Origin of the sequence: Methylocystis sp., from assembly GCF_051061285.1 — a bacterium.
Taxonomy (GTDB): Bacteria; Pseudomonadota; Alphaproteobacteria; order Rhizobiales; family Beijerinckiaceae; genus Methylocystis.
The window spans coordinates 112,921-169,841 of the sequence record NZ_JBPFEA010000031.1; the positions used below are offsets into that span (position 1 = coordinate 112,921).

Annotated in this window: 50 protein-coding genes and 1 other RNA gene (2 of these 51 only partly in view); 30 read left to right on the forward strand and 21 right to left on the reverse strand. The window is 63.1% G+C overall.

Going from position 1 to position 56,921, the window contains the following annotated elements:
• Both ACR65T_RS11175 and pqqA read right to left on the reverse strand, forming a co-directional pair.
• Positions 1-854 carry the 5' portion of a cytochrome-c peroxidase gene (locus ACR65T_RS11175; protein WP_434496548.1) on the reverse strand. Its footprint begins 184 nt before the window's first position, so the window shows 854 of its 1,038 coding nt (coding positions 1-854); the start codon lies at positions 852-854; its stop codon lies off the left edge, out of view.
• A gap of 159 nt (positions 855-1,013) precedes the next feature.
• Positions 1,014-1,142 carry a pyrroloquinoline quinone precursor peptide PqqA gene (pqqA, locus tag ACR65T_RS11180; RefSeq protein WP_434496549.1) on the reverse strand — a complete coding sequence of 43 codons (129 nt, stop codon included), beginning with the start codon at positions 1,140-1,142 and terminating at the stop codon, positions 1,014-1,016.
• 297 nt (positions 1,143-1,439) lie between these two features.
• Between pqqA and ACR65T_RS11185 the strand changes: the two genes are divergently transcribed.
• From ACR65T_RS11185 to ACR65T_RS11215, 7 genes are all read left to right on the forward strand, one after another.
• On the forward strand, positions 1,440-2,540 hold the full coding sequence (locus ACR65T_RS11185) for a formylmethanofuran dehydrogenase (RefSeq protein WP_434496550.1): 1,101 nt from the start codon (positions 1,440-1,442) through the stop codon (positions 2,538-2,540).
• Positions 2,531-4,168 carry a formylmethanofuran dehydrogenase subunit A gene (locus tag ACR65T_RS11190; RefSeq protein ID WP_434496551.1) on the forward strand — a complete coding sequence of 546 codons (1,638 nt, stop codon included), beginning with the start codon at positions 2,531-2,533 and terminating at the stop codon, positions 4,166-4,168. The genes ACR65T_RS11185 and ACR65T_RS11190 overlap by 10 nt, the downstream gene beginning before the upstream one ends.
• Positions 4,156-5,064 (forward strand): formylmethanofuran--tetrahydromethanopterin N-formyltransferase, encoded by a 909-nt coding sequence (fhcD, locus tag ACR65T_RS11195; protein ID WP_434496552.1) that lies wholly within the window; start codon positions 4,156-4,158, stop codon positions 5,062-5,064. The genes ACR65T_RS11190 and fhcD overlap by 13 nt, the downstream gene beginning before the upstream one ends.
• Positions 5,061-5,870 (forward strand): formylmethanofuran dehydrogenase subunit C, encoded by an 810-nt coding sequence (locus ACR65T_RS11200; RefSeq protein WP_434496553.1) that lies wholly within the window; start codon positions 5,061-5,063, stop codon positions 5,868-5,870. The genes fhcD and ACR65T_RS11200 overlap by 4 nt, the downstream gene beginning before the upstream one ends.
• Before the next feature lie 62 nt (positions 5,871-5,932).
• Positions 5,933-6,148 (forward strand): hypothetical protein, encoded by a 216-nt coding sequence (locus ACR65T_RS11205; protein WP_196402119.1) that lies wholly within the window; start codon positions 5,933-5,935, stop codon positions 6,146-6,148.
• 34 nt (positions 6,149-6,182) lie between these two features.
• Positions 6,183-9,299 (forward strand): bifunctional proline dehydrogenase/L-glutamate gamma-semialdehyde dehydrogenase PutA, encoded by a 3,117-nt coding sequence (putA, locus tag ACR65T_RS11210; RefSeq protein WP_434496554.1) that lies wholly within the window; start codon positions 6,183-6,185, stop codon positions 9,297-9,299.
• 95 nt (positions 9,300-9,394) lie between these two features.
• Complete coding sequence (locus ACR65T_RS11215; protein WP_434496555.1) at positions 9,395-9,895, forward strand: Hsp20/alpha crystallin family protein; 501 nt, start codon at positions 9,395-9,397, stop codon at positions 9,893-9,895.
• 33 nt (positions 9,896-9,928) lie between these two features.
• Here the strand turns inward: ACR65T_RS11215 and ACR65T_RS11220 are convergent, their stop codons facing one another.
• A complete protein-coding gene (locus tag ACR65T_RS11220; protein WP_434496556.1) occupies positions 9,929-11,206 on the reverse strand; it encodes an FAD-dependent monooxygenase in 1,278 nt (425 codons plus the stop codon).
• Between the two features lie 120 nt (positions 11,207-11,326).
• Between ACR65T_RS11220 and ACR65T_RS11225 the strand changes: the two genes are divergently transcribed.
• The 4 genes from ACR65T_RS11225 (at position 11,327) to rlmH (ending at position 14,402) form a co-directional block, all read left to right on the forward strand.
• Complete coding sequence (locus ACR65T_RS11225) at positions 11,327-12,040, forward strand: CDP-alcohol phosphatidyltransferase family protein (RefSeq protein WP_434496557.1); 714 nt, start codon at positions 11,327-11,329, stop codon at positions 12,038-12,040.
• A complete protein-coding gene (locus tag ACR65T_RS11230) occupies positions 12,033-13,004 on the forward strand; it encodes a quinone oxidoreductase family protein (RefSeq protein WP_434496701.1) in 972 nt (323 codons plus the stop codon). The genes ACR65T_RS11225 and ACR65T_RS11230 overlap by 8 nt, the downstream gene beginning before the upstream one ends.
• A 507-nt stretch (positions 13,005-13,511) precedes the next feature.
• Positions 13,512-13,856 (forward strand): ribosome silencing factor, encoded by a 345-nt coding sequence (gene rsfS / locus ACR65T_RS11235; protein WP_434496558.1) that lies wholly within the window; start codon positions 13,512-13,514, stop codon positions 13,854-13,856.
• A gap of 66 nt (positions 13,857-13,922) precedes the next feature.
• A complete protein-coding gene (gene rlmH / locus ACR65T_RS11240; protein WP_434496559.1) occupies positions 13,923-14,402 on the forward strand; it encodes a 23S rRNA (pseudouridine(1915)-N(3))-methyltransferase RlmH in 480 nt (159 codons plus the stop codon).
• Positions 14,403-14,864: 462 nt separating this feature from the next.
• Here the strand turns inward: rlmH and ACR65T_RS11245 are convergent, their stop codons facing one another.
• Both ACR65T_RS11245 and ACR65T_RS11250 read right to left on the reverse strand, forming a co-directional pair.
• On the reverse strand, positions 14,865-15,188 hold the full coding sequence (locus ACR65T_RS11245) for a hypothetical protein (RefSeq protein ID WP_014890057.1): 324 nt from the start codon (positions 15,186-15,188) through the stop codon (positions 14,865-14,867).
• Positions 15,189-15,400: 212 nt separating this feature from the next.
• Positions 15,401-15,874, reverse strand: coding sequence for a hypothetical protein (locus ACR65T_RS11250; protein ID WP_434496560.1), 474 nt, complete (start codon positions 15,872-15,874; stop codon positions 15,401-15,403).
• A 168-nt stretch (positions 15,875-16,042) separates the two neighbouring features.
• Here ACR65T_RS11250 and ACR65T_RS11255 point away from each other — a divergent pair, with 168 nt between their 5' ends.
• The 4 genes from ACR65T_RS11255 (at position 16,043) to ACR65T_RS11270 (ending at position 21,138) form a co-directional block, all read left to right on the forward strand.
• Positions 16,043-17,338, forward strand: coding sequence for an adenylosuccinate synthase (locus ACR65T_RS11255; RefSeq protein ID WP_434496561.1), 1,296 nt, complete (start codon positions 16,043-16,045; stop codon positions 17,336-17,338).
• 479 nt (positions 17,339-17,817) lie between these two features.
• Positions 17,818-18,222, forward strand: coding sequence for a hypothetical protein (locus ACR65T_RS11260; RefSeq protein WP_434496562.1), 405 nt, complete (start codon positions 17,818-17,820; stop codon positions 18,220-18,222).
• Between the two features lie 199 nt (positions 18,223-18,421).
• Positions 18,422-19,810, forward strand: a complete 1,389-nt coding sequence (locus ACR65T_RS11265) for a glycosyltransferase family 4 protein (protein ID WP_434496563.1) — start codon at positions 18,422-18,424, stop codon at positions 19,808-19,810.
• Positions 19,807-21,138 (forward strand): glycosyltransferase family 4 protein, encoded by a 1,332-nt coding sequence (locus tag ACR65T_RS11270; protein ID WP_434496564.1) that lies wholly within the window; start codon positions 19,807-19,809, stop codon positions 21,136-21,138. Before ACR65T_RS11265 ends, ACR65T_RS11270 begins: the two co-directional genes overlap by 4 nt.
• A gap of 44 nt (positions 21,139-21,182) precedes the next feature.
• On the opposite strand, the gene ACR65T_RS11275 is transcribed toward ACR65T_RS11270, so the two are convergent.
• The 3 genes from ACR65T_RS11275 to ACR65T_RS11285 all read right to left on the reverse strand — a co-directional run bounded on the left by ACR65T_RS11275 (position 21,183) and on the right by ACR65T_RS11285 (position 24,477).
• Positions 21,183-22,532 carry a glycosyltransferase family 4 protein gene (locus ACR65T_RS11275; protein ID WP_434496565.1) on the reverse strand — a complete coding sequence of 450 codons (1,350 nt, stop codon included), beginning with the start codon at positions 22,530-22,532 and terminating at the stop codon, positions 21,183-21,185.
• A gap of 28 nt (positions 22,533-22,560) precedes the next feature.
• Complete coding sequence (locus ACR65T_RS11280; RefSeq protein WP_434496566.1) at positions 22,561-24,144, reverse strand: glucan biosynthesis protein; 1,584 nt, start codon at positions 24,142-24,144, stop codon at positions 22,561-22,563.
• Between the two features lie 99 nt (positions 24,145-24,243).
• Complete coding sequence (locus ACR65T_RS11285; protein WP_256032146.1) at positions 24,244-24,477, reverse strand: hypothetical protein; 234 nt, start codon at positions 24,475-24,477, stop codon at positions 24,244-24,246.
• Between the two features lie 270 nt (positions 24,478-24,747).
• Here ACR65T_RS11285 and ACR65T_RS11290 point away from each other — a divergent pair, with 270 nt between their 5' ends.
• From ACR65T_RS11290 to ACR65T_RS11305, 4 genes are all read left to right on the forward strand, one after another.
• Positions 24,748-26,208, forward strand: coding sequence for an amino acid permease (locus tag ACR65T_RS11290; protein ID WP_434496567.1), 1,461 nt, complete (start codon positions 24,748-24,750; stop codon positions 26,206-26,208).
• A 146-nt stretch (positions 26,209-26,354) separates the two neighbouring features.
• Entirely contained in the window at positions 26,355-27,797 is a 1,443-nt protein-coding gene (locus ACR65T_RS11295) for a cryptochrome/photolyase family protein (RefSeq protein ID WP_434496702.1), read from the forward strand.
• A 151-nt stretch (positions 27,798-27,948) separates the two neighbouring features.
• Entirely contained in the window at positions 27,949-28,971 is a 1,023-nt protein-coding gene (gene cobT / locus ACR65T_RS11300) for a nicotinate-nucleotide--dimethylbenzimidazole phosphoribosyltransferase (RefSeq protein ID WP_434496703.1), read from the forward strand.
• Positions 28,972-29,056: 85 nt separating this feature from the next.
• On the forward strand, positions 29,057-30,013 hold the full coding sequence (locus tag ACR65T_RS11305; RefSeq protein ID WP_434496568.1) for a LysM peptidoglycan-binding domain-containing protein: 957 nt from the start codon (positions 29,057-29,059) through the stop codon (positions 30,011-30,013).
• Positions 30,014-30,090: 77 nt separating this feature from the next.
• Here ACR65T_RS11305 and ACR65T_RS11310 read toward each other — a convergent pair whose 3' ends face one another.
• From ACR65T_RS11310 to mnmA, 4 genes are all read right to left on the reverse strand, one after another.
• A complete protein-coding gene (locus ACR65T_RS11310) occupies positions 30,091-30,693 on the reverse strand; it encodes a 5-formyltetrahydrofolate cyclo-ligase (RefSeq protein ID WP_434496569.1) in 603 nt (200 codons plus the stop codon).
• Positions 30,694-30,719: 26 nt separating this feature from the next.
• Positions 30,720-30,874: non-coding RNA, 6S RNA (gene ssrS / locus ACR65T_RS11315), on the reverse strand.
• Positions 30,875-30,928: 54 nt separating this feature from the next.
• Positions 30,929-31,651, reverse strand: a complete 723-nt coding sequence (locus tag ACR65T_RS11320; protein WP_434496570.1) for a class I SAM-dependent methyltransferase — start codon at positions 31,649-31,651, stop codon at positions 30,929-30,931.
• Positions 31,648-32,880 carry a tRNA 2-thiouridine(34) synthase MnmA gene (gene mnmA / locus ACR65T_RS11325; protein WP_434496571.1) on the reverse strand — a complete coding sequence of 411 codons (1,233 nt, stop codon included), beginning with the start codon at positions 32,878-32,880 and terminating at the stop codon, positions 31,648-31,650. Before mnmA ends, ACR65T_RS11320 begins: the two co-directional genes overlap by 4 nt.
• A 248-nt stretch (positions 32,881-33,128) precedes the next feature.
• Between mnmA and ACR65T_RS11330 the strand changes: the two genes are divergently transcribed.
• Positions 33,129-34,061: a ribose-phosphate pyrophosphokinase gene (locus tag ACR65T_RS11330; protein WP_041927112.1), complete on the forward strand. Its 933-nt coding sequence runs from the start codon at positions 33,129-33,131 to the stop codon at positions 34,059-34,061.
• Between the two features lie 47 nt (positions 34,062-34,108).
• On the opposite strand, the gene ACR65T_RS11335 is transcribed toward ACR65T_RS11330, so the two are convergent.
• Positions 34,109-34,564 (reverse strand): hypothetical protein, encoded by a 456-nt coding sequence (locus ACR65T_RS11335; protein ID WP_434496572.1) that lies wholly within the window; start codon positions 34,562-34,564, stop codon positions 34,109-34,111.
• Positions 34,565-34,693: 129 nt separating this feature from the next.
• On the opposite strand from ACR65T_RS11335, the gene ACR65T_RS11340 reads away from it, so the two are divergent.
• Positions 34,694-35,638 (forward strand): helix-turn-helix domain-containing protein, encoded by a 945-nt coding sequence (locus ACR65T_RS11340; RefSeq protein WP_434496573.1) that lies wholly within the window; start codon positions 34,694-34,696, stop codon positions 35,636-35,638.
• 145 nt (positions 35,639-35,783) lie between these two features.
• Here the strand turns inward: ACR65T_RS11340 and ACR65T_RS11345 are convergent, their stop codons facing one another.
• From ACR65T_RS11345 to ACR65T_RS11355, 3 genes are all read right to left on the reverse strand, one after another.
• A complete protein-coding gene (locus ACR65T_RS11345; protein ID WP_434496574.1) occupies positions 35,784-36,365 on the reverse strand; it encodes a hypothetical protein in 582 nt (193 codons plus the stop codon).
• Between the two features lie 177 nt (positions 36,366-36,542).
• Positions 36,543-36,842, reverse strand: a complete 300-nt coding sequence (locus tag ACR65T_RS11350; protein WP_434496575.1) for an Os1348 family NHLP clan protein — start codon at positions 36,840-36,842, stop codon at positions 36,543-36,545.
• Between the two features lie 51 nt (positions 36,843-36,893).
• Positions 36,894-38,429 carry a B12-binding domain-containing radical SAM protein gene (locus ACR65T_RS11355; RefSeq protein WP_434496576.1) on the reverse strand — a complete coding sequence of 512 codons (1,536 nt, stop codon included), beginning with the start codon at positions 38,427-38,429 and terminating at the stop codon, positions 36,894-36,896.
• Positions 38,430-38,614: 185 nt separating this feature from the next.
• Here ACR65T_RS11355 and ACR65T_RS11360 point away from each other — a divergent pair, with 185 nt between their 5' ends.
• The gene (locus ACR65T_RS11360) at positions 38,615-40,144 is read left to right on the forward strand and encodes an acyl-CoA synthetase (RefSeq protein WP_434496577.1); all 1,530 of its coding nucleotides are present in this window, start codon (positions 38,615-38,617) and stop codon (positions 40,142-40,144) included.
• 89 nt (positions 40,145-40,233) lie between these two features.
• On the opposite strand, the gene ACR65T_RS11365 is transcribed toward ACR65T_RS11360, so the two are convergent.
• The gene (locus ACR65T_RS11365) at positions 40,234-40,710 is read right to left on the reverse strand and encodes an integration host factor subunit alpha (RefSeq protein WP_434496578.1); all 477 of its coding nucleotides are present in this window, start codon (positions 40,708-40,710) and stop codon (positions 40,234-40,236) included.
• Positions 40,711-41,338: 628 nt separating this feature from the next.
• Here ACR65T_RS11365 and ACR65T_RS11370 point away from each other — a divergent pair.
• On the forward strand, positions 41,339-41,674 hold the full coding sequence (locus ACR65T_RS11370) for a hypothetical protein (protein WP_434496579.1): 336 nt from the start codon (positions 41,339-41,341) through the stop codon (positions 41,672-41,674).
• Positions 41,675-41,805: 131 nt separating this feature from the next.
• Here ACR65T_RS11370 and ACR65T_RS11375 read toward each other — a convergent pair whose 3' ends face one another.
• Complete coding sequence (locus tag ACR65T_RS11375; protein ID WP_434496580.1) at positions 41,806-42,192, reverse strand: AprI/Inh family metalloprotease inhibitor; 387 nt, start codon at positions 42,190-42,192, stop codon at positions 41,806-41,808.
• Between the two features lie 174 nt (positions 42,193-42,366).
• Here ACR65T_RS11375 and hemN point away from each other — a divergent pair, with 174 nt between their 5' ends.
• The 3 genes from hemN to ACR65T_RS11390 all read left to right on the forward strand — a co-directional run bounded on the left by hemN (position 42,367) and on the right by ACR65T_RS11390 (position 45,294).
• Positions 42,367-43,713, forward strand: a complete 1,347-nt coding sequence (gene hemN / locus ACR65T_RS11380; protein WP_434496581.1) for an oxygen-independent coproporphyrinogen III oxidase — start codon at positions 42,367-42,369, stop codon at positions 43,711-43,713.
• Positions 43,714-43,737: 24 nt separating this feature from the next.
• Complete coding sequence (locus ACR65T_RS11385) at positions 43,738-44,127, forward strand: hypothetical protein (RefSeq protein ID WP_434496582.1); 390 nt, start codon at positions 43,738-43,740, stop codon at positions 44,125-44,127.
• A 72-nt stretch (positions 44,128-44,199) separates the two neighbouring features.
• Complete coding sequence (locus ACR65T_RS11390; protein ID WP_434496704.1) at positions 44,200-45,294, forward strand: ATP-dependent DNA helicase; 1,095 nt, start codon at positions 44,200-44,202, stop codon at positions 45,292-45,294.
• Positions 45,295-45,346: 52 nt separating this feature from the next.
• Here the strand turns inward: ACR65T_RS11390 and ACR65T_RS11395 are convergent, their stop codons facing one another.
• The 3 genes from ACR65T_RS11395 to ACR65T_RS11405 all read right to left on the reverse strand — a co-directional run bounded on the left by ACR65T_RS11395 (position 45,347) and on the right by ACR65T_RS11405 (position 48,016).
• Entirely contained in the window at positions 45,347-46,537 is a 1,191-nt protein-coding gene (locus ACR65T_RS11395; RefSeq protein WP_434496583.1) for a hypothetical protein, read from the reverse strand.
• 366 nt (positions 46,538-46,903) lie between these two features.
• Positions 46,904-47,416 carry a hypothetical protein gene (locus ACR65T_RS11400; RefSeq protein WP_123175916.1) on the reverse strand — a complete coding sequence of 171 codons (513 nt, stop codon included), beginning with the start codon at positions 47,414-47,416 and terminating at the stop codon, positions 46,904-46,906.
• A 27-nt stretch (positions 47,417-47,443) separates the two neighbouring features.
• Positions 47,444-48,016, reverse strand: a complete 573-nt coding sequence (locus tag ACR65T_RS11405; RefSeq protein ID WP_434496584.1) for an HNH endonuclease — start codon at positions 48,014-48,016, stop codon at positions 47,444-47,446.
• Positions 48,017-48,392: 376 nt separating this feature from the next.
• On the opposite strand from ACR65T_RS11405, the gene ACR65T_RS11410 reads away from it, so the two are divergent.
• The 4 genes from ACR65T_RS11410 to ACR65T_RS11425 all read left to right on the forward strand — a co-directional run.
• Positions 48,393-49,598, forward strand: coding sequence for an exonuclease SbcCD subunit D (locus ACR65T_RS11410; RefSeq protein ID WP_434496585.1), 1,206 nt, complete (start codon positions 48,393-48,395; stop codon positions 49,596-49,598).
• A 2-nt stretch (positions 49,599-49,600) separates the two neighbouring features.
• Positions 49,601-53,368, forward strand: a complete 3,768-nt coding sequence (locus ACR65T_RS11415) for an AAA family ATPase (protein WP_434496586.1) — start codon at positions 49,601-49,603, stop codon at positions 53,366-53,368.
• Positions 53,369-53,651: 283 nt separating this feature from the next.
• Positions 53,652-55,412, forward strand: a complete 1,761-nt coding sequence (locus tag ACR65T_RS11420) for an OprO/OprP family phosphate-selective porin (protein ID WP_434496587.1) — start codon at positions 53,652-53,654, stop codon at positions 55,410-55,412.
• Between the two features lie 424 nt (positions 55,413-55,836).
• Positions 55,837-56,921 carry the 5' portion of an OprO/OprP family phosphate-selective porin gene (locus ACR65T_RS11425; RefSeq protein WP_434496588.1) on the forward strand. Its footprint extends 712 nt past the window's final position, so 1,085 of the gene's 1,797 nt are visible here — the first part of the coding sequence; the start codon lies at positions 55,837-55,839; its stop codon lies beyond the right edge, outside the window.

The window sequence follows — 56,921 nt, forward strand, 5'->3', positions numbered from 1 at the left end:
TAGGGCGCTGTCTGTGCGACATTGCGAAGGCTCGCGACCTTGAAGACATAAAGGTCCGCCTCGTTCTTGGTGACGTCGGCGCGGCCCTTGTCGGGCGTCGCGACGCCGGTTTCCTTCCAATAGTCGTTCGCCATTCCAAATTTCTGAAAGGAATTGCCGCCGACGCCGGGGCCATTGTGGCAGGAGACGCAACCAAGATCGATGAATTTGCGCAAGCCGGCCTGCTGCTGCTTCGTCAGCGCCGAGGCGTCGCCGGCAAGGAAAGCGTCGAATTTGGAAGGCGTCAGCAGGGTGCGCTCGAAGGCGCCGACCGCGACGCCCCAATTCTTTGAATTGATCGGGTCCTTCTCGCCGGGGAACGCTTTGGCGAAGGCGCCGGCGTAGGCGGGAACCGCCTTCAGCTTGCTCATCGCCGTCGCCTGATCGGGATTGCCGAAGCTTGCGGCGCCGAGCAGCGACTTTTCAGCCTGGTCTTCGAGCGATTCGCGTTCGCCGCGCCAATGTTGTTTGAAATTCAGCGCGGCGTTGAAGACCGACGGCGCGTTGCGCGGATTTTCCTTTCCGAACACGCCGATCGCCTTCGGCAGCCCGTCGCTCGCCTGCTTGTCCGGCAAGTGGCAATGCGCGCAACTGACGTTGCCGTCCATCGACACGCGGTTTTCGAAGAACAGCCGGCGACCAAGCTCGATGCGCGCCGCCGTCACCGAATCATTGATGGGGGGAGGGATGACGATCGGCCGGAAATTCTGTTTCGCGTCCTCAAGAAGCGTCTTCGCGTTGGGACCTTCCGCTCGGGCGGTCGCAGCGATGAATAGGAGAGAGACAAGGGCGATGAAAAAGAAAGGCGCGCGCAAAATCGACGCTCCTGTTTGCGGCCAGTCGTCTCGCCGACGCCGGCAAAAATGATTCGAGCCGGCGATACGAAAAGCGCGACCGCTTTGCGCAGCGCTCTTCTTGCCGGCTCGATTCGGGAATTCGTTGGCGGCTTCGGCGAATCGAAGGCCGCGCCGAAATTAGATCTCGGCGGACTCGTAGCTGGTGATTTCCATGCCGACGCAGACTTCGACAATCACGGGAGTCGTCCAGGCCATTTTTTCCTCCGTATTAGGACTCTTTAGGCTCTGCCTGCTTATGTGGCGCATCGCGCCCGCAGGTTTAAGCTCGGCGCAGCATTTAACATGATCGCCGCCGCTTCGCAAATGGGATGCGGCGCACAATACTCGGCCGCTGGCGACGACAGCTGAGCGCTTCTGTGGCGCCTCGAATGCAAATGACGCAGCCGAACGTCTCGACAGTCGCCGTGACGGCTGATAGGCATAAGCAAAACACGGGAGGAGCCGCCCGGCTCGGCGAGTAGACGCTAAAAAACAAATGGATAGCGTTCACTTCGCCGTTAAGCTTTTGAGCTTGGCCGGGGCAGGTCGCAAATCGGGGTAGGAATGGAGACAGCGACGCTCGACGGCAAGGCGATTGCGCTTGGCGACGCCTATCGACATGCCGCCAAAATTCTCAGTGGGGCGGCCTTTCCGCTCGTCGCCGGCCTTGGCGCCGACGTCATCGGCGCGCGCGCCGCGATCCTCTTGGCTGAGCGGCTGAAGGGCGCTTTCGACCATCTCGCGTCGCGTGAAACGCTCGCCGATATCGACGTCAAGCGTTCCTTCGGCATGTTCACGACGACGGCGAATGAGGCGCGCCTTCGCGGCGACTGCGTCGTGCTGATCGGCCCGGGGCTGACGCGCGCCTGGCCTGGAATGCTGGAGCGCCTTGCGCTTGCCGAACCGCCGCGCCGCGGGGCGCAAGCGCAGCAGCCACGCAAGGTGATTTGGGTCGGGCCGGAAGGCGACGAAGCGAACGCCGTCCCTGGCGCAAAGGTCATTCCGGCCTCTGTGCAGGAACTTTCCGGCGTGCTGGCGGCGTGGCGCGCCCGCTTCGGCGGACGACCGGTTTCGCTGGGCGCTGAAAAAGTCGCTCTCATTGACGGCCTCGTGGAGACGCTGCGAAACGCGCGCTTTGGCGTCTTCGTCTGGTCGGCGTCGACGCTCGATCCGCTGGCGATCGAAATGATGCAGGCTTTGGTGATCGAGCTCAACGCCACGACCCGATTCACCGGCGTCCATATCGGCGGCCGCAGCGGCGCTTCGGGCGTGACCCAGACGGCGGGCTGGATGACGGGCTTTCCGCCGCGCACGGGCTTTGGCCGTGGCTATCCGGAGCACGACCCCTGGCGTTTCGAAGCCACGCGGCTTGTCGACAGCGGCGAGGCCGATGCGGCGCTGTGGATTACCGCCTTCGACGGCGAAAAACCCGCCTGGTCCCGCGCCGACATCCCGCTCATTACGCTGGCGCCGGCGCAGGCGGCGCCAGCGCGGGGGCTGTTCATTAAAGTCGGTCAGCCCGGCGTCACGCATGATTCGGTGCTGATGAGTCAGGAAACCGGCGGCATGACGCTGCGCAAAGCCAGCGCGCCCACGGACGCGCCGAGCGTCGCGCAGGCGATCGGCGCCATCATGGCGGAAGTTTCGGAGGGCGCATGGCGCTGACAGTTTTGCGCGGCGGCCATATCGTCGATCCGGCGACCGGCCAGGACGCGATTGGCGACGTGTGGTTCGAAGATGGCCGCATCGTCGAGCGGCCCGAAGGGCGCAGCGCCGACAAGGAAATCGACGTCTCTGGTCATATCGTTATGGCCGGTGCAATCGACATCCATTCGCACATCGCCGGCGGCAATGTGAACACGGCGCGACTGCTGCTGCCGGAGCTGCATCGCGCGATTCGGGCGCGGCAGGCCGACACGCCGCTTTCGACCGCCAAATGGTCGAGCTATGAGACGGGCCGTCTCTACGCGCAGATGGGCTTCACCACTGTCGTCGAGCCGGCGATGGCGCCGCACCACGCCTTGCAGACCCATCTCGAATTCAACGACGTGCCGATCATCGACAAGGGCGCGCTCACCGTGCTCGGCAACGACGACTTCCTGCTCGGCATGTTGCGCGACGGCGAGACCGACGGCGCGATCAATGACTATGTCGCGCAGACCGTCGAGAACACCCGCTCGCTCGGACTGAAGTGCATCAATCCCGGCGGGGTCGAGGCCTTCAAGGAGAACATGCGCGCCTTTGGGCTTGACGACGTCGTGCCCTTTTACGGGCTGACGTCGCGTCAGATTTTCCAGGCGCTGCAGAAGTCGACTCAGGCAGTGGGCATCGCCCATCCGCTGCATCTGCACATGAACAATCTCGGCCTTGCCGGCAATATCGACACGGCGCTCGCGACGATCGACGCGGCGCAGGGGCTGCCGCTGCATCTCGCGCATGTGCAGTTCTACGCCTATGGCAAGGAAGGCAAGAACGGCTTCTCGTCGGCTGGCGCGCTCTTCGCCGAGAAGATCAACGCCAATAAGAATGTGAGCGTCGACGTCGGCCAGGTGATGTTCTCGGATACGGTGACGATCTCGTCCGACGTTCTGAAACAGTTCAACAGCCTGCCCGGCGCGATCCCCAAGAAAGGCGCGATCTTCGATGGCGACGCCAATGGCGGCGGCATCGTTCCCTATGTCTATAAGATTTCGAACTACTACAACGCCATTCAATGGGCGGCGGGCCTGGAGCTCTTCCTGCTGATTGAGAATCCCGAGCAGGTGTTCTTCACCACCGACCATCCGAACGGCGGTCCCTTCACGACCTATCCGGAGCTCTTCGCGCTGCTGATGAGCGCTGATCTTCGCGCGCAGCATCTTGCGCGGCTTCCGGCTGAGGTGCTGGAGCACACGACGCTGCCGTCGATCTCGCGCGAATACACGCTTTACGAAATCGCGCAGATGAGCCGCTCCGGCGCCGCGAAGCTCTTTGGCTTTGTCGATCGCGGCCGGCTCAGTCCAGGCGCCGTCGCCGACATCGCCGTTTATAAGCCCGGACGCGACGTCGCCGGCATGTTCCGGCGCGCGGCCCTGGTCTTCAAGGACGGCGCCCTCGTCGTGCGTGATGGCCAAGTCTCGCATTACACGCGCGGCAAGACGCTGCATATTCGCCCGCGCTACGATGGGCAGATCACGAAGCGCCTCGATTCCTATTACGACGACCTTTACGGTCTGCCGCGCAGCATCTTCGACGTGCCCGATGCGGCGCTGCCGCACAAGGACGCCTTTGCGGAGGTTCCATGCCGGATATAATTCGCAACGGCGTGACGATAGACGACAATTTTGCCGAAGCCTTCCCGATGAGCGGGACGGGCATTCTGATTACCGCGCCGAACGCCAAATGGGCGCGGCAGGCGGCGTTGACGATGACGGGTTTTGCAACGTCGGTCATCGGCTGCGGCTGCGAGGCCGGAATCGATCGCGAAGTTTCGCCCGAAGAAACACCGGACGGACGCCCGGGCGTTCGCGCGCTACTCTTCGCCATGTCGTCGAAAGACGCAGAGAAGCAGCTCGTCAATCGGCTCGGCCAATGCGTGCTGACGTGCCCCGGCTCCGCGGTCTATTCGACGGTCGCCGGCGAATTCGAGATCAAAGTCGGCGACGCGCTGCGCCAGTTCGGCGACAAATGGCAGATGTCCAAGGTCGTCGACGACCGGCGCTACTGGCGCGTGCCAGTCATGGACGGAGAATTTTTCTGCGAAGGCAAGGTCGGCCTGACGAAGAAATCCGTGGGCGGCGGCAATCTTTTGATCATGGGCGCGGATTGGGACAAGACCATGCGTGCGACCGAGGCCGCCGTCTCGGCGATCGACGGCGTCGCCGACGCCATTGCGCCGTTCCCCGGCGGCATCGTGCGTTCGGGCTCAAAGGTCGGTTCGAAATACAAGGGCATGAGCGCGTCGACCAATGACGCTTATTGTCCGACATTGCGCGGCGTCACCAAAAGCGAACTCGACGCGGATATCGGCTGCGTGCTCGAAATCGTCATCGACGGCTTGACCGACCACGCCGTGCGCGAGGCGATGCGCGCGGGGCTTCACGCCATTATCGAGATGGGGCCGGAGCAGGGCGCCAAGCGCGTCGGCGCCGGCAATTACGGCGGCAAGCTCGGACCGTTTCATTATCATCTGAAGGAATTGCTGCCGTGAAGCCTTTTACCTTCACGCTTCGCCAGGAGCCGCCGCAGCGCGTCGATCTCTCGGCGCTGACGCCCGACCGCCTTGCGGGAAAATCCGTCGCGCAGATCGAAGAGATCGAGCTCGGCGTGACCCGCATTTCGACGAAAGTCGGCGACCTCTTCAAGGTCTCGGAAGGCGATCTGAAGACTGTTCGCTTTGAGGGCGGCTCTTCCCGCTTCGATCTTCTCGGCGCGAAGCTTCTGCCTGGCTTTGCGATTCATGTCGAAGGCGACGTCGGGGCGCAGTGCGGCCGTCTGGCCAAGGGCGGCAGGATCACCGTCGCCGGGAACGCTGGCCCGCATGCAGCATCCGGCAACCTTGGCGCCGAGCTGGAGATCAAGGGCGACGTCGGCGATTTCCTCGCCGGTCCGCTCGCGGGCGAACTTGCCGGCATGGCTGGCGGGCGCGTCATCGTGCGCGGCAAGGCGGGCGCCCGCGCCGGCGACCGGCTGCGCCGCGGCATTCTCGTCATCGAAGGCGACGCCGGCGAAGATCTCGGCGCACGCGTCATCGCCGGCACGATCCTGGTTTTGGGCGAGGCCAAGGGGCGCGTCGGCTATCTCAACAAACGCGGCTCGATTGTGCTCGCGCGCGGCGGCTGCTTCGGTTCGACCTATGTCGACTGCGGCGCGCATGAGCTGACGTTCGCAAGGCTTTTCGCACGCTCTCTCAGGGATCATAGCGTCCCCGCCGCCGATCTGCTGTCGCGCAAGCTGCGCCGCTATGGCGGCGACACGGCGGTCTATGGCAAGGGCGAGATATTGACCGCCGACTGACGGGCATTACCCTTGCTAGGAAGCGAAACGCCCTCGAGCGGGCGCTTAGCAAGGAGATTGCGATGATTTTCGTCGAACTCATCCTTACTGTCTGCACGCTGGCGCAGCCCGCCGCCTGCGACGAGCGCAAGCTCGTCCTCGAATCGACCACGGGCTCGACCAGCAATTGCGTGATGCAGGCGATGCCATATATCGCTCAATGGTGCGGCGAACACCCGCAACTGACGGTTACGAAGTGGCGTTGCGCGCGGCCGGGAGCGGAAGGCGACAAGATCTGATCGAGCCCTTCGGGCGCGGTCGGTTCCATGGCGAATGAATCGAAAAGACGATCGGCCGGCGCCCTTTGCGGCGCCTTACGCGCCCCCCGACGAGAGCTTCGCGGAAGCGTTTCTCGGTTCGCGTCCGGATGCTGCGACGCAGCGGGTCGTAGAGGAAGCTGCGTTGACGCTCGTGCGCGGCATTCGCGCACAACGTGATCCGCTCGGCGGCGTCGAAGATTTCCTTCACGAATTCTCCCTCTCCTCGCGGGAGGGTCTGGCGGTTATGGCGCTCGCCGAAGCGCTGCTGCGCGTGCCCGACGACGCGACAGCCGATCAACTCCTTGCTGATAAGCTCGCCGAGGGCGATTTCACCCATCACGAGACATCGAGCGACGCGCTGCTCATTCAGGCCTGCGCCTTCGCGCTAGGACTTTCGGCGCGTATCGTCGACGTCACGGAGCCGCGCGGGCTCGTCGCTGACCTTGCCCGGCGTCTCGGCCTGCCCGCGCTGCGCGCCGCCGCGCGTCAGGCAATGCGGCTGATGGGCGCTCATTTCGTCTTTGGCGAAACCATCGAAGCGGCGATCAGACGGGAGCAGGGACGGCCCGAACGCTTCTCTTATGACATGCTTGGCGAAGGGGCGCGGACGGCGGAAGACGCCGAGCGCTATTTTGAGGCCTACGCCCACGCCATTCGCGCCATCGGCGACTCGGCCGGAAGCTCCGAGCTCCCTGTGCGCCCCGGAATTTCGATCAAACTTTCGGCGTTGCATCCGCGCTATGAGGCGATTTCGCGCGAACGCGTCTTGCGGGAATTGCCGCCGCGGTTGCTCGATTTGGCGCGCCTCGCCAAAGAGCGCGATCTCGTTTTCACCATCGATGCGGAGGAGGCGGATCGACTCGAACTTTCGCTGGACGTGTTCGCACGCGTTGTCGAAGACCCGTCGCTTTCCGACTGGGACGGATTCGGGCTCGCGGTGCAGGCCTATCTGAAGCGCGCGATGGCCACGATCGACTACGTCGCCTCGCTCGCGGAAGCGAACCATCGGCGCTTCATGGTGCGTCTCGTCAAGGGCGCCTATTGGGACAGCGAAATCAAGCGCGCCCAGGAGCGCGGTCTCGCCGATTATCCCGTGTTCACGCGCAAGGCGATGACAGATCTCAATTTCGACGCCTGCGCGGCGCGGCTCTTCGACCAACCGCGTCTCTTCCCGCAAATCGCCACCCATAACGCGCGTAGCGTCGCCGCCGTTCTGACGATGGCGGGCGGGCGGCGCGACTTCGAGTTTCAGCGCCTGCACGGCATGGGCGAGTCGCTCTATCAGTCGCTGGCGGAAATGAGCGACGCCGCGGTTCGAATCTATGCGCCGGTCGGTCCGCACCACGATCTTCTCGCCTATCTCGTGCGACGCTTGATCGAGAACGGCGCCAATTCCTCTTTCGTCGCGCGCGCCGCCGATCCCGAGACGCCTGAGAGCGCGCTTGTCGCAGACCCATATGAAGCGCTTGGCGCGCCAAATCGCGCGCGCCATCCGCGCCTTCCGCCGCCGAGCGAGATTTACCTGCCGCAACGCGCCAATTCGAAAGGCGTGGAGTTTGGCGATCGGACCGCGCTTGCGGCGCTGGTTGAGGAGACGCGCGCGCCTTTTCCGCCGCCTGACGCGCGACCGAGCGTCGAGTCGCGAGCTGCGGCGCGCCCGGTGCTGTCGCCGATCGACGGCGCCGTCGTCGGAGAAGTGGTCGAGGCGGATGAAGCTGCGGCGCATGCTGCGGTCGCGACGGCCGCGCGCGCCTTCCCGGAGTGGTCCAGGACTCCATTCGAGGCGCGGGCGCGGATGATCGAACGCGCGGCCGATCTCATTGAGGCGCGACGCGGCCCGTTGATCGCCTTGTTGCAAAGCGAGGGCGGCAAGACTCTCGACGATGCGCTCGCCGAGGTGCGCGAGGCGGCCGATCTTTGCCGCTACTACGCCGGTCAGGCGCGAATTCTCTGCGCCGACATGCCGCTGCCGGGCCCGACGGGCGAAGCCAATGTCCTGCGCCGGCATGGACGCGGCGTCTTCATTTGCATTTCGCCCTGGAATTTCCCGCTCGCGATTTTCATCGGTCAGGTCGCCGCGGCGCTGGTCGCGGGAAATTGCGTCGTCGCCAAGCCCGCCGAGCAGACGCCGCTCGTCGCCGCCATGGCGATCGACCTCTTGCGCCAATCCGGCGTTCCGAAGGACGTGCTGCATTTTGCGCCGGGCGATGGCGCGATCGGCGCCGCGCTTGTCGCCGATCCGCTGACCGCCGGCGTCGTTTTTACTGGCTCGGTCGAAGTTGCGCTGCGGATCAATCGCACGCTCGCCGAGCGAGATGGCGCGATTGCGCCGCTCATCGCCGAAACCGGCGGCATCAATGCGATGATCGTCGATTCGACGGCGCTGATCGAACAGGTCGTCGACGACGTCATGGCGTCAGCCTTCCGATCGGCGGGCCAGCGGTGCTCAGCCTTGCGGCTCTTGTGCCTGCAAGAGGACATCGCGCCCGTCTGCCTCGAGACGTTGATCGGCGCTGCGCGCGAGTTGCGGGTCGGCGATCCGCGCGAGATCGGCGCGCATGTCGGCCCGGCGATCGACGCCGAGGCGAAGGGCAAACTCGACGCCTATCTTTCGCGTCAGCGCGCAGCCGGGCGAATTCTTTACGCCGGCGTTGCGCCATCGACAGGAACTTTCGTCGCGCCGCATATCGTCAGACTCGATCGCGTCGAGGATTTGCAGGAAGAGATCTTTGGGCCCGTCCTGCATGTGGCGACGTGGCGTTCGGAGCGCCTGCCGCAACTTCTCACGGACATCGAAGCCAGCGGATATGGCCTCACGCTCGGCATGCATACGCGCATCGAACAGCGTATTCGCGCGTTGTCGCGCCAAGCGTCCGCCGGCAATATCTACGTCAATCGCAACATGATCGGCGCGGTTGTCGGCAGTCAGCCTTTCGGCGGATTCGGCTTGAGCGGCACCGGCCCCAAGGCCGGTGGTCCAGATTATCTGCTGCGATTTCTTCATGAGACGACGCTGACGATCAACACCGCGTCTTCGGGGGGCGACGCAGGACTGTTGTCGCTCGGAGACTCCGACGAGCTTGATCGCGACAAATTGGCGCAAACACGCCCGTTGAAGTCACACCTCTGACGCTCCACTTCACTAACGTTTCCACATCGATCGTCAGCGCCATCGTTGCTGAATTTTCGGTTGCTTGGCGATCGTCCGTGAAGAGGGAGATCAGCATGGCCGAACAAAGCAAGCTGCCAGCGTCACGAGAGTCCACGCAGGCCGGCGTTTTCGATTGGCATCCTTTCGAATCCTTCCGGCGCCAGTTCGATCGGCTCTTTGACGACTTTCCGTCGCGTAGAAGCTTGGCCGATTTCCAGCCGTTTGACCGACTGATGTCGGCGGCGACGCCGCCAGTCGATTTCGTCGAGAAGGACGGTGGATACGAGATCACCGCCGAACTGCCGGGGCTCGATGAGAAGAGCGTCGATGTGAAGCTTTCGAACGGCGTCTTGTCGATTTCCGGTGAAAAGAGCGAAGAAAAGGAAGAGAAGAAGGAGGGCTATTACTGTTCAGAGCGCCGATACGGCTCCTTCCGGCGCGCCTTCAGGGTTCCCGAAGGAGTCGACGCGGAGAAAATCACCGCGGACTTCGAAAAGGGCGTGCTGAAAATCAAGCTGCCGAAAACGCCGGAATCCAAGCAGGAAGAAAAGAAGATCGAGATTGCCGCGAAGTAGCGCCGCATTAGACGCGTCGCTCAAGCGCAGCCTCTAAGATCGCAGGCCGGCGCGTCCGTGCGGAGCGCCGGCGACTTCGGGCTTGTGCGCTGGCCGGCGCATCAGGCGCGGCAGAACGAGATGCGGCAACACGCCCTCGCGAATGACAGCCCGCCGCAGCGGCCCCAGCGCCGCCATGGCGATGAAGCTTGCGCCGCGCAGCAAATCCACCGGCAGATAGGGAATGATAAGCGACCGGTTCAGCAGGTCGACGCCATGCGTTCTAAAGCCGATGTCGGCGCGCCGGTGACGGTCGTAGCGCGCCAGCGCCCGCGACAATTCGCGCGGATTCTTGAGATCGACGCTGGCGAGACAATCCTCGAGATCGGCGACGTCGCGCAGACTTAAATTCAGTCCTTGCGCGCCGATCGGCGGAAAAATGTGACAGGTCTCGCCGACGAGCGCGAGGCGGCCCGTGGCATGCTTCGACACCTGCATGCCGCCCATGCGGAACTGCCCGATATCGCCTTCAATGCGCATCGCGCCCAGTTCCGACTTGGCGAAATCCTCGATTTCATATTCGAGTTCTTCGCGGGGCTTGGCGAGGCGCCGCCGCGCGTCGGCGACGCTCATCAGCCAGACGAGGCTCGAACGATTCGGCGCATCCTCTCGCGCGGGCAGCGGCACCAGCGTGAAAGGGCCCGAGCGCGTGTGATATTCCGTCGAAACATTTTCGTGCGGGAACTCGTGGCGCAGCATCATGGTGAGCGCGATCTGCGGATAGGTCCATTCCTTCACGTCGATGCCGGCGACCGCGCGGGCGCGGCTATTGCGCCCGTCCGCCGCAACGATGAAGTCCGCCTGGAGCCGGCGTCCGTCTGCGAGAATGGCGACGGCGCCGTCGCCGTTGAATTCGTAATCCGCGATGTCGGCGTCGACGAACGCGATTTCAGAGCGGCCGCGACAAAGATCCAGCAGAATGGCGACGAGGTCATCGTTCGACACATTGACGCCGAGCGCCGGCAGCCCGATTTCGCGCGCCCGCAGGCTGAGTTCCGGCACCGGCAGAAACTGATCGGTGTCGTCGATCATGTGGATCGCTTCGACGGCGCAGCCGCGCGCTCTGACCCGCTCCAAGGCGCCGAGCGCATCGAGAAATCGGACGGATGATTCGAACAAGGCGACCGTGCGGCCCGGCAGCGGGGGCGGAATGCGCCCGGCGAGCGTCGTTTTGTAACCCCCGCGCGCGAAGGCCAGAGCCGCCGCGAGCCCGGTCGCGCCCGCGCCGGCGACGAGAATGTCCGACCTGATGTTTTCGTGCGCCGCTGTCATCTCATTCGTCTCCTTCGCTTGTTATAGCGGGAGACTCTTCGGAGCGCGAGCAGGACGGCTTTGGCTCGGCGCGAGCGCGGTGATAGGCTCACGTCCCCGCTTCTCCGGTCTCCGCGCCTCGTGACGTCTTCTCGCCTCATCGGCCTTTCTGTCCACCTCTTCACGGCGAGCGGCGCGGCGCTCGGCCTGATCGCGCTGTTCCTCGCGGTGGACAGCCGCTTTGCGGCGATGTTCGCCTGGCTCGGCGCGGCGCTCGTCGTGGACGCCGTCGACGGAACGCTGGCGCGGCATTTCAAAGTGACTGAAACGGCGCCCTTCATCGACGGCGTCGCGCTCGACCTCGTCGTCGACTTTCTCAACTATGTGGTCACGCCGCTTGTGGCGCTATGGCGCTCTGGGCTCCTGGACCCGGCGTTCGCCGCGCCCGTTTGCGCCGCGGTCTGCGCCTGTTCGGCGCTCTATTTCGCAGATCGGCGAATGAAAACGGCGGACTACTGGTTTCGCGGCTTTCCGTCGCTGTGGAACATCGTGGTCTTCTATCTTCTCGTGCTGCGGCCGCCGGCCGCCGCGAGTCTCACGCTGGTTCTCGTGACGGCGGCGTTCATGTTCCTTCCGGTCGCCTTTGTTCATCCGCTGCGCGTTAAGCGGCTACGACTGGTAACGCTCGTCGTCACCGGCGTCTGGGGCGCGGCGGCGATCGCGGCGGTCGCACAGAATCTTGCGGCGGCCTCCTTCACCGTAAAGGCGGCTCTGGTCGTGACGGGGTGCTATTTTCTCGCTTTGCCGCTTTTTCGCGAGGGCGGAGCGATTGTGAAAGGGGAGGATGATGGTTAAGGCGATTCGCGTGCATCAACCCGGCGGGCCGGATGCGCTCGTCATGGAAGACGTCGATCTGCCGGCGCCGACCGCCGACGACGTGCAGATCCGCCACGCTGCCATCGGCGTCAATTTCATAGACGTCTACCGCCGTACCGGCGCTTATCCGGCGGACTATCCGTTTATCCCCGGACATGAAGGCGCCGGCGAGGTGATCGCCGTCGGCGAGAATGTGAAGAACTTCAAGGTCGGGGATCGGGTCGCTTACGTCGGCGCGCTTGGCGGCTATTCGGAGGCGCGCAACATCGCCGCCGGCTCAGTGGTCCACCTGCCGAAATCCTTCAGCTATGAGCAGGGCGCGGTGATGATGCTGAAAGGGCTGACGGCGCAATATCTGCTGCGCAGGACGTTCAAGGTGGAGAAAGGTCATCGTGTTCTCGTCCATGCCGGCGCCGGCGGCGTTGGGCAGATCCTCTGCCAATGGGCGAACGCGCTCGGGGCGAAGGTCATCGCCACCGTTGGCTCTCCAGAAAAGGCGAAGATCGCGGAGGAGGCCGGCGCGCGGCGCACGATTCTTTATCGCGAGGAGAACTTCGTCGAGCGCGTGCGCGACATCACCAAGGGCAAGCTGTGCGATGTCGTCTATGACGGCGTCGGGCGCGCGACGTTCCCGGCTTCGCTCGATTGCCTGAAGCCATTCGGCATGTTCGTTAGTTTTGGCTCAGCCTCCGGTCCGATCGCGGCTTTCGATCTCGGCCTTCTGGCGCTGAAAGGATCGCTCTATGCGACCCGTCCCTCACTTTTCACCCATATCGCCCGCCGGCGCGACTATGAGGAGATGATGGACGATTTCGTCCATGCGGTGAAGCGGGGGTTCGTGACTCTTGCCGAGCCCGCGCGGTATCCGCTCGCCGACGCCGCCAAGGTGCACGCCGCGCTCGAATCACGCGCCACCAGCGGCTCCATGGTTCTAATTCCATGATTTCGCCATAAAGGGACCGGCGAAAGCAGGGCTCCGGCGACAAACTTGACTTGTGTTGCAATTTAAGCACTAGGCCGACTGATGCGCTTCGCAACGCTTTGTTTACTTAGCCGAATCGGGCGCCGTCCGCGCGCCTCTCGCGGCACGCGTTCGGCAGTTTTTCCCCGCTTTTCGCGCCGCCGACTGGCGAGTCGACAATTTCGTCCTACGCTTTTGGCGCAAATCGATTATGCTTTCCATGTTCCGGCTTTGAGGTTCCTCCCGCCTCTCGATTAGCCCGAACCGCCTTCCAAAGCCCGGCGCTTGAGCCGGGCTTTTTTCTTAGCCCTTCCCGACAACCCCCCAGTTTCTATTGCAATTTTTCGGTAAGAGCCCCATCCTTGTGCGGCGGCCGGCTCTCTTACGGGCGTGGGGCCGCGAAGCATGAGGGTTGCAACGCTGTCGACAGGTGTTCATCCGGGGGCGGCTCGTGGCCGGCTCCGACCGGAAATTGGCGCAAGTGCCCCATTGGCCGGCTCAATCGTGCAAAAGGTTCTCGCCAGCCTGGACGAAACCAAGGCCGAGGACATCGTCTCCATCGATCTACGCGGAAAAACGGCGCTCGCCGATGACATGGTCATCGCGACGGGCCGTTCGACCGTGCATGTCGGCGCCATCGCCGACAAGGCGATCAAGGCCCTCAAGGCCGCGGGCGTCATCGCGCCGCGCGTCGAAGGCCTGTCCCAGTGTGACTGGGTGCTGATCGACGCCGGCGACGTCATCGTCCACATCTTCCGGCCAGAGGTGCGCCAGTTCTACAATCTTGAAAAGATGTGGGGCGGCGACCGACCGCTGGAGATTCGCCTGGTCTGACGGGAGCGGACGCAAGCGCCCTTGGGATTGCTTGTCCATCTCGCTTCTCGTCTCGCCTGGCGTCGAATGAAACTGGGACTGATCTGCGTCGGCCGCCTGAAGGCGGGTCCCGAGCGAGAGCTTTTCGCGCGCTATGCCGAGCGCATCCGCGTCCTGCGGCGGCTGGGCCTCGAAGGTCTCGACCTCAAGGAAATCGACGAGAGCAAGGCCGCCTCCAGCGCCGAGCGGGCGTCGCGCGAAGCGATGGGACTGCTTGCGGCGCTGCCCGCCGAATCACGGCTTGCGGCGTTTGATGAACGGGGCAAGGCAGAGACCAGCGCAGCCTTCGCGCAATTCATCGCCTCCGAACGCGACAGGGGCTGCAAGGCGCTGTGGTTTGCGATCGGCGGCGCCGAAGGCCTCGACGAGAGCGTGCGCGCGCGCGCGACCGCCGTTTTCTCCTTCGGCGCGATGACGTTGCCGCATCAGCTGGCGCGCATTCTCGCGGCGGAGCAGATTTATCGGGCGATGACGATTCTGTCCGGCCATCCGTATCATCGGGGATGAGGCGGCCTCGAAGCGGCTAGCTTAGGGGGTCCTCCATAATTGGCAGTCCCGAAACGTCCCGTGTTTGTTGCGACAAGTCGTAGCTCACAGTGGTGATCTCCGGACACCGTCTGCAAGCTGCTTCGCCTTCCTGGAAGTGCCAGCGGCACCCCTTTCGGATCGCGCATGGCGGCAAACTGTCGACTGCAGCGGGCAGCATTTTCACGACTCGCGCCGCCAACTGGCAATCCGCGCCGTCGAAGTGCGGACATTTATGCTCAGCGCAAGTCGCCGCGAGCCGAAACACTTCGGTCGGCTTTAAGGGCGCGGACATTGCGAGGATCTCGGGCGTCGCGGGGAGCTGCTCATTCAAATATTGGACGACAGGACTAGGCCCGTCCTGCTGAACGACGCCCAAGACCATCGCTCGATCCATGCCTGGCTGTGCGCTCGGACAGAGTTTCGACATGGCCTAAGACCCAGCTATTTTTGCTCGAACTGTAGAATTTCCGGAGGAACAGGGATGCCGATAATAATATGGCGACCAATCGAATAGACCGCGCCGCCCTGTTCGCCTGCGAATGCTCCCAGATGGCTTGCGATGTCGCTGGCGAGCGCCTGCGTCTCACTAAGCGTGACTTGCGAAGCGACAGACTCCGGGACTGGAATGCCGCGAATCAGATATGACACCGAAACGGCGCTTGGAACTTCCAATTTGAATTTGGGATGTTTTGCGGTCGCGGCCTTTACGGCGGCTTGAACGGACTCGGTGAACTTGCTCATGGAAATCGAGACGGGCTTTTTCATTTTAAAACCCCACTAATTGAAATGTCTGAATATCGCTCAATACCGACGAGCAACACTTTTGGCGCGTCGCCGGTCAGGCTAACAGCATCGCAATATTCGCCGCAAGTTAAAATGAGTGTATCTCTTGATACATGCGCGTTTGCGTCGCTCGCGTTCCGGCTGTTTCGCTAGCGCTGCGAATCTCGCCAATATCCCGACGTCTACGCTGAACTTTAATGCACGGTGCGTCCGTGCATCTCGCAGCCAAGCCCGGCGGCGCGCGCCGCCTCTTGCACCCTGTTGCCCGCCTTCTTCACCTTGTCGAAGTCGCCGCGCAGCGCCTTGAGCGCGTTGCGTTCCTGGCCTATCTCCTCCGCCGTTCGCAGGCCCAACCGACGCAAAAGAGGCAAAGGCGGGCACCAGCCCTGCAGCGCGTGCTGGAGCAGAAAGCCGCTGACCAGAACCGGCAGCGCCAGCCAGCGACGGTCCGACGTCAAGCCGAGCGCAAGTCCGACGAGCGCCACTGAGGAGGCGTTGGCCTCGAGCGCGCGCTCGATGTCCCACTCCCGGTCCAGCTCCTCCAGACGCTCGTCGATTTTCTCCGGGTGTTTGGCGAAGTACGACAGCCGCGCCTGCGTTTCCTTGCGAATGGCGCGATTGATGTCCTCATCGGTGTTTTGTGCGACGCGAGCGACCGTGGTCGGCATGCATTCTACCTCCCCTTGTTCATTTCCAACCGAAAAGGCCGGCTGAAGTTCCTGATGTCGGGCCGCCGGCGGCCTTTACCGTCCGGACGGCATGCGCTAAACCCCGGCGGTAACGAGCCCCGGCGTTACCGCGCGGGGCTTTTTCTATTTGGAGATCGAGATACGGCCATGGCGAATGTGGCGGTGGTCGGCGCCCAGTGGGGCGACGAGGGCAAGGGCAAAATCGTCGACTGGCTGTCGCTGGAGGCCGACGTCGTCGTGCGCTTCCAGGGCGGTCATAACGCCGGGCACACGCTCGTCATCGACGGCGTGACCTATAAGCTCGCGCTGCTGCCCTCGGGCATCGTGCGGCCCGGCAAGCTTTCCGTCATCGGCAATGGCGTCGTCGTCGACCCGCATTTCCTCATCGGCGAGATCGACCGGCTGCGCGAGCAGGGCGTCGACATTTCGCCGATGAATCTCAAGATCGCGGAAAACGCGCCGCTGATCCTCTCGCTGCATCGCGAACTCGACGCACATCGTGAGGAGGCCGCCGGAAACGCCGTCAAGATCGGCACGACCAAGCGCGGCATCGGACCCGCCTATGAGGACAAGGTCGGGCGCCGCTCGATTCGCCTCATGGATCTCGCCGAGCCCGATCTGCTCGACGACAAGATCGCGCGCGTGCTCGCGCATCACGATCCGCTGCGGCGCGGCCTGGGCCTGCCCCAAGTCGACCCTGGCGCCTTGCGCGAGGAGCTGCTGTCCGCCGCGCCGCGCATCCTGCCGTTCATGGATGCGGTGTGGGAGCTGCTCGAAGACAATCGCCGCGCCGGCAAGCGCATCCTCTTCGAGGGCGCGCAGGGCGTGCTGCTCGACGTCGATCACGGCACCTATCCTTACGTGACGTCGTCCAACACCGTCGCCGCGTCGGCGGCGAGCGGCTCGGGGCTCGGGCCCGGCGCCATCGGCTATGTGCTCGGCATCGCCAAGGCCTATACGACCCGCGTCGGCGGCGGCCCGTTTCCGACCGAGCTCCATGACGAGATCGGCCAGTTGATCGGCGATCGCGGCCGCGAATTCGGCACCAACACCGGACGGCGGCGCCGGTGCGGCTGGTTCGACGCGGTGCTGACGCGCCAGGCGGTGAAGACGTCGGGCATCAACGGCGTCGCGTTGACGAAGCTCGATATTCTCGATGGTTTCGATGAGATCAAAATCTGCACGCATTACATGCTCGACGACAAGCGCATCGAGCGCTTGCCGGCCTCGCAGGCTGCGCAGGCGCGCGTGCAGCCGGTCTATGAGAGCTTCCCCGGCTGGAAGGAATCGACGAGCGGCGCGCGCTCCTGGGCGCATCTGCCGGCGCAGGCGATCAAATATGTCCGCCGGGTGGAGGAACTGATCGAGGCGCCGGTCGCTCTACTCTCGACGAGTCCCGAACGCGACGACACGATCCTCGTGCACAATCCGTTTCAGGATTGATCGACCGGGGGGGCCTGCCTTCCCGTTCTCGATCACGCGCTCAGGGGGCTGAACGAGCAAACCCGGATTCCCGACCAACACGTCGCTTGGATAAGCGAAAATTCTTTCATACGACCGGACGCCATTTGCGCAGGTTGTCATGGAGAAGAAAGAGTGAACAGTCAGTGCGCACGAACTGCACATGCGGCGATTCAACGATTTGAAATCTAAAGTTGCTCTCTCCAATCCCTCATCGGCGCAACCGAAAATCTAATCTCCTGAGCGGTCGGCATCGGTTTTCGCGTAAGCGGCGCAGGCGTTGCTTGTAGCCACACGCGCGCCACGCCCGATCGCCGCGCCTAAGCGCCGGCTGGCTCGATGATTTTAGCGTCTCCTTTTGTTTGCCGTAATTATGTATTTGAGGTAGACGCCTGAGCAATAAGGCTTCCGTCTTGCTTGCGTCATAAAGCCTAGACTTTGCGCTTCGGGAAGGGTGTAGGATGAATGCGAATAATGCTAAGCTTTTGACGGACAGCCGAGCGTGCGCATTCTTTGAAGACGCCGCGAATAAGCTTCGCACCCATTTCGAGCGCCAAGTGCTCGCGGCGCTGCCGGATTTTGCGCGCCGAGCGCTTGAAAGCGAGTTGAACGCATTCTCCAAATTGTCGAGCGCTGATCCCGTGCCGCCATTGGCGGAAGTCTCGCTCGTGCGTGCGGAACAATGCGCCCATGATTTGCTGAGCATGAATTACGAAGGCGCCGCCCATTCATTTTTCCAGCGCTGTGTCAGCGAAGCGTCGGCGGAGATTGCGGCGGCGGCGGTGATCGCCGCATCGGGGCAGGGCGGAAATATCGTGATTTTTCCGACGCCTTCCAGCAGAGTGGCCGTCGGCCGAACGCTTTAGCTCGAGTCAATCCGCCCACGGCTGTCAAATTCTTCCACGAGCGACCGTCTTTATCAGGCGAACCTGCGCCAGAGCCCACTTGAACGTAAGGTCAGTCAGCGCTCTGAAGCGAGCCAGCATCATTGGCGCGGGGCCTTGTTACGGCCGACACGCCGCCGTACGAACGGCTGGCGGCGCGAGCTACGTGTGGAGAGCGGGAATGAAGGAAAAGATCGAAGCTTATCTGCTGGAAGAAATGCATCGCGAGTTGAGCGATATCGAGCAGTATGACGTCGATCCGCGCACGGGTTTCATTTACGGGAAGGCGCTAGAGTTCTATTGGACGCTCTCGCGCCTCTTTGGTCTTGGCCGCCTGCATGACGGGCGCTGGCGCAAGCCGGATGCGGTCAAAGCGCAGGCGCTGCGCACGCGGCTTGAAGGCGACGTCCCGGCGCCGGCGGCGCGCAATCGTCTGCTCATCGATATGACGGCGACGCATCGCTTTCGCGGCCATACGGGCGTCCAGCGCGTCGTGCGCGAAATCGCGCGCGCCTGCGTTGAAAGCGGCGAAGCGCTTCCGGTCTATCTTGAAGACGGCCGGCTCTACGGCCATTTCAAGCATGACAATTTGCCCGACGCGGTTGAACTGCAATCGGGCGACAGACTGCTCTTGCTCGATTCAGGATGGGGCTTCGTCGAGGAATATCCGCCGCTCTTGAGCGCAGCGCATGATGCTGGCGCCGAAGTCGTCGGCTGCCTCTATGACCTTATTCCCTTACGTTACCCGGCCGCTACGGCGCCGAAAAATAGCGCTCCCTTTGTTCCCTGGTTTAACGATGTTCTGATGCGCTGCGATGCGATCGTCTGCATCTCGCACAGCGTGGCGCTGGATCTTGTGGCATATATACGTGAGGAGCATCTTGCGCCCCCTGCCAACATGCGGATCGGCTGGTGGCCGCTTGGCGCGGACTTTCGCGCGGGCGCTGAGATAGCGCCCTCAAGAGCCGCTGAGCGCATCGCTTCAGCGCCGACGCCGTTCTTCATGAGCGTCGGCACGCTCGAGCCGCGAAAGGCATATTCCATCGCTCTGGATGCGTTCGAAACGCTTTGGGCGGAAGGGTGTGATGTGCGTTATGTGATCGCTGGCCGCTGTGGCTGGAACACACGCGCGTTACAACGCCGCATCCGCGAACACGCGGAATTCAACCGGAAGCTCTTTTGGCTTGATAACGCCAGCGACGTCGATCTTGTATATCTTTATCCACTTGCGCGGGCGCTGATTTTTCCCTCTTTTGCCGAGGGGTTTGGCATGCCGCTGGCGGAAGCTGCATATTATGGGACGCGCGCCATCGCGAGCGACATTCCAGTGCTGCGTGAAATTGGCGGCGAGGGCCATGTCTATTTCGACCTGCTCGATTCCCATTCGCTTGCAACGCATGTGCGAGCGGAACTGGCCGCAAAGAAGGCGCCTCACCGGATTTCCATCGTCAGTTGGCAGGCTTCGGCTGACGCCTTGGCTGGGATGTTGCGGAACAACGCCTATCAAATCGACGCCGAAGCTGTGCGACTCCTAACTTCCAAGAACTCGGCCGTGGAGGTAGGGCAGTGAAAGAAGCCATACGTTCTTACCTCCTTGGGCAGCTCTATGAGGAGGTCTGTGAACGAGATCGCCAAAGCGTCGACGCGCGCTTCAAGGCAGTTTACGATCGGATGCGTGAACTATATTGGACGATATCTAGGCTTTTGCGGCGGGGCTGGAAATTTATTGGATGGGGTGGGGAAAGACAAAAGGCGCCGCCGTCGTGGATGTTGGTCGATCAGGACATAGTCAGCAACGCGGACTGCGGACGCTTGCTAATCGACGTAACGCCAACATACCGCAGCGACGTCGGCACTGGCATTCAACGTGTCGTTCGGGAAGTCGCGAAAGCGGCGATCGCGTCGGGCCAGGGCTTTCCCGTGACGATTATCGACGGCCGCCTTTGTTGCCATGCCGCGGGCGCCAGTGAGCCTCTAGCTATCGATATTCGAAGCGGGGATACCTTTCTTCTACTCGATGCTGGCTGGATTTACGTCTCAGAATATCGATCGATCATTGACTTTGTCTGGGCCAGCGGCGGTCGCAACGTCGCCTGTCTCTACGATCTTTTTCCGATTCTTTACGCGGCGGGCTTTCCTGCGAGGCTGCGGAGCGGCTTCAGCGAATGGTTCGAGGAGATCATTCTGTCATGCGATTCCGTCGCAGCAATTTCGAGCAGCGTCGCGCAGGAGTTTGAGCAGCATTGCGAGGAACGCGGTCTCGCGCGAAAGCAGGGACAGAAGGTCGGAGTATGGAAGCTCGGAGCGGATTTTACTGAAGAGGAAAAAACAGATCCCACAGCGCGCGTTCGAATGATCTGTGACAGTTCTCGTATGTTTTTTCTGAGCGTCGGAACGCTCGCGCCAAATAAAGGTCAGGCTCTCTCCCTTACGGCGTTTGAGCGTCTGTGGGCGCAGGGGATCGACGTGGCGTTTGTGATCGTCGGCCGACGTGGATGGAACACAGCGGCTCTCGAGCGGCGCTTGTGCGAGCATGTTGAGCATGGCCGCCGGTTGTTTTGGTTCAGCGATGCGAGCGACGCGGAACTGGGTTGCCTTTATCGAAAGGCTCATGCCGTCATCTGCGCATCCTATGCTGAAGGTTTTGGCTTGCCCCTAATAGAGGCGGCGCGCGCCGGCGCGCCGGTCATTGCAAGCGACATTGAAATTTTCCATGAAGTGGGAGGCGAGTCGATCACCTATTTTAATATGCTCGACGCCGATTCATTGGGGACGCGGATTGTCGAGTCGCTTGCATCAGGAAGACGCGGAAGACCACTGCCGGTGTTATCATGGAAACAATCGTCCGAGGCGCTACTACGACTGATACGGAATGATCTCCATTCGGCTGCTTCCTAGAATCGGAACGCCGCGCTTGCCGAATCCGAATGAAGCGTATGAACCTATTTCAACTGATACGATTGTGTTCGGATCATATCCAGAAGCTGCTGAGTCGACTGCTTCCAATCGGGAACGTCGATTTTTTGGGATTGTCTCTCCTTCGTCACGGCCTCCAGCAATTTGCGAGCGAGATCTGAGCTATCTAAGGCTCTGAAATAGGAGATATTTTCGCCGCCCACTTCTCGAAAAATGGGTATGTCGGACGCAATCACCGGCAGCCCGTCATTTGCAGCCTCGATAATAGGGAGGCCGAATCCTTCTGCGAGCGAAGCAAAGACCAGCGCATGCGCCGAACTGTACAAATGGTGCAGTTCTGCGTCATTTGCATTCTGCAACCAGTGCAAACGCTTTCTATGCTCCTCGTGTTCAAGAATTCTTCGCTGCAATACCTCGCTCATCCAGCCGTAACGGCCCACGATGACGAAATGAACGTCGATCCCGCGTTTCCACAACTCCTCCATCGCATCCAGTGAAACATGGTACCCTTTGCGCGGCTCGAGCGTTCCGACGCTTAAGAAAAACGGAGATGGTGTTCGCGTGATCGCGGTAACGTCAGCTCCTACGGGCAATGTTTTGCTATAGCGGAAATTGCCTCCGAGCTGGAACCAACCGACCGGCATTCGCACGGGCTGCGGCAAGCCCGTCAAGCGCGCCTTCAGTTCATGCGCTACGGATTCGGAGATGCAAACCGCTGCGTCGGACTCGCAAACGATTGCGCTGAACCAGCCTTCATAATGCTGCAGCTGCTCGGGACTGAACGACCATGGTATCGTTTTCGGTAGCAGATCATATATGCAGACGACGTTTTGGCCGCCTAGTCTTTTGACGGCTTTCATCGCCGCAGAATAGCTCTCCAAATCCGCCGCTGGCGCATCCAAAAGCAGCAAGATGTCGCCGGGCGCCAATTCAACAGAATCCGAGGAGATCGCGTTCCTGAAATATGGATAAAACCTGTCCTTAATACGAAGGACCGGGAGAGCCGCGCACATTTCAGCGCCAGCGAAAGCAATTTCCTTCACGACCCGCTGGATCCCAGTCTCTTTCCCCGACAAATGGGTAGACGCGACATCGATCAATATCCTCCCACAGTCTGAAGCCTGAATGCGGGAGCTGCCTGGGAGGGACGGGCGTTGGCGAAGGAGCTGATCGACGCGGTGCGTCGCTTGCCGTCGGCCATCATGCAAAAAACCCAATCCAATAAATCTGGTTATCGACCAATAGAGCTCGAGCATACGCTTCGAAAAAAAATCTATGAGCCAGCTCTTCTTTGGTTCGTCGTGGTTCTTCAGGTAAAAATATTCTCTGTATAAGACATCTAAAAAGTAGCGGCTCATGGCGCTATGATTGTCCATAATTGTCTCCGAAGAAAATAACTCGACGTTACAAAGGGTGATACTGATACAGCCAATTTTCCGAAAGCACGTCATCGCCGTTTTTAAGGAACAGGCGCATCTCCACAGGCTCAGAGCCTTCGACGGTGAGGTCGAACTGCGCCCGCCAATGGCCTGGCACATTGTCAAAAACCGCTTCGGTGAACACGTAGGAGAATGTTCCGCGCGAAGCCCATAATACCGGTTCGGGCTTCACGCCGAAGGGGAGCTTGGCGAGGGGCTCGCCCAGAAACTCCACCATGAACTTCCGGACGCCCTTGGGCCGCGGCTTGCCGGGCTGGCCGCCGTTGCCGAGCCTCGTTGCGACGCAGCGCGCGAGCTTGGTCGGATAGGGCTCGTCCGCAAGCCAATGCAGCCGATAGGAATATTCGAAGGAGGCGCCGGGAACGGCGGGCTTCTCGGGCGCCCAGATGACCACGATGTTGTCGTGGATCTCGTCGTCCGTCGGGATTTCGATGAGTTGAATCGCGCCCTTGCCCCAATCGCCCTTGGGTTCGATCCACACGCTCGGACGGCGATCATAGAAAACATTGTCGAGATAGTGATCGTAATTGCGATCACGCTGCATCAGGCCGAAGCCCTTGGGATTGACGTCGCCAAACGCCGACGCCATGACCCGGTTCGGATTGTTCAACGGCCGCCACAAGCGCTCGCCTGCGCCGGTCCACATGCTCAACCCATCGGAATCATGCACTTCCGGCCGCCAATCGATGGCCGTCGGCTTTGCGGTCTCCGAGAACCAGAACATCGAGGTGAGCGGCGCGACGCCAAAGCGCGTGAAGGCGCCGCGCAGATACAGCGCGCAGTCGATGTCCATGACGACGCCCTTGCCGCGCGTCATCAGGAAGCGATAGGCGCCCACGATCGACGGCCCTTCGAGCAGCGCATGCAGGACGACGCCGTCGGCGGTCTCCGGGCCGATGTAAATTTCAGTGAAATCAGGAAATTCTTCGTTCGATCCTGCCTGCCAGGTGTCGAGCGCGACGCCGCGCGCCGACATGCCATATTGGCGTAATTCGCCGATCGCGCGGAAATATGACGCGCCCAGAAACGCCACCCAGTCGTTCTTCTTCCAGTCGAGCGCGCCGTCCTTGGCCTCCTGAATGCGAAATCCCGCGAAGCCGGCGCCGGGCGGCAGTTGGCGCGCGATCGAATCCGCCGGCATATTGAAGTAGCTCGTATCGTAAAGAACCTCGCGCGCCTCGCCGTTTTCAACGACATTCATGCGCACGGCCTTCTTGAAGAACATCCCAAGGTGGAAGAACTCGACGGGGAAGCGGTCCTTAGTGTCGGCGAAAAGCGCGTGATCGGTGTTGTAGGTGATCTGTCCCCACTTCTCGTAGTCGATCTGCGAGGTGATCTCGGGGGCAGGGATATTCGGCTTGCGGTAAGGCTGTTTGACGAGGCGCTGCGCCGTCTGCTTGAGCGTCTCGAAGGAGAATGGCCGCGCTTCGCCGAGCCGAAGATTGGAGACGCTCGTCGCCGCCGCGCTGCGGGGCGCGCTTACGGCGCCCAAGGCGCTCGTCGCCGCCGCCGCCTTGATAAACGAGCGACGATCCTGCTTCTCGACCATCTCGGCGTCCTTGTTGCGAAGTTTGGCGGATGCGCGTTTGGGTCTGCCGCCGCCGCGAGCCTGTCGGGGGGCGCGAGACATTAAGGCGCAGGACCTTAATTAGCCGCGAATCGGCTCATTGCGGATCGCGGTCCGCATGAAGAAATAGAGTCCGATCAGCCCCGCGAGGGAGAATATAACTTCGAGCGAGCGGCTGATGAGCGGATCAAGCTGAAAAAGGCCGCCCAGCGCCCAGCCCGCGGCCCAGGACGCGCCGACAAGCTCGGTGCCGACCAAGACCGCCACGGCGACGAGCGTCGACAAGTGCAGATAATTGATGGGCTTCTTGCTCATGGCCTCATTCTCGAGCTCGACCCGTAAACAGCGCGGCAACGCCGCGCTCACGTTTTGCTATAGCAAAGGCAGCTGCAAGGCAAGCCGGAGGGACCGCGCCGCGGTGCTCGATGACGCGAAGTCGTGGATCTGGAACGCCAATTGACGCGCGCCGCGGTCGCGCGCCGTTTCCGGCGGTCTTTCCGCTTGTATGTTTTGGCGTCGCAATGATAATCGGCGCCGCCGAAGGCGCGGCGCGCTTGCCACGTCGCGAATTCGAAGGGGTGACGCTTGTTCCAAGGCGCCAGCAAGAGCTATCTGAACCGCAAGTCCGTCCACAAGATCATCGCCGATCACGACGCCGGAGGAGACGGCCTCAAGCGCGCGATGGGCTGGGCGTCGTTGATGTCGCTTGGCGTCGGCGGAATCATCGGCGCCGGCATTTTCGTGCTGACCGGCACGGCGGCGGCCAATTACGCCGGGCCCGGCGTCATGATCTCCTTCATGCTGTCGGGGCTCGCCTGCGCCTTCGTCGCGCTCTGCTACGCGGAGCTTGCGTCGCTCATTCCCGTCTCCGGGAGCACCTATACTTATACGTATGTGACGCTCGGCGAGATTTTCGCCTGGATCATCGGCTGGAATCTGGTGCTCGAATATGCCGCCGGCGCGGCCACGGTCGCGGTCGGCTGGGCCGGCTATTTCAATCGCGTCATGCAAGGGCTCGGCATACATGTGCCGCCGCAACTGACGACGGCCTTTTTTGCCGATCCGACCGCGCAAGGGGCGCCGCCCGACGCCGTGCATGGGTTGTTCAATGTTCCCGCCGCCGGAATCGTGCTGCTGCTCACCGCGCTGCTCGTGCGCGGCACGTCCGAGTCGACGCAGTTCAATAACGTCATCGTCGCCATCAAGGTCACTGTCGTGCTGATGGTGATCGTGTTTGGCGCCGCGCATATTGATCACGCCAACTGGTCGCCGCTCATTCCCGACAATACCGGCGAGTTCGGAACTTACGGCTGGAGCGGCGTCGTGCGCGGCGCTTCGGTGGTGTTCTTCGCCTACATCGGATTCGACTCCGTCTCGACCGCGGCGCAGGAAGCGCATAATCCACAGCGGGACGTGCCGATCGGCATCATCGGCTCGCTCATCATCTGTACGATACTCTACGTGGCCGTGGCGGCGGTGGCGACCGGCGTCGTCAACTACAAGGAGCTGGGCGTTCCGGACCCGATGGCGCTGGTCATGGATCGCACCGGCGTCTCGTGGCTCGCCTGGGCGGTGAAGCTCGGCGCGCTGGCCGGACTGACGACCGCGATTCTGGTGCTGCTCTATGGGCAGACGCGCATCTTTTTCGCCATGGCGCATGACGGTCTGCTGCCCCCGATCTTTGCGAGGCTTCACCCGGCATGGCGCACGCCCGCCGTAAGCCAGATTCTCGTCGGCGTGGTCGTGGCGCTCGCGGCGGGTCTGTTGCCGCTCGATATTCTCGGCGAAATGGTGAGCATCGGGACGCTGGCGGCTTTCGCGCTCGTCTGCTTGTCGTTGCTGCGCCTGCGTCGAATGCATCCGGAACTCCGCCGCCCGTTCCGCGCGCCCGGGATCCCATGGTTGCCGGTCGCAGGCATTTTGTCCTGTTTCGCTTTGATGGTCGCGCTTCCGCTCGACACTTGGCTGCGGCTGCTGATCTGGACGGTCATCGGCGTCGCCATCTACCTCTTTTATGGCATCAAGCACGCCAAACGCCTCCATTAGGCGGCTGGCGCGACTGTATTGACGTCGTGAAAGCGCGGACGGGGGAACCCTTGGCCGCCGGCGAGGTTACGACTTAGTCCCGATCCTTCGTCGTAGCGGAGTGATCGGGCGTGACCTTTCGGAACGTCAATCGGGGTTCTCGCGATATGAATGCGCCGGCGATCGTCTGGTTTCGCAATGATTTGCGCATCTCTGACAATCCGGCGCTTTTGGCGGCCGCACGGTCGGGAGCGCCGCTCGTCGCCCTTTACATCCTGGACGATGAAAGTCCCGGAGAATGGCGCACTGGCGCCGCGGCGCGTTGGTGGCTGCACCACTCTCTCAGGGCGCTGTCGCAGAGCCTCGCCGGCAGGGGCGTGTCGTTGACCCTGCGCCGCGGGCGCGCTCCCTACGTCTTTGAGCAGATCATCGCCGAAACCGGCGCCGACGCCGTCTTCTGGAACAAGCTCTACGAGCCTTGGGCGGTCCGGCGAGATGCTGAACTTGAGGCGCAGCTGCGCGATGATGCTGTAGAAACTCATTGTTTCCAAGAGTCTGTGCTCTTCGAGCCGGAAAAGCTTCGCCCCAAACTGGGCGAGAACTTCCGGATGTTCACGCCTTTTTGGCGGGCCTGCCTCGCCGCGCCGCCGCCGGAACGGCCCCTTCCGGCGCCCGAAATCCTGCACGCCGCGCCGCTTCCGCCCGACAGCGACGATCTCGACGCGTGGCGGTTGCTGCCCCAGAACCCCGATTGGGCGATCGGCATGCGCAAGGTCTGGCTCGTCGGCGAGACGGCGGCGCGCGCCGAGCTTGCAGACTTCGCGCGCCACCATGTCGGCGACTACAAGGTTGAACGCGACTTCATGGGCCGAGTCGGTGTCTCCAGGCTTTCTCCGCATCTGCACTTTGGCGAATTGTCGCCGCGCGAAGTCTGGCACGCGATCAGCGAGCCTCAAAGCATCGGCGGCGAAGCCTATCTGAGGGAACTCGGCTGGCGGGAGTTCTGCCATCACTTGCTGATCTCCAACTGGGACCTGCCGGACCGCCCTTTGGACAGGACCTTCGAGCGTTTTCCCTATCGGGACGACGAGACGTCGCTCGACGCTTGGCGGAACGGTCAGACCGGCTATCCGCTCGTCGACGCGGCGATGCGGGAATTGTGGATCACGGGCTGGATGCACAATCGCGCGCGTCTGGTTTCGGCGAGTTTCCTGATCAAGCACCTGCTCATCGACTGGCGGAAGGGAGAGCGCTGGTTCTGGGACACGCTGGTCGACGCCGATCTCGCCAACAACAGCGCCAATTGGCAGTGGGTGGCGGGCTGCGGGGCGGACGCCACGCCATACTTCCGCATCTTCAATCCCGCGCTTCAGGGTGAAAAGTTCGATCCGGACGGCGCTTATGTGCGCCGTTACGTGCCGGAGCTCGCGGCGCTCGACGTCCGCTACATCCATCGTCCGTGGGCGGCGCCAGAGGACGTCTTGCGCGCCGGCGGCGTTCAGTTGGGCGTCACCTATCCCCATCCGATCGTCGATCACGACGAAGCCCGCGAGCGCGCGCTCGCCGCTTTCGAGTCGATGCGGAGCCAGGCGTCGTTGCGACCCGCATAGCGCCATTGCGAGGAGGCGAAGCCGACGAAGCAATCCAGGAGACGCGATATCTGGATTGCTTCGCTTCGCTCGCAAACGGCTAAATGGCTTGGCTGCGCCAGAATGACGCGAGCGCTCGCCAATGTCGCCGCGACCCGGTAAAGCCGGCGGCATGTCTCACGCCGTTCATCCCTTCGAAGAAATCCGTATCCTATTGGCGGCTCTGCCCGGCCCCGATCTGCAAGCCGCGGCGGCGGTCCGCGCGCGCGACTGCCGGCTCACCAAGCCGCCCGGCGCGCTCGGTCGTCTCGAAGAGATCGTCGAATGGCTCGCAGCCTGGCAGGGCAGAGCGGAGCCCGCGATCGAGCGCCCGCTCGTCGCGGTTTTCGCCGCCAATCACGGCGTCGTGGCGCAGGGCGTTTCGGCTTTCCCGGCGAGCGTCACGCAGCAGATGGTGGCGAATTTTCTCGCTGGCGGCGCGGCGATCAATCAGATCTGCAAGTCCTATGGCGTCGGCCTGAAGGTCTATGAGCTGGCGCTCGAACGGCCGACCGCCGACTTTACTGTGGCGCCGGCCATGGACGAGCGCGAGGCGGCGGCGACCTTCGCCTATGGGATGGAGGCGATCCAGGGCGATATCGATCTCCTCGCCCCTGGCGAGATGGGCATCGGCAATACGACGAGCGCGGCGGCGATCTATGCCGCGCTTTATGGCGGGCCGGCGTCGCGCTGGACAGGACGCGGCACGGGCGTCGACGACGCCGGACTTTCGCGCAAGAACGCCGCGATCGACGCCGCGCTGACGCTGCATGCGCCGCATCTCGCCGATCCTCTGGAAATTCTGCGCCGGCTCGGCGGCCGGGAGATCGCGGCGATGATGGGCGCCATCGCCGCCGCCCGTCTCAACCGCATTCCCGTGGTGCTTGACGGCTATGTCGCCTGCGCCGCCGCCGCGCTGCTCCATGCGATCGCGCCCGAGTCGATCGCGCATTGCATAGCGGGCCACGTCTCGGCGGAGGGCGCGCATCGCGACGTTCTGACGCGGTTTGGCAAGCGCCCGCTGCTCGATCTCGAGATGCGGCTTGGCGAAGGCTCGGGCGCGGCGCTCGCCATCGGCCTGATTAAAGCGGCGCTCGCGTGTCATAGGGATATGGCGACTTTCGAGAGCGCGGGCGTTTCGGAAAAATCGGAATGATTCATGGACGGCGGCTTCTACTCAAGAAACTGTCACATCCGCAGCGCATTGAATGTCAAAACCGACCCCTGAGGAGCGCGGTTGCATGAACCCCAATCTTACATCCGCCTACGCGGCCGTGATCTTGATGGCGGCGCTTGCGGCGGCGCTGCCTTTTCATCTCAGTCGGATCCTGGGTCCGCAGCGGCTGCTTCATGCCGCCTATGCCGCCGCCGCCCTGGGGCTGTTTTATCTACTGGGCGCGACCGCCTTCGGCTGGACGTTCGACCGGCAAGGCGGGCTGCTTTGGGTCTATCTGGCGCTTTTCCTTCTCGCGGCGGGCATCGCGGCGCGTCGGCGCATGATGTTCGGCGCGATCGGGCTGCCCTGGCTTTCGGCGCTGATCCAGCTCGGCGTCGTCGCTTACATGTTTGCGCCGGATTCGTTTCGAAAGCCGCCGGTGACGGCGGCGCTGTTCCTGTATTTTCTGTTCGAGGCGCTCGTCTGGCTGCGCGGCCGCGAGGCGCAGGAGCCGGCAGAGTCCCGGGAAGCGAGCGATCGCGCGCGGCCGCCGCTGTTCCCGCCCCGGCGCCATCGTGGCTTCGCAGAAGCTTCACTAGCGGCCGCGGCGATCGCCATCGCCTTTCTGCTCGTCGCTGGCCCGCAAGCGGCGCATATCGGATCGGAGTCAGATACGGCGCAGCAGCAAGAGCCGCAAATCGAAGAAACTGCGGCGAGCGGCGTGACGACGAACAGCGAGGAGTCCGCTCCAGAGGCCGCTCCATCTGCGACCGACGAAGCGCCGAAGACAGAGAGCCGGGAAAGCGCGCCGGCGGACGCCGCGCAAGCCGCGGGTCATACGCCTGTCGAGTCCCCGCCGACCGTGGCGAAGGACCCAGGAATCTATACGGCGCGCGCAGGCGATACGTTTAAATCCATCGCCAAGCGTCTCTATGGCGCAACAAGCAAATGGCGCGCGATCGCCGAACTCAATCCCGACCTGAAATCGAAAAGGCTGCGCGCGGGTCAACTCGTCAACCTGCCGCCGGCGCCGCCGCGGTGATGTGCGAACGCCCAATTCTCGGCGGCTTCTGTCGAACCGCCGAGACGTCTGCATTTTGACGAGACGTGACCGGCGTCCTAAGCGACCGCGGTTGCGAACCGCAGCGTCTCCTGCTCGGTCATGAGGGCGTCGAGCCGCTGGTCATGCGGTTCGATCGGCACATGGTCGGCTTCCTGGCAGGAATAGGCGACGCCGATGGCGACGACCGGCTTTTTGGCGCGAAGCGCAGAGAGCGTGGCGTCGTAGATGCCGCCGCCATAGCCGAGCCGAAAACCGCGCCGATCGAAGGCGGCGAGCGGCGAAAACACAATATCGGGGTCGTATGCGGGCTTGTCGTCCGAAGGCTCCGACAGGCCGAACGGCCCTTTGACGAGGTCGTCGCCAGGCGCGAAGGCGCGAAAGACCAAGGGATGACGCACCTTGTGCATCACCGGCAACGTCACGCGATAGCCTTCGGCGGCAAGCGCATCGATGAGCGGACGCGTGTTCAACTCGCTGCGGATCGGCCAATAGACGGAAACGACAGGCGGCGCGCCTAGTTTCGCATCGCGCGTAACTGCGGCGAGCAGCGCGACGCCCCGGCGCGCGACGGACGCGGCCGCCTCATGCGCTTCATGCGGCGCGATGAGATCGCGGCGCGCCAGCGAACGGCGCCGCAGCTCGGCTTTCAAATCGCTCATGCGAGAGCAATAACAGGGAAGGAGAGTGCGGGCCACAAGAGCCGTGGGACATCGATCCCGGGAACCTACAACGTAGGTGGGCGCCATATGACCAAGCCCACGGGCGAGGCCAGGGACAGCTCCCATAAGGATCGATAAGGCCCCGGGGAATAATAGTCCTGCACGCACCCCGCAGCGCCGCTTGATGAATGTAGCGCCGCGCGCGGCCGGGCGCCAGTGGCGTCTGAGAGATTCGCTAGGCGAGCGCTAACTCCATTGGCGCGGACCTTTCGCGTTCTTTTCTATCCGCAGGGAGTCGCTCGATCCGCGTCAGCGTGAACAGTCCGAAGGGCGCCAGCGGGCGGCGCTCAATGAGCTTCATTTGCGGATTTTGATTGATCCAGTCGCCGATGATCGACCAGGGAAATTGCGGACGCCAGCCGAGCTTGGGAGCCATATGGCGGTCGAGCCACGCCTCGAACAGCGCGATAGCGTCGTCCTTGCCGCTCACATGATTGACGAGCACGATCTCGCCGCCTGGCCGAAGCACGCGCGCGAGTTCGTCGAGCATGGCTTGCGGCTCCGGCACCACCGTCAGGACGTAAGGCGCGACGACGCAAGCGAAACTCGCGTCCGAGAACGCCATTCGCGTCGCGTCCATCTTCACCAGGCCGGCGACATGAGAGAGACGCTCGCGGCGCACGCGCTGCGCGGCGCGGCGCAGCATCGGCTCCGACAGATCGACGCCGATAACCTGCGTATTGGCCGCAAACATCGGCAGTTCGAGTCCCGTGCCGACGCCGACGTCGAGGATCGGTCCGTGCGCCTTCGAGGCCGCGGCGGCGGCGGCGCGGCGGCCGGGCTTCAGCAGCGTCGCAAAGGTCAGATCGTAGATCGGCGCCCAGCGCGCATAGGCGGCCTCGACATTGCCGTTGTCGAGCGTTTCGACTTCGCGCAAAAAATTCCTGGCTTCGCTCATCGAGGCGCCCTTCGCACTTCTTCGGCGCGCAGCGGCGGCGCCTTTGATGCCATCATCATCGCTGCGGGCTCGATCGCGGCGATAAATCCGCCGCCGAGCACGCGCGCTTCGTTTTCGTCGGCGTCGTAGAAGACGCACGCCTGACCCGGCGAGACGCCGAATTCGCTTGCCGCAAAGACCACCAGCGCGCCGCCGTCGCCGTCCGCGATCACCCGCGCCGGAACCGGCGGCCGCGTCGAGCGCACGCGCGCCATGATGTCGATGCCCTCGGGCGGCAGGGAAGAGAGTGCGCCCTCGCCAATCCAGTTGACGTCGCGTAGCCGCACCGCGCGCGTGTCCAGCGCCTCGCGCGGGCCGACCACGACCTGAGCCTTCGCGGCGTCAAGGCGCAAGACGTAAAGCGGCTCCGCGTCCCGGCCGGCGACTTTTGCGCCCAGCCCTAGGCCACGGCGCTGCCCGATGGTGTAGTGGATGACGCCCGCATGGCGCCCGAGCACACGGCCGTCCAGATGCACGATTTCGCCGGGCACCACCGAAGCGGGCGCGAGTTTTTCGACGATGTCGGTATAACGCCCGGTCGGCACGAAGCAGATGTCCTGGCTGTCCGGCTTGTCGGCGACCTCGAGTCCGAAGCGGCGGGCCATGTCGCGAACTTCGGCCTTCGCGTAGTCGCCCAGCGGAAAGCGCAGCATCCGCAGTTGCTCGCGCGTCGTCGCGAACAGGAAATAGCTCTGGTCGCGCGCCGCATCCTTGGCGCGGTAGAGCGCTCGGCCGCCGCGTCCGTCGTCGCGGGCGGAAATATAATGGCCGGTCGCGAGCGCGTGCGCGCCAAGGTCCTTTGCCGTCTCCATAAGATCGGCGAATTTGATGAACTGGTTGCAGGCGATGCAGGGCACGGGAGTCTCGCCGCTGGCGTAGCTCGCGGCGAATTCGTCAATCACCTTCTCGCGAAACTTGCTCTCGTAATCGAGAACGAAGTGCGGAATGCCGAGTCGCGCCGCAACATTTCGCGCATCGTGAATGTCGCGCCCGGCGCAGCAGGCGCCCTTGCGGTGCGTGGCTTCGCCGTGATCATAAAGCTGCATCGTGACGCCCACGACGTCATAGCCCTGCTCCTTCAGCAGCGCGGCGACCACGCTCGAGTCGACGCCGCCCGACATGGCGACGACGACGCGCGTCTCGCGCGGCGAGGAAGGCTGCGACGCATGATCCGATACGCTATTCGTCATTTACGGAAGCGACGCCTGTCTAGCACGGAAAGTGGGCGAGATGGGTGGAGGCGCGAAAATCAAGCGCCCGGCCGCCGCGCATCGGTGAGGCCGCTGTCACCATTTAGAGCATTACCCGTCCAAGAGGCAATCCTGTCGAAATTTTTCGACCGAGAAAGCCGCCATCCCGGCGTCATATTGTTCGCAGCCGCCATCGCTGCTATGACGCCGCGGCGTTTCAGGCGCGGGGATGGATCTTAATGGCGGCGATGAAACTTCTGGCGGGCAACTCCAACAGGCCGCTCGCGGAGGCGATCGCCGCCCACCTCGGCGTGCCGCTCTGTCGCGCCCAGGTTCGCCGCTTCGCCGACCAGGAAATCTGGGTCGAAATCCTGGAGAATGTGCGCGGGCAGGACACGTTCGTGATCCAGTCCACATCCGCGCCGGCCAACGACCATCTGATGGAGCTGCTGATCATGATCGACGCGCTGCGCCGCGCCTCAGCGCGTCGCATCACGGCGGTCATTCCCTATTTCGGCTACGCCCGTCAGGACCGCAAACAGGGGCCGCGCACGCCGATCTCGGCCAAGCTTGTCAGCAATCTGATCACGCGGGCGGGCGCGGACCGCGTTCTGACCGTGGATCTGCACGCCGGCCAGGTTCAGGGCTTCTTTGACATTCCAACGGATAATCTCTTCGCCGCGCCGGTCATCGTGGCGGACATTAAGTCGCACCTTGAGCTCAAGAATGTCATGGTTGTGTCGCCGGACGTTGGCGGCGTGGTGCGGGCGCGGGCGCTGGCGAAGCGCATCGACGCGCCGCTCGCCATCGTCGACAAGCGCCGCGAGCGCGCCGGCGACTCCGAGGTCATGAACATCATCGGCGACGTCAGCGGCCATAATTGCATCCTCATCGACGACATCGTCGATTCGGGCGGAACGCTGTGCAACGCCGCCGAAGCCCTGCTCGCGGCGGGCGCCGGCTCCGTCTACGCCTTCATCACCCATGGCGTGCTGTCGGGCGCGGCGGCCGAGCGCATCGCCAACTCGAAGCTGAAGCAGCTCGTCGTCACCGACACGATCCGCGCGACGGCCGCGGTCGAAGCCGCCCCCAACATTCGCGTCATTCCGATCGGCCATCTGATCGGCGAGGCGATCGCCCGCACGGCGCGGGAGGAAAGCGTCTCAAGCCTGTTTGATTAGGCCTTCCGTGAGGATATGCCACGCGGCGGCTTTCTCGGCCGATCGAGTCAATAAGACTCCGAGCGGAAGCTCGCACGCAGGACGGTGAGGCAGGCGCCGGCGAAACCGAAACTGGTCGTTACGATGCTCGCCATGAGATAGAGCCTGAACGCGTTCGGACCCCAGCCTTCTGCCGGCGGGCCGTCGAGGATTGGAAACGCCGCCTGCAAGATGAACAGGCTCGAATTGGTGAATGCGCCCACGACCATTGCCCAGCGCACGGGCCAGGCGAAAGGAATTCGCGCTCCGTAGAAGCCGAGCAGGAGCGCGCTCATCAGCAGGAAGTCGATATGGGCCTGCAGGACGCGCGAGAATTTCCCGGGAAAGATCGCCGACATGAGCGGCGCTTCCATCTTGAGCGCCACCAGACACCAGGCCAGAACGAGCGCAACGAGCACCCACAGGGCGGCGCCCCTTAGCAAAATAATGTTGTTTTCTTGGACCGATCGCGCGTTTTTACTCATTTTGACATTCCTGCCGATTTCGGCGGTTCGCCGCAGGGCGGATATGCAACATTCATCGAATCAATGCTTGACCGAGGCGGCTGAAAAACTTGTCTGAAATGGATCTGCCGGGCGCGAGGAGGGGAGTCGATGACGAAAGCGCAATTCCTTTCGACCGAAGGCGTGCCGCATGCCCGGCGTCGTGAGTGGCTCTGTGAGGTGATCGGACGTGAATACGCCCGCGCAGACGCTTGCGCCCTGCCGACGCAGCCGCTGTTCAATGAAATGACGATATATGGCGAAATTGATGTGCGACTCTCGGCGATCCGCTCCAACGCCATCCTCATCGAAAGACCGAAGCGGCCGTCGCTGCCCGACAGTCAGGACGTGTATCTCGCCGTTGTGCTGCTCTCGGGCGAATATTTTCTTGAGCAAGGCGAGCGCCGAGCGGCGTTGCGTCCTGGCGACATGTCGATCTACGACGCCACCCGGCCGCACAAAATCTATTGTCCTGGCTCATTCTCGAAACTGATCGTATCTCTGCCGCGCGCCGCCATGCGAATGCGTTTGCCCGATATGGACCGTCGCTTTGCCACACCGATCGCCGGCGCGCGCGGACTTGGCGCGATCGCCGCCGCGCATATCCGTTCAATCGCCGCGCATGCCGCCGTACTCACGGATGAGTCCTTCGCGGCGGCGACGGACCATTGCGCCGACCTCATCGCCCTTTCCGTTGCCGATTCGCAACAAATTCCCGCGACCGCCCGCAGTCGCGACGCCACGCTGCGACGGGTGAAGCGCTTCATCGAAGGCCGCTTGGGCGATCCCCGGCTTGATCCGACCATGACGGCCCAGGCGCTGGGGCTTTCAATTCGCTATCTCAACGCGCTCTTCGAAGCTGAGGGCGTATCGCTAATGCGCTATGTTTGGTCGAGGCGTCTCGATCATTGTCGCGCCGACCTCAACGCCCGAGCGCACGCCCCGATTGGCGAGATCGCCTTTCGCTGGGGCTTCAGCGATTTTTCCCACTTCAGCCGTGCGTTTCGCCGGCGGTTTGGACAATCCGCGCGCGAGATGCGGATGCAGGCCGAATAGCCGGCTCGATCACGCGCTATTTGGACGTGATCGCCCAAATGCAGATGACGTGATCGAATCGAAAAGCTTAGAGCGCGCTTCGCTCCAAAGCCCGGCGTCCGCTCTTTCGCGAGCCGCGCTCTATGCTCAGTCCGTTGTCTCATTCTCAGCTGAGCAAAATATTTGACGAGCCTAGAAATAACAGGCCCTCTATGACGCTAACTGAGAAAAAGAACAGGTGGGCGCGAAAGCATATCTTTGGATCGTACCAATTCCAGCGCCGCAATATGCCGTAGGCCGCGACGCCGTCGACACAAGAGAACAAGAAAAACGCGCTCATTAAGAGGGCGGCCTGAGTCAAAAAACTAGCGGCCGCCAGTCCAACGTAGACCAGACCGCGCGAGCTGACATGGCCTAACAGCGCGGACCCTCGCTCGATTGGCACCATATATCTGACGCAGTAGGAGGCTGCGGCTCCAGCCGCCCACTCGGAGGATTCTTGCGGATCGTCTTCGCTAAGGAAAACTCCAACGATGAATACATACGCTGCTTCAACAGAGCCAGCGCCGATGCCAAAAGCCACCGCCTGCGTAAGGGTTATTGGCCAGGCGTAGAAGAAAAAAAGTAAAGCTGCTCCAAGCTCCGTGAAGGCTGAGAGCGCCCCGTGAAACACGGCGATGGATTTCGTTGTGAGCCTCTTTCGGAGTCGAGGCGTTAGGAAGATCGCAACGGCGTATTTAACCGTCACGGAGAGCGCCCAAACGGCGGCTCCTGCTGCTGCCGATTTCCAATCGCGCCACAGAACTACACAAGCCAACGGCGGCGCGACGCAAATCGCCGCGACCGCCGCCCAGGATTGAATGCTCCATCGGCCCGCGGCGCCTGGAGAGCGCATGTGATTAATTGTGCGTTGACTGCGTGGCGATCACTTTTTCTCGGCGACGACCGCCGATGACACCACAACGTTGACGACCGGCCTCGTCCCCTGGGTCACGACGCGTACGACCGGCGACACGAAGGCCGCGACGGCTTCTCCCGCGCCAGGGACCGCCAGTTGTTGACGAGCGCCGGCCTGGATAGCCTCTCTTTGAGGCTCCGAGAGGCTAATTCCAGCCTGTCTCAGAGCGTTTTCCGGATCAGACTCCAATTGGTGCGCGAACTTTTGGTCAGTGAAGATACGACCAACCAATGCTCTCAAATGTTCTTCATTTTGTGCTTGCGTCATGTTTGCCTCCGTCATTTCGCCCAAAGCCGGCTTGCAGCTGTTGAGGCGGCTCTACACTCCGATGTGGCGAAGGGGTCGCTCCATGGAGACCTGTTTCGGCGGTCGCGATTCCAGCACTTCGCGCATCGGTCGCTTTTCGCCGCCGTGAGAAACTTCCCGAAGATTCTGAAGACCGCCTTGCCCGTCATGTATCTCTTGAGGAAAATAGAGGGCGATCGGTTCCGGATGGCCGTATTCCACCATCGGCCGCTCGCCATATTTGAGTTTAGAGATTGTCTTCAATCCGATAACTGCAGTGGAGATGTCACGTATTTCCGATGGACTTAGTTTTACGCCGGAACGAAACAAATATAAATCCCGGAAAAACCCGAAGCTATTGTACATGGACTCGTTCACCAGCCCCTTTCCGCGGTCATCTTCCCAAAGCCGAGATCCGGGAATTTGACAATACCACTGCAATAAAATTCTTACGCCGTAAGTAGAAAATAGGTGAGAGGCGAATTGACACGTTTTGAGAACCTCGGCCTTCGTCTCCCAGGGAAATCCCAGCACAAATGAAAAATCGGCTCTTTCCGAAAGATTATGCCGATAGAGAAGACGCGCTGCGTCTTCGAGAATCTGGGTCGTTGTGCCTTTGCCGATCAGATCTAGGCCAGCGTCGTAACCAGCCTCCGCACCGACCAGAAATTGACTGGTGTATTCCGCGACTTGAGACACGAATCCGTCGTAGAGCAGGTCGGTGGCTCTTGAGTCATAGACCAGCTCGGGCCGCAGATCTCGTTCACGAAAGAGTTCGATCATCTGCAGAACACGCTTTGGATTCATCGAAAATTCATCGTCAATAATATGGATAAAGTCGTGCTGGGTCCTGTAGGTGTAACTCATCAACGTCTCAAGCCGATCAAGAAAGGCGTCTGCGGGCATGCCTCTCCAGGTTTGACGATAAGAGGTGCTACAAAAGGAACAATCAAAGGCGCATCCGCGCGACGATTCAATTGAGAGCGACTTGTAAACGTTCAAAGGGATTTCGCTGAAATCCGGCAACGGAAAGTCAGCCAATTGCGTTTTAGCGATTTTCGGTCCAATCGGATTACGACAAATGTTCCCATCTTTGTGTCGCCAAGTTAGATTTGGCACGTCCTCAAAACCAATTCCTTTGTCCAAAGCGACGCAGAGCGCTTCGATTGCGATCTCTCCCTCTCCTCGAATGATAAAATCGACCGGGAAGGCATTCATGATGTAATGATCGAACATCGTCGGATGGATTCCGCCGAGCACAATCGGCACGTCGGGACGTAACGATCTGACTTGTTCGATGACCTTCACGGCGGTCGGCCAGGACATTGACGTTGCGGCAATGCCAACCAATCCGCAGTCATCGATCTCGGGAGCGAATTGATCGACGCGCGCCGTGCCGGCCGCGATCAGGTCCGCGACAATCGCGTCAAATCCTGCGCGCCGTAGAACCGCCTGCAGAAGATAAACGCCATATGGCGGGCATTCCCGGACCGCATCCATGGCGATGGGTTGGGGTTCACCCCAAAAAAAATCATCCATAATTGGCGGAGCGAACAACACGACTTTCATTGAAATAGCTCGCGTTCGTAAACTTCAAATCACAACCCAGGGTTGTATAGCGTAATTTCGCTAATGAGTCCACAGCGCCCAGCCGGACTTTCCGAACAGATGTGTTGCGACCCGTTTTGTCGGGACGCGCTGCGTATGGGCGCGTCGGCCTTGCGCCGGAACGCCGGCAAATGCGAGAAGACGGCGTGCCTTCGAAGACTTGTTCCGCTCGCGAACCCGTTCCGCCGCGCTTCAATCTCGCGCGCTATTGCCTCGCCGAAAATGCGCGGCTGCGGCCCGACGCCACGGCGCTCACCGTCGTCGGCGACGCCGGCGCGCAGCGCTGGACCCACGCTGAACTCGATCTGAAAGTGCGGCGTCTCGCCGCCGGTTTGCAGTCGCTCGGCCTTCCGGCCGGCGCGCGCGTGATGATCCGCATGGGCAACGAAGCAAATGCGGCGCTTGCCTATTTCGCGTCAATCGCCGCCGGCTATGTGGCGCTGCTCGCGTCCTCTCAGCTCACTTTCGAGGAAGCCGAGTTCATGGCGCGCGACTGCGGCGCGTCCGCGCTGGCGTTGGGCGCATCCTTCGAGAACGAGCCGCATAGCGGAGACTTCCACGTCCTGCGCGGCGCCGATCTGGCGCGGCTCGCCGAGAGCGCGCCCATCCCGGACTACGTCGACACCGCCGCCGACGATCCCGCTTATCTTGTTTACACCTCCGGCACGACGAGCCGGCCGAAAGGCGTATTGCATGCGCATCGCGCCGCTTGGGGCCGGAGGCCGATGCGGGAGCATTGGACGGGGCTTGGCCCCGGCGACGTGATGTTGCACGCCGGCGCCATCAACTGGACCTATACGCTTGGCGTCGGCGTCGTCGATCCGCTGTCGGCCGGGGCCAGCGCGGTGCTCTACAACGGGCATCCAGATCCCGCCGCGTGGCCGCGTCTCATCGAAACCTATCGGGCGACGATCTTCGCCGCCGTGCCTGGCGTCTTTCGGCAGATCCTCAAATATGGCGCGCCGGAGACGGCTAATCTATCGAGCCTGCGCCATGCGCTCTCGGCCGGCGCAGCGCTGCCGTCGAGCCTGCTCGCCGATTGGCGCGGCCGTACGGGCAAAGAGATATTCGAAGCCTTCGGCATGAGCGAGATTTCGACCTTCGTCTCCAGTGGGCCGACGGCGCCGGTGCGTCCCGACTCGCCCGGCAGGCCGCAGCCGGGCAGGGCGGTGGCGGCGCTGCCGCAAGAGGGCGGCGAGACTCCGCTTCGGCCGGGCGAAACCGGCCTCCTCGCCGTGCGCCGGGACGACCCAGGAATGATGCTCGGCTATTGGAACCGTGAAGAAGAGGAGCGCGAGGCGTTTCGCGGCGAGTGGTTCGTCTCGGGCGATATCGTCGAATTCGACGCCGACGGCTACATGTGGCGCCACGGCCGCGTCGATGAGGTCATGAATGCGGGAGGCTACCGGGTCTCGCCCGCGGAAGTTGAGAAAAGGCTGCTCGAGATCAGCGGCGTCGTCGAAGCGGCGGCGGCGGAACGGCCGGGGCGCGACGCAACCGCGACGATCATCAAGGCCTATGTGGTGATTCGCGACGGCGCGGCGCGAGACGAGACGGCCATTCTCGACTACTGCCGCGCGCATCTTGCCGCCTACAAATGTCCGCGCGCGGTCATGTTCCTCGATGCGCTGCCACGCAACGCCAATGGCAAGCTCAACCGCGCGGCCCTGCCGTAAAGAGAGAGGGCCCGAAGGTTCGCCGGGGCGAGCGGCGAACCTTCGGGCCCCACGTCCGCTCACAGGGAGGAGCGCGGACTACCGGAAATTCAAGGGGCGAAAATTCTCACGACTTCGGCGCCGCCGTTCTGCGGCGTGAGGCGGCCACGGGCGCGCTTCTTGACCTTCGTCACGGGAGCTTTGCCATTAATGGCCGCTTTCATATTGGGAGACGCCTTAAACGTTATGACTCGCCGCGCTTCGATCGGCACCGGCGCGCCGGTGCGCGGATTGCGGCCCGCGCGCTCGCGTTTCGTGCGCACGATGAACGAGCCGAAATCGTGAAGCTTGAGCGACTCGCCGGACGCCAGAGTCGCCGCCATTTCCTCGATCACCAGGTCGGTCAGGCGCTTGGCTTCGCGGCGGGACATGCCTTCAAGCCGGCGATGGATCGCCAGGGCAATGTCCTCGCGGGTGAGGGTGCCGCGCGCGCAGTCTTCATGCGATGACGATTCATGTTCGACTTCCCCGCCATTGGCGCGCGCGACGAAGGGCTTCAGCATCTCTTTTGGATTCGCGATCGACATCAGCGCTCTAATCCCCAGTTTTGGGCCGGAAGCGGGGTTTGCCTTTCCGCTTGGCCGAGAGATTGCGTTCAACTTGCGTCGGAATCTGATTGCTCAGAAGTGCGGCAGGTTACATTGCCGATTGACTCTCTTTTCAATGCGCATCTCAGGCATCGACAAGAAGCCGCCGCACGTTCCAATTTGACGCAACTTGGCGCAATATCTCGTTATTCTGCAGATTGCGTGCTAACGCGCGGCGCTTGAGCCGCACCATTGCGGGACGCCGCATGCCCAGCGATTTCGTGGACACCTGGATGTTGACGCCGGCGCCGAGACACGGAAAGGCGTTCCATCTTGAGACAGCGCAGGCAATAAATGATCAGCCTGGACCAAAATGACACGCCTTGGCGCCGACCCTGCCCATGACTGCCTGTCCTCGGCGTCAGCAGCGAATGGGCGTTCAATTGCTCCCGCGCCTCCGCTGGACGGATAGCGTCAACTTGGATATCCGCGCCCCACTGCAAAGCTGACTGCCGGATGAACGACGCGGCCATGTCCGGTTCAGCTAACGTGCGTCAGATTGTGCGTATTGGGCAGGCGAGCTGTTCTCCCCGACGGCCTGCCTCTCCCCCAGTGACCGGAGCCAAGCATGTCGCGCCAGCCTTTCGTCCTCGCTGTCATCGTGGCGCTCGCAGCTTCCCCGGTCGTCGCGCAGGATCTGGGCGACGACTCCTTTGAAAGCCGTGCTCCCTACCAAAGCGAGAGCTTTGGTCATGGCCGCCACCAAAGCGAGAGCTTTGGTCATGGCTACGATCCCTATGATGACGGTCGCGAAGCCTGGTTTGCGCCGGAGCCTTACCGCGGCTCCTGGTCTGATCACGCCGACGCCTATTACGGCTACGGAGAGTGCCATTTTCTCCAGGAGCCGGTTCTTGGGCAGTGGGGCGAGATCGTCGACTATCGCCGGGTACGAGTTTGCGATTAGCCGACGATCGCGCCACACGATCCGTCGCCGGCACCCCGCCCCTCTCGCGCGGCGACGGCGGAGAGCCTCCCGGAGAAATCCGGGAGGCTTCTTTCATAGAAGTCATCTCATAGATGAAGGGCTAAGGGTTGCTAAAGGGGGCGAAGGCCGAGCGCCTTGCCTTCCTTGTCGTCGCGCCGCCAGACGCCGTCGGCGCCCTTGTCAAAATGCGCCTTGTGGCCCTTGCGGGCGGTGAGCACGAGACGCCCCCGGTCGAGCCCCCAGCCGACCGGATCAAAAATCACAACGCCATTGTCCCGGCAGGCCGGGGCAAGCTGCGCCTTCAGGCCGGCGCGGCCGCGCGAGCGTGCGTCCAGCGTCAGCATGCAGCCCGTATCCTTGTCTCCCTCGCGAAGAATCGAGTAGCGGCCAGCGGCGTCCGTCGAACCGGCGGCACGTGCGAGCGGCGCCGAGACGCTCGCAGCGGCGACAAGGCAGAACACCAGCCATTGCGGTCGTCGCTCAGAAAATATCGCCATTTGCGCTATGCTCCCACCCTCGTGAAATTGCCTCACTTTGCCTTTTTCCCGGCCTGCGTCCAGCCGATTCGCACACGCCCGCGTCAAAGTGCGGCAGGTCGTGGCTTTTGCGCGCGTGGCCGAGGCGCGCTATCAATTTGAGCGGCGCCGCGCGGCGGCGAGGGAGTCAGTAGGATGGACCCAGCGTCCCTGGCCTTGGCCGAAAGATCCGCGCCGCGCTACACGAGCTATCCCACGGCGCCTCATTTCTCCAAGTCGATCGGCGACGACGACGCGCGTGCGTGGCTGGCGAAACTCGATCCTTCCTCGTCGCTCTCGCTCTATTTCCACGTTCCATTTTGCACCGCAATCTGCGCCTATTGCGGCTGTCACACGAAGGCGGTGCGCCAGGACGCCCCGCTTGAAACCTATACGCGGACGCTCAAGCGCGAAATCGTGCTGACCGCGGAAGCGACGCGCGCGCGGCGCGTCACTAGCATCCATTGGGGCGGCGGCACCCCGGGCATTCTCGGCCCTACGCGTTTCAGTGCGATCGTTGCAGTTCTGCGCGATCATTTCGATCTTTCCGCCGAAACTGAGCACGCGATCGAACTCGATCCGCGCATACTTGACGCCGATCTCGTGGAGGCGCTTGCCGGCGCCGGAGTTACGCGGGCCTCGCTCGGCGTGCAGGATCTGAACGCGCATGTACAGGAGGCGTCCGGCCGCATACAGCCCTATGAGACGGTGGCGCGCGCCGTCGAATTGCTGCGCGAGGCTGGGATTACCGCCATTAATCTCGATCTGATGTACGGGCTGCCGAAGCAGAGCGTCGAAGACGCCCAGCGCACCGCCTCGCTCGCGGCGTCGCTCGCGCCGCAGAGGCTCGCGGTCTTCGGCTATGCGCATGTGCCCTGGTTCAAGTCGCACCAGAAGCTGATCGACGCCGCGGCGCTGCCGGGCGCCGGCGAGCGTCTGGCGCAGGCGGCGGCCGTGCGCGCGACTCTTGAAGGAGCCGGATTCGAGGCGATCGGACTCGATCATTTTGCGCGTCCCGAGGACCCGCTGGCGATCGCCGCGCGCCAAAGGCGCATGCGCCGCAATTTTCAAGGCTACACGATCGATGCCGCCGACGCGCTGCTGCCGTTTGGCGTTTCGTCCATCGGGCGTCTTCCGGAGGGCTATGTCGGAAACGCCACCGATCTTGCGGGATGGCGACGCGCGATTGAGTCAGGACGTTTTGCAACGATGCGCGGCGTCGCGTTCACGCGCGAGGATATCGCCCGCGCGGATCTGATCGAGCGCCTCATGTGCGATTTCGATGTTGACTACGGCGCGGCGGCTGCGCGTCACGGCTATGCGGAAGACGCCTTCGACGCTGCGCAGGCGTCGCTCAACGCTCTTGCAAACGACGGCGTCATCGACATACAGGGCCGGCGACTCGCCATGACCGAACGCGGAAAGCCCTTCGTTCGCCTTGTCGCAGCCGCCTTTGACGCCTACCTTCAGTCTGCGCCGGCCCGCCATTCCTCGGCGGTGTGAAGGCGATTCGGTAAGGAGGCGTTCATGACGCCGCTTACGCTTCTTCTCGCGAAGCTGTTCGGCGCTTACCTTTTGATCATGTCCGCCTGGATGCTGGTGCGCAGGGACGTGGCGCTGCAGATGATCGAGAGCATTTCGCGCGAGCCCGTCGCCATCGCCTTCGTCGGCATGATACGCCTCGCGATCGGTCTCGCCATCGTGATCGGCCACGACATTTGGAGCGACACGGCCGCGGCGCTCGTCTCGCTTGTCGGCTGGATCACGCTGATCAGCGGTTTCCTGACGCTGTTTCTGCCGCCGCAGACGGTGCGCGACATTTTCGCCCGAATGGCATATGAAAAGCGCTATCCCGTGTTTGCGCTCGTCTCCTTCGCGCTCGGCGGCGCGCTGCTGATCGCGGGCTTCAGCGCCTGACAAGAGGGATAATGGCGCTTGTTCGCCGGCGTCGCCTTCGCCATCGTGACGCCTGGATTCGACGCCGTAGCCATGCCCATCTGGACGCCCGAACAGGATCAAGCGCTGACCGCCGTCGCGCGCTGGCTTGAAACGCCCGGCGCGCGGCAGGTGTTTCGGCTGTTCGGATACGCCGGAACGGGCAAATCGACGCTCGCGCGTCATCTCGCCGAACATGTCGACGGCGACGTCGCCTTCGCCGCCTTCACCGGCAAGGCGGCGCTCGTCATGCGCTCCAAGGGCTGCAAGGACGCGCGCACGATTCATAGCCTCATCTATCGCGCGACCGACACGGAGACCGAAGAGCCGTCCTTCGTTCTCAACGACGACAGCGCCGCGGCGCATGCGAAACTCATCGTGGTCGATGAATGCTCGATGGTCGACGAGGAACTCGGCCGCGATCTTCTCTCCTTCGGCAAGAAGGTGCTGGTGCTCGGCGATCCGGCGCAATTGCCGCCGGTGAAAGGCGGCGGCTTCTTCACCGACGCCGAGCCTGACGTGATGCTGAAAGAAGTGCATCGGCAGGCGGCGGACAATCCGATCATCCGCCTGTCAATGGCGATCCGCGCCGGCGAAGGCGTCGAACGCGGCGTCTTCGGCGATACGCGCGTCATTAGCCGTGACTCGCTCGATCCCGCGCTCGTGACCGGCGCCGATCAGGTGCTCGTCGGCCTGAACAAAACGCGGCGCGCCTATAACGGACGCCTTCGCCAGCTGCGCGGCTTTTCGGGCGAGTTGCCGCAGTCCGGCGAGAAGCTCGTATGCTTGCGCAACAATCGCAAGAAGGGACTTCTGAACGGCGCGCTGTTTACGGTAAAGAGCGCCGGGGCCCTGCGTCGCGGCAAGGTGCGAATGCTGGTGATGCCGGAAGATGGCGAAGCCGCCAAATTTCAGCGCGTGGCGGTCGTGCCGCAGCTGTTCGGCGCGGAAAGCGACATTCCTTATGCGCTTCGCAAGGACTCGGACGAGTTCGATTTCGGTTATGCGCTGACCGTCCACAAGGCGCAGGGTTCGCAATGGGACGACGTGACGCTTTTCGACGAGTCCTTCGCCTTCCGCGAACATCGGGCGCGGTGGCTCTATACCGGCGTGACGCGCGCGGCGAAAAAACTGACGCTCGTCATGTGACGTATAGAACGAGGGCCCGCTGTCGTCGCGGCCGTTGCAGCGAAGCTGGGATTTATTTTCCCCAGGCGTCGATGGCGTCAGCGAAGACGCGCTCGCCAGAGGGGCCTTTTTCCATGTTGATCGTCGCCGCGCGGCCATCGGTGAGCTGCATCGGCAGGTCTATCGCCGCGAGCGACCGCAACAGGAGAATATTGCGCGCCTCGTGGTCGCCGCGCATCAGGCCGATGAGGAAATTATTCTCGGTGATCGGCACCGGAATGCCGGCGACTTTTTCTCCCGACTGTGCATCGGAGCGGCGCATCTGGATGGGGCCGATGGCCTTGACGCCGCCGATGGGACTGCCGGGCGCCACCGTGAACGACACGTTGATGGTGTGCGAGGCCGAAAGGGTGGCGTCGGTGTTCTTGCGAAACAGCAGAGTCATCTTCAGCTTCGCGTCGGGGACGTCAATGTCGCCGCGGATGGCCGATCCGACGGGTTCGCCGGCCCCACCGACGTTCTCAAGGCGCCAGACGGCGGAGCCATTGTAGATTTTATCGACTTTTGTGGGCTCGGCGAGCGAGCCGACCCACATCTCCGCCTTTTGCGCCACCGGCACGGCGGGACTGCGCGGCGTCGGCGCTTTGACCGGCTCCCTTTCGCGCCCGACGCGATCGTTGATCTTGCCGCTTTCTGCTCCGCTGGAGGGCGACTCCTCCGGTTTCAGCTTAGCCAAATCCTCGGGCTGCTCGCGAAGCTGCCAGGCGAGCGTTCCGACGACCGCCACGAGCGCCACGACGACGCCGGCGACGGATAGAATGAGACGCTTCGAGCGCTGCGGCCTCGGCGCCGGCGGCAGCGGCGCTGGCGGCCTCTGCGGTTCGCGCAGCGGGACATCGTCTTCGCCCGCGATGGAGGAGTGAGGCGCGTCGCGCCTAGTCGATTCTGCGCCATCACTCGGCGCGCGCTCGACGGGTTTGGCCGTGCTGATCGGATGTGGCTTGCGCTGCGGCGCAGGCATCCCATCGCGAGGCCGTGTCGCTTGCGCGTCGTTTGCGGCGCGCTCCGTTTCGACTCGCTGGATCGCGTCTTCGAGCGCGCGGCCTTCGGCGGCGATGTCGGCGTCCGCGACCGGCGGCTGAATGCCGCGCAACTGATTGAACAACGCCTTGCGGGCGCGTTCATAGACCGCTTGGCGCGTGTCCGGCGTGGACTGCGGCAGAGCGGCGACCGCTCTCGCGATCAGAGAATGGTAGTCTGCCATGTTCGGTTAAGAGCACTTCCGGCTTTTGGCGTCAATCCTGACGCCGTCGGAGTCCAAGAAAACCCGGGGATTTCCCGGCGTCCGCGCGTCATGATCGCATATGCGCCTCGGTTCACTCGACGTGTCGAAAAATGGAGATAACGCACGCCCAGGCGCAATGATCGCTTCAGCGCTCATTCTTGCTTCGTTCGCTTGCTTCGTTCGCGCGTCTGCACACGCTGCGCGCATGGATAAGACCTCGAGCAGGAAGGATTCTTGCGACTCGACGCTCATTCAGATGGCCGGCGATTTGCCGGAATGTCTCGCGCGTAAATTATTGCGACGCGCTCGCGTCTATTGGCGCCGCAGCCCCGGGAAGGCTGCGCGTTAAACTTCGCCAAGCGGCGGTTTGGGGCGCGCCATCTGACGCGCGGGCGGCGGCGCGGCGATCAACCAGTAAATCGCCCCCGCCAGAGCGCCGGTCAGAAAAAACAGCAGCGCGATTCTTAATTCGAGCGGGCTCGCTTCGCGGGCGCGATCAAGTCCCATTGCAGCGCGGGCGATCCACGGCGACGCGCCGGCGAGCGTCGCGCTCGCGCCCGAATACCAGAGGAGCGAGCGTGCGCCGGCGATCTCGCCGATCAACGCCGCGACCGCGAGCGGCGCGACGCAGGTGGCGATGATCATCGACCAAACGATGAATCCGAATGTCGCCAGAGGATCGCTCCATCCGCCGGCGCGCACATCTTCTTCGACGAAGGCGAAGAGGCCGGACGTCGCGGCGGCAAATCCCGCTTCCCGCGTCGCCGGATCAAGGAGCGCCGAGACGATCAGAAAAATGGCGGCGACGCCCACAGCAAGGACGAAGCCGAAAGCCATCACCACGATTCGGCGCATCATTGGAGCCGTCTTTCCTGGCGCGCCAAGCTATGGTTCGAGGACCGAGTCCCAATAGAGATAGTCCATCCAGCTTTCGTGCAGGTAATTGGGCGGAAACAGCCGGCCGTTGCGATGCAGGTCGGCGACGCTCGGCTGAAAGGGCGTCTGCGCCGGCGACATATGCGCCTCCCTCGGCAGGCGGTCGCCCTTGCGCAGATTGCACGGCGAACACGCCGCGACGACGTTTTCCCACGTCGTCGCGCCTCCCTTCGAGCGAGGAATGACGTGATCGAACGTCAGTTCGTCATGTTCTCCGCAATATTGGCAGGTGAAGCGATCGCGCAGGAACACGTTGAACCGCGTGAACGCCGGCTGACGGGTCGGCCGCACATATTCCTTGAGCGACACGACCGACGGCAGACGCATCTCGAAGCTCGGGCTTTTGACGGTCTTGTCGTATTCCGAGACGATGTTCACGCGATCAAGAAACACCGCCTTGATCGCGTCCTGCCACCCCCACAGCGAGAGCGGATAGTAGCTCAGCGGCCGGTAGTCGGCGTTGAGCACGAGCGCGGGGCACGCCTGCGGCGACACGGTCTGTTGACGAAAGTGTGCAGTCACCCTGCTTCCTCTCGGATTGAGGAGGGGCCTGACGGACCGCGCCAAGGTCCAGCCCTATGCGATGGCGCATATTTTACAGGCACGACGACAGGGTTGTGAAGGCCCGCGCGCCGACTTCCGCCGCTGAGGAGCGCTACGTCTCTAGAAAGAGATAAATGCTGGCGAAACAGTAAGCTGCAAGAAGCGGCCTGGATCTAAAAAGTAATCGGTATGTCTTTGTTTCGACGACTTCTACGCTGAACTGTCGCCGCTCGCCTATTCGCCGCTCGTCCTTGGCTGTCAGATCGGGGCAAAAACCGCGAATTATTCGTCCCAACGCCTGCGCGGCCAAGCGTGGCCCTTGCCCACCGCCGACGGCCTGTTGCCTACTGCTGGAGTGATTCGCCTTCTTCACACGGCCGATTGGCATCTGGGCGCGACGCTGCAGGGCTGGTCGCGCGACGCCGAGCACCGCGACGCGCTGGCGCAGCTTGTCGCCATCGCCCGGGACCGGGCGGTCGACGCGGTCATCGTGGCGGGCGACGTTTTTGACAGCCTCAATCCGTCCGCCGACGCCCAGCGGCTGCTCTACGATACATTGCGCGACTTGCGCGTCGCCTGTCCGCATGCGCGCATCGCGCTCGTCGCCGGCAATCATGACCCGGCGGCGCGACTCGAAGCGCCGCGCGCATTGTTCGAGATGGCTGACGTCGTTTCGATCGGCGCCTTTGCGCGTCGCGACGGCGTCTTCGACGCCCGCGCGCATCTTTCGCCGATCCGCGACGCCAGCGGCAGAATTGGCGCATATTTGCTCGCGCTGCCTTATCCGCGCGCGGTGGATCTGCCCGTAACGAGCGGAGGCGGCGCCGCCAGCGCCGTGCGTGAGGCCTATCGCGAGGCGGTCGAAAGCGCGCGGCGCGAAATCGGCGCGGCGCCGCTCATCGTCACCGGCCATCTTCACCTCGCCAAGGGGCTCGAATCGGAAGGGTCCGAACGACGGATTCTCGTCGGCGGCGAACACGCTCTTCCGTCCGACATGTTTTCGCCGGATATCGCTTATGTTGCGCTTGGCCATCTGCATCGTCCGCAGTCCGTCGACCGCGAGACGATCCGCTACTCCGGCTCGCTCATTCCGATGTCGAAGACCGAAATCGGCTATGCGCATGGCGTCAGCATCGTCGATGTCGATGACAGCGGCGCCGTTGTCGTCCAACATGCGCCGATCATCCGCCCCGTCCGTCATTTGCGGGCGCCGGTGGCGGGCGCTCTGTCGGTAACAGAACTCGAAGCCGCGCTTGCGGCGCTCGATTTGGACGCTTCGGCGCCGATCGACGCCTGGCCCTTCGCGCATCTTGCGATCAGGGTCGACGGCCCAGCTGTTGGATTGAAAGCCGAACTCGACGCCATTTGCGAGAAATTCCCGCTGCGCGTCGTTTCGACCAGCGTCGAGCGGCCGCAAGCGCCGGCGGCGGCCCCGACTCCGCTGCGCCTTGCCGAGCGCAAGCCCTTGGATTTGTTTCGCGAAGCCTTTGAGCAGGCCCACGGCGTCGCACCGACCGACAATCATTTCGACTGTTTCGAGCGTCTTCTGCAGGAGGCGTGACATTGCGCATTCTGGCGATCAGAGGCGCTAATCTCGCCAGTCTCGCCGAAGGCTTCGCCCTCGACTTCGACAGCGAGCCGCTGCGCTCGGCGGGCCTCTTCGCCATCACCGGCGAAACCGGGGCGGGCAAGTCGACGATTCTCGACGCGATCTGTCTCGCGCTTTACGACAAATTCCCGCGCGTCGTCGCAGCCGGCGCGAGCGAAGGCGCACCAGATCCGTCTGGAGAGACGCTCGGCTCTGGCGACCCGCGCACAATTCTTCGCCGCGGCGCCGGACGCGGGTTCGCGGAGGTCGATTTTATTGGCAAGGACGGGCTGCGCTATCGGGCGCGCTGCGACCTGCAGCGGGCCCGCGGCAGAGCGTCGGGCGCGTTGCAAAAGCGCGCCAGGTCGCTGTGGCGAATCGACGAGGCCGGCGAAATCGTCGCGCCGGTCGAGAGCGGCATAGAGCCCGTCAACGCCCGGGTCGTCGATCTGACCGATCTGACCTTTGATCAGTTTCGTCGCACGGCGCTTCTGGCGCAGGGTGATTTCGACGCGTTTCTGCGCGCCGACGCGAAGGAGCGGGCCGAACTTCTCGAAAAAATCACCGGCGCCGAAATCTATGGCGTTCTGTCGCAGCGCGCCTTTGAGCGCGCCCGCGAGGCGCAGCAGGCGACAGCTCTTATCGAAAGCAATTGCGCCCAGATCGGCGTGATGTCGGAAGACGAACGCGCCGCGATCGACGCAGACGTCGCAGCGATCGAAGCCGAACGCGCGCAAGTCGCCGAAAGCCGCAGCGCGATGGCTGATGCGCTGCGCCGGTTCGACGCCTTGGCTCAGGCGCGAGCAAAGCTTGCGCAGGCGATGTCGGCGCGCGAGGGCGCATTGCGGGCGTTTGACGAGATGGCGCCGCGGCGCGAAACGCTTGCGGCGTTGGCGCAGGTCGAGCCGCTGCGCGCGCCGCGGGACGAGATGCGGCGCGCCGAGGAAACGCAAAAGGCGGCGATCGAAGACGCCGCCGACGCCCAAGCGAAAGCGGGCGCCGCTCAAGAAGCTTTCGCCGCTCAGGAGGCGCGCGCGCGCTCGGCTGCAGAGGAAGTCGCCGCCTCGGAAGCGGAGATGACCCGTTTTGCGCCGATCTGGTCCGAAGCCGCGGCGCTCGACGCGCGCATCGCCAATTTGGCGCAGGAGGAAGCGAAGGCGCGGCGCGTCGCTCAGGACGCCGCCTCGCGCGCTGCGGAGAAGCGCGCCGAACGCGCCGATGCGGTCGCACGGCTGGCCGACGTTCAAACTGAGAAGGTGGCGGCGAACGTCGAACTTCAGCGCCTCGCGCCGGCGCGCCCGCTCAGCGAGCGCTGGCCGGAAATCGACGAATGGCTGACGAAGCGGGGCGAGCTTCTGGAGGCCAAGCGCATATGTGACGGCGCGCTGGCGGCGGCGACCGCCGAACTCGGCCGCAGCGAAGCGACGCTCGCCGATTTTTATTCTCGCGATATGCAGGATCGAGCGGCCAGCGAGAGACTGACGACGCAGATCGACGAGCGCGATCGCGCGCTACTGGCGCTCGATGAGCCGGGTTTGCTCACGCGTGACGACGCCCTTTCGGCGTCGATCCAGCTGGTCGACGGCTTGCGCCGCTGGGCGCGCGCCTTTGACGAGGCCGGCGCGGCGGCGGCGTCGGCGCATCAGGAGATTGCGCGCAGCGCCGAGGACGAAGCCGCGCTTCGTCGGACGCTGGAGGAATTGCGGACGCGCCGCGCGCAACATGTGGCGCAGAGCGCCGACGCCGAGCGCCTGGGCGAACTGGCGGACGCGGCGGCCGATCCCGATGCGCTGCGACTGCGCGCGGCGCTCAGCGACGACGCGCCATGCCCGGTCTGCGGTGCGCTGGAGCACCCGTTCGCCGACCGGCGTGACGCAGCGAATGCACTGATCGAAGAGCTGCGCGCACGACGCGATGAGTCGCGGCGGACGGTCATCAAAATGGACGAAGAGATTTTCGCGCTGCGCGCGCGCGCCGCCGAAGCCCAAGCGCTTCATAAGGACGCGTCGCGTCGCGCGGCGGAAGCGCTGTCGGCGCGGGCTCGCGCCGAAGCCGAATATGCGTCGACGCTCGGCGACGATGGCGCGCGAAACATTGCGCGCCAATTTGCGCCGCCGCCGTCGATCCTGTCAGCCTCGCCGCGGCTGGACGAACTGGCGAGGGAGGCGGCGGCGGCGCGTGGCGCCGTCGCGCAAAAGCTTCTCGTCGCGCGCCGGCTGCGCGAGGAGCGCGATCGACTGCGCGGCGCGCGCGAGGAGACTCGCCAGGCTCTGGACGCACGCCAGAAGGAGCGCGCGGGGCTCGCCCAGACGCTCCAGTCGGCGCGCGAGACGCGCGCCCGCGCCGAAGCGGAAGGCGCCGGACTCGTCGAGCGTCTGGAGTCGATCGATCGCGCGCTCGCGCCTTTTCTGCGGCTTTGCGAACTCTCGGCGGGCGACATTGATCGCGACGCCGATTCCGCGCGCCGGGCGCTCGAACTTGCGAGCGCGCGTTACCGGCAAGCGCTGGCGAGTTCGAACGAGTTCGACGCGATGCTCGCCGCGATCAGTCTCAAGGCGGAGCGCCTCGCGGCAGAGTCGGACGCCTTATCCGCCCGCGAGGCCGAAGCCAAAGGCGATCATCAGGGGCGCGCAAGGAGCCTGACCGAGGCGCGCGCTGCGCGCGCGCTGCTTCTGGGGGGAGAAGCGACGGCCGCGCATCGGTCCCGCGTCGAGGCGCGCCACCGGGCGGCTATTGCGGCGCGCGACGAGGCGCGCCAGAGGCTCGCCGAAGCCCAGCAGTCGAAAGCCGCCTGCGAGGCGCGTCACGCCCATTTTGCAAGCGCGGCGCAAAGCGCGGCGGCGCGCGCCGTGCAAGCGCGCGCGGTTTTTGCAATGGCGCTCGGGGGCGCTGGCGTCGACGAGGCGACCGCGGCGCCTCTTCTTGCAATGTCGCGCGAGGAGCAGACGGAGCTGCGTCTCGTCGTGCAGGCGGCTGAATCGGATTGCGCCGCGGCACGAACCGCCGTCATGGAGCGCCAGAAGGACTTTGATGACGCGCGGGCGGTCGCCCCGGTTGAAGCGTCGCGCGAGATTCTCGCGGCTCAGGAGAAAGACATCGCTGGTCGCCTCGACGAATTGTCGGCGCGGCTCGGCGCGCTGCGCGAGCGTGGCGCGAAGGACGATGAGGCGCAGGAACGCGCGGCAGCGCTCGGCGAGGAACTCGAGCGCGCGCGCACAAACGCCAAACTCTGGAGCGAGATCAATGAAGCCATCGGATCGGCGAGCGGCGACAAGTTCCGCCGTTTCGCGCAGGCCGCGACGCTGCAGCATCTCGTCTCGCTCGCCAATCAGCGCCTGGCGCTGCTTGCGCCGCGCTATGCCCTGGAGCGCTCGGGCGACGCCGGGTCGCTGAGCCTCCAGATCATCGACCGCGATCTTGGCGACGAGCGCCGTTCGACGCGTTCGCTCTCCGGCGGGGAGCGCTTCCTCGCGTCGCTGGCGCTCGCTTTAGCGCTTGCCGGACTCGAGGGGCGCGATTCATTCGTCGACACGCTGTTCATCGATGAAGGATTCGGCGCGCTCGATTCCGCGACCCTCGACGTCGTCATAGACGCGTTGGAGACGCTGCAGGGGCAGGGCAGGCGGGTTGGAGTGATCAGCCATGTGGATTCGCTCCAGCAGCGCATCGCCACGAAAATCTGCGTCGAGCGACGCGGCGGCGGAGTCAGCGTGGTGCGGTTACGCGCGCCGAATTACGCATGACGCGTGATGCCACTCGCCAACCCCGAAAGAAGTAGCCGATCGATTCTTCCCGAGGGATGAATCGCTTCGAAACAGCCCCAAATTTGCGGCGACGACTCCAACAAAAACGGCTGCTGTGGCGATAAAGCCACAAAAAACAATGATTAGCCGCCAGGACTGTGGCGCTGGCGCCACACCTGCCGCCCCTTGCAACGTCACATTACTGCTAGGGCAAAGTTTGTCACGGCTCTGTCATCCAGCGTTGGCTTCACTGTCGCCCGAAACTTAACCGGGGGATTGAATTATGAAACTTGGAGTTGGACAACGCGCGCTCGCCATCGCTGCGTTCGGCTTATATGCGACGGCTTCGGCCACTCCGGCCGTGGCGGACACCGCGTCCGAACTTCGCGAGTTGAAGGCGCGGCTGCAGCAGCTTGAAGCGCAGGTCGCCAAGCAGCGCGCCGAGGTCAAGCGGGCGACCAACGTCGCCAACGCCGCAACAGTGGCGGCCGTGAAAGGACCCCCGGGTCCGCCGCCGCCGCCGCCCGTCTTCGTCAGCTTCAGGAACGGTCTGTTCGTCGAAACGGCGGATAAGGCATACAGCTTCAAAGTCGGCGGCCGTGTTCAGGTTGACGGCGGCGGCATCACCAATCCGATCGGCGTTCCGCCGAACTATGGTTATACCGGCCAGGCAGGCATCCGTCGCGCTCGTCTCGAAGTTGAAGGCGTCGCCGCGAAAATCTGGTTCTACAAGCTGCAATATGACTTCGCCGGCTCGGGGTTAGCCGGCATCCGCGACGCTTATGTCGGCCTGAAGATCCCGAACAGCGAACTTCCCTACGCCACGAGTCCGGTTTGGATCCACGTCGGCTCGACATACGAGCCGTTCAGCCTGGACGCGATGAACTCGTCGAAATATATCGATTTCATCGAGCGCCCGATGGCGGTCCCAGGCTTCGCGCCCTTCCGTCATATCGGCGTCTCCGCCGCGAGTCACGGCGAAAACTGGACGGCCAGGGCGGGCGTTTTCACGGCGAGCTTCGAGGACGCCAACTTCGCCCCCACTTTGATCGGCGCTCCGGCGACCTACTGGGCGCCGGTGCCGCGCGGCGGCGGTCAATATTTCGATGTGACCGGCCGTTTCACCTATGCGCCGATCAAAACCGAGCATGAGGTTCTCCATCTCGGCGTCGCCGGCCGTTATCACCAGCCGAACGACGCCAATGGACTCAGCGATGACCGCATGCTGCGCGTCGGCAACCGCGAGCGTTCCGAGGCGAATATCCTCGGCATGCAAACACTGGGCACGCCCGACCTTTCCTGCAGCACGGTTTCATTCCCGACCGTCAACGGTAACGGCATTGCCCTCGCAAACACTGGACTGTCGGGCAAATGCGTCAACAACGAAGTCCAGTACGGCTTCGAACTGGCCGCCGCCTGGGGTCCGCTTTCAATGCAGGCTGAATATATCGGCATGCAGGTGAACCGTAACCCCAGCAAAATGCTGCAGGCGGCGCAACTCGGCGTCTTTACGCCGGGCGGCTCCTCGGCCTATTTCAACGGTTTCTATGGATACGGCCAGTGGTACATCACCGGCGAGGAGCGCGCCGAAGCCTACAGCGTGAAGGACAAGAACGGCGCGTCCTTCGAGCAGATCAAAATTATCAACCCCTTCAGCAAGGGCGGCCCCGGCGCCATCAGCATCGCCGCCCGATACAGCGCGATGAATCTCAACAGCGGTCGCTGGTCGGGTTCGGGCCTCTTCAACATGTTGACCTATAGCCAGGTCGTCTTGGGGAACAGTACGGCGACTTCGCTCATCGCCAATCAGGCGGGCATCGCCGGCGGCCGGCAGCAGAATACGACCTTAGGCATCAACTGGTATCCGGACAACGGCTTCCACTTCCAGGCGAACTGGACGCATGTGCTGCATTGGTCCGCGCCGCTGGGCGCGTCCTCCGCATCCATTCTTGCCCTGCCGGCCGGCTTGGCGGCGCTCCAAGGACGCTATCAGAGCCAGGCGCATCCGGACCTGTTCGAAGTCCGCGCTCAAGTTTACTGGTAGACGCAGCTCTCTCTCTCTGTCTCTCTCAGTTGGCCCGCCGAGCTCTTGGCCCGGCGGGCCTTTTCTTTGAGAAAACGTTAAATGGTTTGAGCGGTTGAATCGCCAAACGGGAGGCGCTTGCGGGCGCTGTTTCAGATCCGCCGAATAGCCCAGGATTGTCTTCGCTCGTGTTCAGCCACGTCCGCCGTGCGTCGTCGCTGAAAGCCTTATGCCTGACGGAACGGCCCTTGAGCGGACCGGCTAAACGGCAGGCGAAAAACAATGCTAACCATTCGTTAAGGTTAACGCCGCACCCTGTCGCCGAACGTAAAGGGACGTCCGGGGCTTGGCGATTCGGCGAGAGAAGCAAGCAGTCGTCCTGGCGGCGATAGGGGCATTGCTCTCGACAGGCGCTCGCGCATCCGAGAGCGCGATCGAGGCGCGATTGCGTATCCTTGAAGCGGAGATCGCCAGGCTTCGTCCGCTGGAAGCCGAGGTCGCCAAGCTTCGTCAGGAGGCGCGGCAGGCCAAATCGTCGTCGCGATACACGTCCTCGAAAGACCGTTCACAGCAGAGCGAAACGAATATCGCCAACGCCGCGGCGTCCAAGGGGTCGTCCGATACGCCCCCACGGCCGCCGGTGTTTGTCAGCTTCAAGAACGGCCTCTTCGTCGAGACTGAAGACAAGGCGTATAGCTTCAAAGTCGGCGGCCGCATCATCATCGACGGCGGCGGCATCGCTCTGCCGCTCAACGGTTTCGACAATCAGGTCGGCGGGCGCCAGCTTCGGCTCGAGGTCGAAGGCAAGGCCGCGAAGATCTACTTCTACAAGCTGCAATACGACTTCACCGGTACAAGCCAGATCACCGGCGTCAATCACGTGTACGGCGGCATTCGCGACGCCTATTTTGGCATCCAAAGCCCGCTGTTCACGCTGCCTTTCGCCAAGGAGCCGGCCTACGTCATGGTCGGCAGCATGTTCGAGCCGTTCAGCGTCGAGGCGATCAATTCCTCAAAATACCGCGACTTCATCGAACGCTCGCTTGCGGTCGACACCTTCCAGCCGGATCGTCATATCGGCCTTGCAATGGGCGCCTACGGCGACGACTGGACCTTCAAGGGCGGCATCTTCAGCACCAGCTTCGGCGATGCGAGCCTGAACCCCGCGCGCGGTTATCCGGCGACCTGGGGCATTCCGCGACTTTACATACCCAACGCGGGCGGAGGCGCGCCATTCCCGTCCAATACGACTTGGTTCCAAGCCACAGGAGGCGGTCAGTATTTCGACGTGACCGGCCGCTTGACCTATGCGCCGATCCACACCGAGCATGATCTCCTCCACGTCGGGGCCTCCGGCCGGTACCATCAGCCAAACGACTCCACGGCGGTGAACAACGACCGGGTCCTTGCGCTGGGCAACCGCATCAGATCGGAAGCCAATATCCTCGGCCAGGGCCTCATTGGCACGCCGGATCTTTCCTGCGGAACGATCGTGGGGCCAATCCCCCAAAACCTCTTCAACAGCTCCGC

Coding starts and splice junctions, on each gene's coding strand:
- pqqA (WP_434496549.1), bottom strand. CDS start 1,142: ATGCGCCACATAAGCAGGCAGAGCCTAAAGAGTCCTAATACGGAGGAA.
- ACR65T_RS11185 (WP_434496550.1), top strand. CDS start 1,440: ATGGAGACAGCGACGCTCGACGGCAAGGCGATTGCGCTTGGCGACGCC.
- ACR65T_RS11190 (WP_434496551.1), top strand. CDS start 2,531: ATGGCGCTGACAGTTTTGCGCGGCGGCCATATCGTCGATCCGGCGACC.
- fhcD (WP_434496552.1), top strand. CDS start 4,156: ATGCCGGATATAATTCGCAACGGCGTGACGATAGACGACAATTTTGCC.
- ACR65T_RS11205 (WP_196402119.1), top strand. CDS start 5,933: ATGATTTTCGTCGAACTCATCCTTACTGTCTGCACGCTGGCGCAGCCC.
- putA (WP_434496554.1), top strand. CDS start 6,183: ATGAATCGAAAAGACGATCGGCCGGCGCCCTTTGCGGCGCCTTACGCG.
- ACR65T_RS11215 (WP_434496555.1), top strand. CDS start 9,395: ATGGCCGAACAAAGCAAGCTGCCAGCGTCACGAGAGTCCACGCAGGCC.
- ACR65T_RS11220 (WP_434496556.1), bottom strand. CDS start 11,206: ATGACAGCGGCGCACGAAAACATCAGGTCGGACATTCTCGTCGCCGGC.
- ACR65T_RS11230 (WP_434496701.1), top strand. CDS start 12,033: ATGGTTAAGGCGATTCGCGTGCATCAACCCGGCGGGCCGGATGCGCTC.
- rlmH (WP_434496559.1), top strand. CDS start 13,923: ATGAAACTGGGACTGATCTGCGTCGGCCGCCTGAAGGCGGGTCCCGAG.
- ACR65T_RS11245 (WP_014890057.1), bottom strand. CDS start 15,188: ATGAAAAAGCCCGTCTCGATTTCCATGAGCAAGTTCACCGAGTCCGTT.
- ACR65T_RS11250 (WP_434496560.1), bottom strand. CDS start 15,874: ATGCCGACCACGGTCGCTCGCGTCGCACAAAACACCGATGAGGACATC.
- ACR65T_RS11255 (WP_434496561.1), top strand. CDS start 16,043: ATGGCGAATGTGGCGGTGGTCGGCGCCCAGTGGGGCGACGAGGGCAAG.
- ACR65T_RS11260 (WP_434496562.1), top strand. CDS start 17,818: ATGAATGCGAATAATGCTAAGCTTTTGACGGACAGCCGAGCGTGCGCA.
- ACR65T_RS11265 (WP_434496563.1), top strand. CDS start 18,422: ATGAAGGAAAAGATCGAAGCTTATCTGCTGGAAGAAATGCATCGCGAG.
- ACR65T_RS11275 (WP_434496565.1), bottom strand. CDS start 22,532: ATGGACAATCATAGCGCCATGAGCCGCTACTTTTTAGATGTCTTATAC.
- ACR65T_RS11280 (WP_434496566.1), bottom strand. CDS start 24,144: ATGGTCGAGAAGCAGGATCGTCGCTCGTTTATCAAGGCGGCGGCGGCG.
- ACR65T_RS11285 (WP_256032146.1), bottom strand. CDS start 24,477: ATGAGCAAGAAGCCCATCAATTATCTGCACTTGTCGACGCTCGTCGCC.
- ACR65T_RS11295 (WP_434496702.1), top strand. CDS start 26,355: ATGAATGCGCCGGCGATCGTCTGGTTTCGCAATGATTTGCGCATCTCT.
- cobT (WP_434496703.1), top strand. CDS start 27,949: ATGTCTCACGCCGTTCATCCCTTCGAAGAAATCCGTATCCTATTGGCG.
- ACR65T_RS11305 (WP_434496568.1), top strand. CDS start 29,057: ATGAACCCCAATCTTACATCCGCCTACGCGGCCGTGATCTTGATGGCG.
- ACR65T_RS11310 (WP_434496569.1), bottom strand. CDS start 30,693: ATGAGCGATTTGAAAGCCGAGCTGCGGCGCCGTTCGCTGGCGCGCCGC.
- ACR65T_RS11320 (WP_434496570.1), bottom strand. CDS start 31,651: ATGAGCGAAGCCAGGAATTTTTTGCGCGAAGTCGAAACGCTCGACAAC.
- mnmA (WP_434496571.1), bottom strand. CDS start 32,880: ATGACGAATAGCGTATCGGATCATGCGTCGCAGCCTTCCTCGCCGCGC.
- ACR65T_RS11330 (WP_041927112.1), top strand. CDS start 33,129: ATGAAACTTCTGGCGGGCAACTCCAACAGGCCGCTCGCGGAGGCGATC.
- ACR65T_RS11335 (WP_434496572.1), bottom strand. CDS start 34,564: ATGAGTAAAAACGCGCGATCGGTCCAAGAAAACAACATTATTTTGCTA.
- ACR65T_RS11340 (WP_434496573.1), top strand. CDS start 34,694: ATGACGAAAGCGCAATTCCTTTCGACCGAAGGCGTGCCGCATGCCCGG.
- ACR65T_RS11350 (WP_434496575.1), bottom strand. CDS start 36,842: ATGACGCAAGCACAAAATGAAGAACATTTGAGAGCATTGGTTGGTCGT.
- ACR65T_RS11355 (WP_434496576.1), bottom strand. CDS start 38,429: ATGAAAGTCGTGTTGTTCGCTCCGCCAATTATGGATGATTTTTTTTGG.
- ACR65T_RS11365 (WP_434496578.1), bottom strand. CDS start 40,710: ATGTCGATCGCGAATCCAAAAGAGATGCTGAAGCCCTTCGTCGCGCGC.
- ACR65T_RS11370 (WP_434496579.1), top strand. CDS start 41,339: ATGTCGCGCCAGCCTTTCGTCCTCGCTGTCATCGTGGCGCTCGCAGCT.
- ACR65T_RS11375 (WP_434496580.1), bottom strand. CDS start 42,192: ATGGCGATATTTTCTGAGCGACGACCGCAATGGCTGGTGTTCTGCCTT.
- hemN (WP_434496581.1), top strand. CDS start 42,367: ATGGACCCAGCGTCCCTGGCCTTGGCCGAAAGATCCGCGCCGCGCTAC.
- ACR65T_RS11385 (WP_434496582.1), top strand. CDS start 43,738: ATGACGCCGCTTACGCTTCTTCTCGCGAAGCTGTTCGGCGCTTACCTT.
- ACR65T_RS11390 (WP_434496704.1), top strand. CDS start 44,200: ATGCCCATCTGGACGCCCGAACAGGATCAAGCGCTGACCGCCGTCGCG.
- ACR65T_RS11395 (WP_434496583.1), bottom strand. CDS start 46,537: ATGGCAGACTACCATTCTCTGATCGCGAGAGCGGTCGCCGCTCTGCCG.
- ACR65T_RS11400 (WP_123175916.1), bottom strand. CDS start 47,416: ATGATGCGCCGAATCGTGGTGATGGCTTTCGGCTTCGTCCTTGCTGTG.
- ACR65T_RS11420 (WP_434496587.1), top strand. CDS start 53,652: ATGAAACTTGGAGTTGGACAACGCGCGCTCGCCATCGCTGCGTTCGGC.